50 protein-coding genes and 1 tRNA gene (1 of these 51 running past the window's edge) are annotated in these 57,344 nt (G+C 64.5%); 27 read left to right on the top strand and 24 right to left on the bottom strand.

Going from position 1 to position 57,344, the window contains the following annotated elements:
* From RQI28_RS00260 to RQI28_RS00235, 6 genes are all read left to right on the top strand, one after another.
* A protein-coding gene (locus RQI28_RS00260) for a copper oxidase (RefSeq protein ID WP_311220599.1) crosses the window boundary here: on the top strand, positions 1-865 show its 3' portion. It extends 530 nt beyond the left edge of the window; only the last 865 of its 1,395 coding nucleotides appear in the window; the start codon falls outside the window, past its left edge; its stop codon occupies positions 863-865.
* A 117-nt stretch (positions 866-982) separates the two neighbouring features.
* Positions 983-1,507, top strand: a complete 525-nt coding sequence (locus RQI28_RS00255; protein WP_311220598.1) for a DUF411 domain-containing protein — start codon at positions 983-985, stop codon at positions 1,505-1,507.
* A complete protein-coding gene (locus RQI28_RS00250) occupies positions 1,504-1,869 on the top strand; it encodes a copper-binding protein (protein ID WP_311220597.1) in 366 nt (121 codons plus the stop codon). The genes RQI28_RS00255 and RQI28_RS00250 overlap by 4 nt, the downstream gene beginning before the upstream one ends.
* Before the next feature lie 135 nt (positions 1,870-2,004).
* The gene (locus RQI28_RS00245; protein WP_311220596.1) at positions 2,005-2,241 is read left to right on the top strand and encodes a cupin domain-containing protein; all 237 of its coding nucleotides are present in this window, start codon (positions 2,005-2,007) and stop codon (positions 2,239-2,241) included.
* 146 nt (positions 2,242-2,387) lie between these two features.
* Positions 2,388-3,407: a P1 family peptidase gene (locus tag RQI28_RS00240; RefSeq protein WP_311220595.1), complete on the top strand. Its 1,020-nt coding sequence runs from the start codon at positions 2,388-2,390 to the stop codon at positions 3,405-3,407.
* The gene (locus RQI28_RS00235; protein ID WP_311220594.1) at positions 3,404-4,765 is read left to right on the top strand and encodes a TAXI family TRAP transporter solute-binding subunit; all 1,362 of its coding nucleotides are present in this window, start codon (positions 3,404-3,406) and stop codon (positions 4,763-4,765) included. Before RQI28_RS00240 ends, RQI28_RS00235 begins: the two co-directional genes overlap by 4 nt.
* Positions 4,766-4,881: 116 nt before the next feature.
* On the opposite strand, the gene RQI28_RS00230 is transcribed toward RQI28_RS00235, so the two are convergent.
* Both RQI28_RS00230 and ettA read right to left on the bottom strand, forming a co-directional pair.
* Positions 4,882-7,311, bottom strand: a complete 2,430-nt coding sequence (locus RQI28_RS00230; protein WP_311220593.1) for a DUF1631 family protein — start codon at positions 7,309-7,311, stop codon at positions 4,882-4,884.
* Between the two features lie 75 nt (positions 7,312-7,386).
* Positions 7,387-9,048 (bottom strand): energy-dependent translational throttle protein EttA, encoded by a 1,662-nt coding sequence (ettA, locus tag RQI28_RS00225; protein ID WP_311220592.1) that lies wholly within the window; start codon positions 9,046-9,048, stop codon positions 7,387-7,389.
* Positions 9,049-9,437: 389 nt separating this feature from the next.
* On the opposite strand from ettA, the gene RQI28_RS00220 reads away from it, so the two are divergent.
* Positions 9,438-11,300 (top strand): DEAD/DEAH box helicase, encoded by a 1,863-nt coding sequence (locus RQI28_RS00220; RefSeq protein ID WP_311220591.1) that lies wholly within the window; start codon positions 9,438-9,440, stop codon positions 11,298-11,300.
* A gap of 208 nt (positions 11,301-11,508) precedes the next feature.
* Here RQI28_RS00220 and RQI28_RS00215 read toward each other — a convergent pair whose 3' ends face one another.
* Entirely contained in the window at positions 11,509-12,090 is a 582-nt protein-coding gene (locus tag RQI28_RS00215; RefSeq protein ID WP_311220590.1) for a Fe-Mn family superoxide dismutase, read from the bottom strand.
* 176 nt (positions 12,091-12,266) lie between these two features.
* Entirely contained in the window at positions 12,267-13,595 is a 1,329-nt protein-coding gene (gene xseA, locus RQI28_RS00210; RefSeq protein ID WP_311220589.1) for an exodeoxyribonuclease VII large subunit, read from the bottom strand.
* Between the two features lie 361 nt (positions 13,596-13,956).
* Between xseA and RQI28_RS00205 the strand changes: the two genes are divergently transcribed.
* The 6 genes from RQI28_RS00205 to adk all read left to right on the top strand — a co-directional run bounded on the left by RQI28_RS00205 (position 13,957) and on the right by adk (position 17,987).
* Positions 13,957-14,598, top strand: a complete 642-nt coding sequence (locus RQI28_RS00205; protein ID WP_311220588.1) for a MotA/TolQ/ExbB proton channel family protein — start codon at positions 13,957-13,959, stop codon at positions 14,596-14,598.
* 25 nt (positions 14,599-14,623) lie between these two features.
* The gene (locus RQI28_RS00200) at positions 14,624-15,049 is read left to right on the top strand and encodes a biopolymer transporter ExbD (protein ID WP_311220587.1); all 426 of its coding nucleotides are present in this window, start codon (positions 14,624-14,626) and stop codon (positions 15,047-15,049) included.
* Positions 15,050-15,054: 5 nt separating this feature from the next.
* Positions 15,055-16,062: a tetraacyldisaccharide 4'-kinase gene (lpxK, locus tag RQI28_RS00195; protein ID WP_311220586.1), complete on the top strand. Its 1,008-nt coding sequence runs from the start codon at positions 15,055-15,057 to the stop codon at positions 16,060-16,062.
* A gap of 56 nt (positions 16,063-16,118) precedes the next feature.
* Positions 16,119-16,304 carry a Trm112 family protein gene (locus RQI28_RS00190; RefSeq protein ID WP_311220585.1) on the top strand — a complete coding sequence of 62 codons (186 nt, stop codon included), beginning with the start codon at positions 16,119-16,121 and terminating at the stop codon, positions 16,302-16,304.
* Positions 16,301-17,104 carry a 3-deoxy-manno-octulosonate cytidylyltransferase gene (gene kdsB / locus RQI28_RS00185; protein WP_311220584.1) on the top strand — a complete coding sequence of 268 codons (804 nt, stop codon included), beginning with the start codon at positions 16,301-16,303 and terminating at the stop codon, positions 17,102-17,104. Before RQI28_RS00190 ends, kdsB begins: the two co-directional genes overlap by 4 nt.
* Positions 17,105-17,330: 226 nt before the next feature.
* Entirely contained in the window at positions 17,331-17,987 is a 657-nt protein-coding gene (adk, locus tag RQI28_RS00180; protein WP_311220583.1) for an adenylate kinase, read from the top strand.
* Positions 17,988-18,056: 69 nt separating this feature from the next.
* Here adk and RQI28_RS00175 read toward each other — a convergent pair whose 3' ends face one another.
* Positions 18,057-19,022: an asparaginase gene (locus tag RQI28_RS00175; RefSeq protein WP_311220582.1), complete on the bottom strand. Its 966-nt coding sequence runs from the start codon at positions 19,020-19,022 to the stop codon at positions 18,057-18,059.
* 93 nt (positions 19,023-19,115) lie between these two features.
* Here RQI28_RS00175 and lexA point away from each other — a divergent pair, with 93 nt between their 5' ends.
* Both lexA and RQI28_RS00165 read left to right on the top strand, forming a co-directional pair.
* Positions 19,116-19,790 (top strand): transcriptional repressor LexA, encoded by a 675-nt coding sequence (gene lexA / locus RQI28_RS00170; protein ID WP_311220580.1) that lies wholly within the window; start codon positions 19,116-19,118, stop codon positions 19,788-19,790.
* A 655-nt stretch (positions 19,791-20,445) separates the two neighbouring features.
* Positions 20,446-20,667, top strand: coding sequence for a hypothetical protein (locus tag RQI28_RS00165; protein ID WP_311220579.1), 222 nt, complete (start codon positions 20,446-20,448; stop codon positions 20,665-20,667).
* A gap of 115 nt (positions 20,668-20,782) precedes the next feature.
* Here the strand turns inward: RQI28_RS00165 and hrpA are convergent, their stop codons facing one another.
* On the bottom strand, positions 20,783-24,850 hold the full coding sequence (hrpA, locus tag RQI28_RS00160; RefSeq protein ID WP_311220578.1) for an ATP-dependent RNA helicase HrpA: 4,068 nt from the start codon (positions 24,848-24,850) through the stop codon (positions 20,783-20,785).
* A 625-nt stretch (positions 24,851-25,475) separates the two neighbouring features.
* Here hrpA and RQI28_RS00155 point away from each other — a divergent pair.
* The 3 genes from RQI28_RS00155 (at position 25,476) to argA (ending at position 29,221) form a co-directional block, all read left to right on the top strand.
* Entirely contained in the window at positions 25,476-26,633 is a 1,158-nt protein-coding gene (locus RQI28_RS00155) for a porin (protein ID WP_311220577.1), read from the top strand.
* Between the two features lie 34 nt (positions 26,634-26,667).
* Complete coding sequence (locus RQI28_RS00150) at positions 26,668-27,660, top strand: Bug family tripartite tricarboxylate transporter substrate binding protein (protein WP_311220576.1); 993 nt, start codon at positions 26,668-26,670, stop codon at positions 27,658-27,660.
* 214 nt (positions 27,661-27,874) lie between these two features.
* Positions 27,875-29,221 (top strand): amino-acid N-acetyltransferase, encoded by a 1,347-nt coding sequence (gene argA, locus RQI28_RS00145; protein WP_311220575.1) that lies wholly within the window; start codon positions 27,875-27,877, stop codon positions 29,219-29,221.
* Here argA and bla read toward each other — a convergent pair.
* Positions 29,208-30,128 (bottom strand): class A beta-lactamase, encoded by a 921-nt coding sequence (bla, locus tag RQI28_RS00140; RefSeq protein WP_311220574.1) that lies wholly within the window; start codon positions 30,126-30,128, stop codon positions 29,208-29,210. The genes argA and bla overlap by 14 nt on opposite strands.
* Positions 30,129-30,239: 111 nt before the next feature.
* On the opposite strand from bla, the gene RQI28_RS00135 reads away from it, so the two are divergent.
* Together RQI28_RS00135 and RQI28_RS19685 are read left to right on the top strand one after the other, a co-directional pair.
* On the top strand, positions 30,240-31,106 hold the full coding sequence (locus tag RQI28_RS00135; RefSeq protein WP_311220573.1) for a LysR family transcriptional regulator: 867 nt from the start codon (positions 30,240-30,242) through the stop codon (positions 31,104-31,106).
* A gap of 29 nt (positions 31,107-31,135) precedes the next feature.
* On the top strand, positions 31,136-32,758 hold the full coding sequence (locus RQI28_RS19685) for a rhodanese-related sulfurtransferase (protein ID WP_404976852.1): 1,623 nt from the start codon (positions 31,136-31,138) through the stop codon (positions 32,756-32,758).
* Positions 32,759-32,814: 56 nt separating this feature from the next.
* Here the strand turns inward: RQI28_RS19685 and RQI28_RS00120 are convergent, their stop codons facing one another.
* The 8 genes from RQI28_RS00120 to RQI28_RS00085 form a co-directional block, all read right to left on the bottom strand.
* Positions 32,815-33,348, bottom strand: coding sequence for a disulfide bond formation protein B (locus RQI28_RS00120; RefSeq protein ID WP_311221521.1), 534 nt, complete (start codon positions 33,346-33,348; stop codon positions 32,815-32,817).
* A 59-nt stretch (positions 33,349-33,407) separates the two neighbouring features.
* Entirely contained in the window at positions 33,408-34,532 is a 1,125-nt protein-coding gene (locus RQI28_RS00115; RefSeq protein WP_311220572.1) for a sulfate ABC transporter ATP-binding protein, read from the bottom strand.
* Between the two features lie 13 nt (positions 34,533-34,545).
* A complete protein-coding gene (gene cysW, locus RQI28_RS00110; protein ID WP_311220571.1) occupies positions 34,546-35,460 on the bottom strand; it encodes a sulfate ABC transporter permease subunit CysW in 915 nt (304 codons plus the stop codon).
* A complete protein-coding gene (cysT, locus tag RQI28_RS00105; protein WP_311220570.1) occupies positions 35,457-36,344 on the bottom strand; it encodes a sulfate ABC transporter permease subunit CysT in 888 nt (295 codons plus the stop codon). Before cysT ends, cysW begins: the two co-directional genes overlap by 4 nt.
* A 4-nt stretch (positions 36,345-36,348) precedes the next feature.
* On the bottom strand, positions 36,349-37,359 hold the full coding sequence (locus RQI28_RS00100) for a sulfate ABC transporter substrate-binding protein (protein ID WP_311220569.1): 1,011 nt from the start codon (positions 37,357-37,359) through the stop codon (positions 36,349-36,351).
* Between the two features lie 169 nt (positions 37,360-37,528).
* Complete coding sequence (locus RQI28_RS00095; RefSeq protein ID WP_311220568.1) at positions 37,529-38,113, bottom strand: alpha/beta hydrolase; 585 nt, start codon at positions 38,111-38,113, stop codon at positions 37,529-37,531.
* Positions 38,114-38,366: 253 nt separating this feature from the next.
* Positions 38,367-39,080 (bottom strand): hypothetical protein, encoded by a 714-nt coding sequence (locus tag RQI28_RS00090; protein ID WP_311220567.1) that lies wholly within the window; start codon positions 39,078-39,080, stop codon positions 38,367-38,369.
* A gap of 162 nt (positions 39,081-39,242) precedes the next feature.
* Positions 39,243-40,184, bottom strand: coding sequence for a LysR family transcriptional regulator (locus RQI28_RS00085; RefSeq protein WP_311220566.1), 942 nt, complete (start codon positions 40,182-40,184; stop codon positions 39,243-39,245).
* Positions 40,185-40,319: 135 nt separating this feature from the next.
* Here RQI28_RS00085 and RQI28_RS00080 point away from each other — a divergent pair, with 135 nt between their 5' ends.
* Positions 40,320-40,967 (top strand): FMN-dependent NADH-azoreductase, encoded by a 648-nt coding sequence (locus tag RQI28_RS00080; RefSeq protein ID WP_311220565.1) that lies wholly within the window; start codon positions 40,320-40,322, stop codon positions 40,965-40,967.
* A 144-nt stretch (positions 40,968-41,111) separates the two neighbouring features.
* On the opposite strand, the gene RQI28_RS00075 is transcribed toward RQI28_RS00080, so the two are convergent.
* The 8 genes from RQI28_RS00075 to RQI28_RS00040 all read right to left on the bottom strand — a co-directional run bounded on the left by RQI28_RS00075 (position 41,112) and on the right by RQI28_RS00040 (position 51,682).
* Positions 41,112-41,507 carry a hypothetical protein gene (locus tag RQI28_RS00075; RefSeq protein ID WP_311220564.1) on the bottom strand — a complete coding sequence of 132 codons (396 nt, stop codon included), beginning with the start codon at positions 41,505-41,507 and terminating at the stop codon, positions 41,112-41,114.
* 55 nt (positions 41,508-41,562) lie between these two features.
* Entirely contained in the window at positions 41,563-44,715 is a 3,153-nt protein-coding gene (locus RQI28_RS00070; RefSeq protein WP_311220563.1) for an efflux RND transporter permease subunit, read from the bottom strand.
* Positions 44,716-44,728: 13 nt separating this feature from the next.
* Positions 44,729-45,847, bottom strand: coding sequence for an HlyD family efflux transporter periplasmic adaptor subunit (locus tag RQI28_RS00065; RefSeq protein ID WP_311220562.1), 1,119 nt, complete (start codon positions 45,845-45,847; stop codon positions 44,729-44,731).
* The gene (locus tag RQI28_RS00060) at positions 45,844-46,401 is read right to left on the bottom strand and encodes a hypothetical protein (protein WP_311220561.1); all 558 of its coding nucleotides are present in this window, start codon (positions 46,399-46,401) and stop codon (positions 45,844-45,846) included. Before RQI28_RS00060 ends, RQI28_RS00065 begins: the two co-directional genes overlap by 4 nt.
* Positions 46,402-46,438: 37 nt before the next feature.
* Entirely contained in the window at positions 46,439-47,734 is a 1,296-nt protein-coding gene (locus RQI28_RS00055; protein WP_311220560.1) for a TolC family protein, read from the bottom strand.
* 150 nt (positions 47,735-47,884) lie between these two features.
* Entirely contained in the window at positions 47,885-48,238 is a 354-nt protein-coding gene (czcI, locus tag RQI28_RS00050) for a cation efflux protein, CzcI family (RefSeq protein WP_311220559.1), read from the bottom strand.
* Positions 48,239-48,363: 125 nt separating this feature from the next.
* Positions 48,364-48,936: an NAD(P)H-dependent oxidoreductase gene (locus tag RQI28_RS00045; protein ID WP_311220558.1), complete on the bottom strand. Its 573-nt coding sequence runs from the start codon at positions 48,934-48,936 to the stop codon at positions 48,364-48,366.
* Between the two features lie 364 nt (positions 48,937-49,300).
* A complete protein-coding gene (locus tag RQI28_RS00040; protein ID WP_311220557.1) occupies positions 49,301-51,682 on the bottom strand; it encodes an arginine/lysine/ornithine decarboxylase in 2,382 nt (793 codons plus the stop codon).
* A 144-nt stretch (positions 51,683-51,826) separates the two neighbouring features.
* On the opposite strand from RQI28_RS00040, the gene RQI28_RS00035 reads away from it, so the two are divergent.
* The 5 genes from RQI28_RS00035 to RQI28_RS00015 all read left to right on the top strand — a co-directional run bounded on the left by RQI28_RS00035 (position 51,827) and on the right by RQI28_RS00015 (position 56,129).
* Positions 51,827-52,252 (top strand): NfeD family protein, encoded by a 426-nt coding sequence (locus tag RQI28_RS00035; RefSeq protein WP_311220556.1) that lies wholly within the window; start codon positions 51,827-51,829, stop codon positions 52,250-52,252.
* A gap of 72 nt (positions 52,253-52,324) precedes the next feature.
* Positions 52,325-53,242, top strand: coding sequence for a stomatin-like protein (locus tag RQI28_RS00030; RefSeq protein WP_311220555.1), 918 nt, complete (start codon positions 52,325-52,327; stop codon positions 53,240-53,242).
* Between the two features lie 69 nt (positions 53,243-53,311).
* Positions 53,312-53,401 (top strand) — tRNA-Ser (locus RQI28_RS00025).
* Between the two features lie 76 nt (positions 53,402-53,477).
* The gene (locus RQI28_RS00020) at positions 53,478-54,737 is read left to right on the top strand and encodes a phage integrase SAM-like domain-containing protein (RefSeq protein ID WP_311220554.1); all 1,260 of its coding nucleotides are present in this window, start codon (positions 53,478-53,480) and stop codon (positions 54,735-54,737) included.
* 279 nt (positions 54,738-55,016) lie between these two features.
* Positions 55,017-56,129, top strand: a complete 1,113-nt coding sequence (locus RQI28_RS00015; RefSeq protein WP_311220553.1) for a plasmid recombination protein — start codon at positions 55,017-55,019, stop codon at positions 56,127-56,129.
* Positions 56,130-56,991: 862 nt separating this feature from the next.
* Here the strand turns inward: RQI28_RS00015 and RQI28_RS00010 are convergent.
* Positions 56,992-57,144 (bottom strand): hypothetical protein, encoded by a 153-nt coding sequence (locus RQI28_RS00010; RefSeq protein WP_311220552.1) that lies wholly within the window; start codon positions 57,142-57,144, stop codon positions 56,992-56,994.
* A gap of 110 nt (positions 57,145-57,254) precedes the next feature.
* On the opposite strand from RQI28_RS00010, the gene RQI28_RS00005 reads away from it, so the two are divergent.
* A partial coding sequence (locus tag RQI28_RS00005) for a transposase (protein ID WP_311221520.1) occupies positions 57,255-57,344 on the top strand: 90 nt, incomplete at its 3' end.

Raw genomic sequence — 57,344 nt, 5'->3', positions numbered from 1 at the left:
GATGGCCATGGGCCTGATGGGCCTGTGGATCACGCACCCCAAGGGCGCGCACCCGCACATCGCCACGGCAGACCGCGACTACGCCTTCTTGCTGAACGCCTTCGCGGTGGAGGCAGGCACCCGCACGCCACGCATCAACGAGATGACCGACTTCAACATCTGGGCCTGGAACAGCCGCGTGTTCCCCGGAATCGACCCCTTCGTCGCCCGGCGCGGCGACCGGGTTCGGCTGCGCGTGGGCAACCTGACGATGACCAACCACCCCATCCACGTGCACGGCCACGAGTTCGAGGTGACCGGCACCGACGGCGGCCCGGTGCCGAAAAGCGCCCGCTGGCCCGAGGTGACCACCGACGTCGCCGTGGGCCAGATGCGGCAGATCGAATTCATCGCCGACGAGCCCGGCGACTGGGCGGTGCACTGCCACAAGAGCCACCACACCATGGGCGCCATGGGCCACGACGTGCCCACCATGATCGGCGTGGACCACCGCGGCCTGGTGGGCAAGATCCAGCAGATCGTGCCCGACTACATGGCCATGGGCGAGCGCGGCATGGGCGACATGGGCGCGATGGAAATGCCCCTGCCCGAAAACACCCATCCCATGATGACCGGCACCGGCCCTTATGGCCCGCTGGAGATGGGCGGCATGTTCAGCGTGCTGAAGGTGCGCGAAGGCTTGAGACAAAACGACTGGCGCGACCCCGGCGATTACGTGCAGCCGCATGGCACCCGCGCCTGGGAATGGCAGGGCGAAGCCGCTGCGATGCCGGCCCCGGAACGCCCTGCCGGCATGCCACCCCCTGGTGCCGGCGACGGCGCTGCGCGGGTGCGCAAGCCCGGCGCAGGGCATGAAGGGCATTGACCTGGCCCCATGCATTTACTACTAAATTAATAGCTGCCAGCGCTTTATTCATAAGCGCTAGAGGCCTATTTCATCATTATTTTTACTCGCTAACTCTTACCGCAGAGAGGACATTGCATGACGTCATCACCACCCCGCCCCACGGCCACCCGCCGCACCTGGCTGCATAGGGCGTTTGCTGCCGCGACGGCCGTCACCCTGCCCGGCATGGCGCACGCGGCCAAGGCGGCCGCCCCCGGCGCAACCGCCATCGAAGTCTGGAAAGACCCCGGCTGCGGCTGCTGCCAGGACTGGGTCGACCACATGCAGGCGCACGGCTTTCAGGCCACGGTGCATGACAGCGGCAACGCCGCAGTGCGCACCCGCCTGGACCTGCCGCAGAAGCTGGGCTCTTGCCACACCGCGCTGGTCGGCGGCTATCTGGTCGAAGGCCACGTGCCCGCCGCCGACGTGCAGCGCCTGCTGCGCGACAAGCCCCAGGCCCTGGGCCTGGCCGTGCCCGGCATGCCTGTGGGCTCGCCCGGCATGGACGGCGCCATCTACGGCGGCCGGCGCGACCCGTTCGAAGTGCTGCTGGTCGCCCGCAACGGCAGCACCACCGTGTTCAGCCGCCACCACCAACAACCGAAGGCCCCCGCATGAAAGCGCTGCGCACACTCCTCTCGCTGGCCCTGCTGGTGCCCTTGGCCGCCACCGCGCCGCTGCACGCGCAAACCGGCGCACCGGCCGCGTCGCATGACCACCACGCCGCAGCGCCCGATGCGCCAGCCACCGACGCAGCTGCATTGAGCGATGCCGAGGTCGTGCGCTGGGACGCGGCCACCTCCCGCCTCACGCTGCGCCATGGCGAGCTGAAGAACCTGGACATGCCGCCCATGACCATGGTGTTCCGCGTGAAGGAGCCTACCGATGTGCCGCTCGCCCCCGGCCTGCGCGTTCGCTTTCTGGCCGAGCGCGATACAGGCGGCTTCGTCGCCAGCCGCATCAAGCCCGCCAAGCCCTGACGCGAGTTCCTGACCGCAGATTGCGCTGCGCAGCTCCGCCAATTCGCACATTTGCGGCGGTTGGCGCGGGCGTTTTCGGCACCTGCGCGGCCAGCGGTCGTCCTAGCATCTGCAGGGTCAAAATTCACTTGCAGGATGCTTCGCCATGTCACGTTTGCTCGTGGCGTCTGGGAAGCCACACCGGGCCTGAACCACTCCATCAAGGGCGAAACCTGGGAGTTCTGCCACATCCTCTCGGGCCTGGTGGAAATCACCGAGAACGGCCACGCGCCGCAGATCTTCAAGGCCGGCGACAGCTTCATCCTCAAGCCCGGCTATGTCGGCACCTGGCGCACCATCGAGACCGTGCGCAAGATCTGGGTGACGGCGTGACGCCTTGACTCACCGGCGCCCTTCGCGCCGGTGAGCTGAAGGCACTGCGGCCATAGAGCCTGCAACGCCGGCAAAGGCCGCAGAGCTCGCGGACCGTCTTGCGCTATCGTGGCGCCCTCGCCCGTTCGCGCCTGATCGCCCCCCGCATGCCTTCGTCTCTTGCTTCAGCCGACCCCGGCTCCATCACCCGCGTCGCCGGCATCGAAGTCGGCCATTTCACCGACACCCGGCGCCCCACCGGCTGCAGCGTGGTCATCGCGCCCGCTGGCGCCGTGGGTGGCGTGGATGTGCGCGGCGCCGCGCCCGGCACGCGCGAGACCGATCTGCTGGAACCCACCCACCTGGTCGACCGCGTGCACGCCGTCGTGCTGGCGGGCGGCAGCGCCTTCGGCCTCGACGCCGCCACCGGCGCGGTGCGCTGGCTGGAAGAGCGCGGTGTGGGCTTCGACGTGGGCGTGGGGCGTATTCCGCTGGTGCCAGCCGCCGTGCTGTTCGACCTGTATGTGGGCGACGCGCGCATCCGCCCCGACGCCGCCGCGGGCTATGCGGCCTGCGCCGCTGCGTCGCGCGGCACCACAGCCGAAGGCAACGTAGGCGCAGGCGCAGGCGCGGCCGTGGGCAAGCTCTTTGGCATGCAGCACGCCATGAAGGGCGGCATCGGCAGCGCGTCGATCACCGTCGATGGCGTGACGGTGGGCGCGCTCATCGCCTGCAATGCCGTGGGCGACGTGGTCGACCCGGACACCGGCCTGCCGATAGCCGGCGCCCGCACTTCGGACGGCCGGCACTTGCGCGACGCCCGCCGCGCGCTGCTGGCGGGCGATGTGCCGCACACGCTGCTGGCCGGCACCAACACCACCATCGGCGTGATCGCGACCGACGCCGTCATCACCAAGGCGCAGGCGCGGCGCCTTGCCGTGTGTGCGCACGACGGGCTGGCGCGCACCATCAACCCGGTGCATACGCTCTCTGACGGCGACACGCTGTTCACCCTGGGCACGGGCCTGGCGGGCCGCACGCTCGGCATGATGTTGCTGGCCACGATGGCGGCCGAGGTGACGGCCCGCGCTACCTTGCGCGCAGTGCAGGCCGCGCGGTCGATCACCACGGCGGAGGGTCTGCATCTGCCGGCACTGGCCGATTGGCGCCAGGAGGTGGCACGATGAACGCCATTGCCGCCCGCTCGCGCACCGCGGCCCGCCGCGTGCGCACGGCCTTGTTGAACGTGCGCGATTTGCTGCTGTCCGCCGGCCCGCTCGCGTTCCTCGCCGTAGGGCTGGTGGCGCTGGCCTACTGGTGGCTGCAGCCCAACCCGCCCCGGCGCGTGACGCTGGCGACCGGGCCGGCGCAAAGCGCCTACGCCGAGTTTGGCCAGCGCTACCAGAAGGCGCTGGCGGTCGAAGGCATCGAGGTGGTGCTGCAGGAAAGCGAGGGCTCTTCGGCCAACCTGCAGTTGCTGCGGGGCGGCGAGGCCGACGTGGCCTTCGTGCAAGGTGGCACCGGCGAGCTGCGTCCCGAAGACAGCGAAGCGCTGGAATCATTGGGCAGCCTGTTCGTCGAGCCGATCTGGCTCTTCTATCGCGAAGACGCCGCCCGGCGCGTGGTGCCGGCCGGCCGGCTGACCAGCCTGGCGCAGCTGCGCGGCCTGCGCGTGAACGTGGGCACACCGGGCAGCGGCGTGCCAACGCTGGTCGACAAACTGCTGGAGGCCAACCGCGTCGAGCCCGCCGAAGTGCAGCGCACGCAACTGGGCCAGACGCCCGCGACGGTGGAGTTTCTGGCCGGCCGACTCGATGCGCTGGTGTTTGCATCGGCCCCCGAATCGCTGATGGTTCAGATGCTGCTGCAAACGCCCGGCGTGCGGCTGATGAGCTTCGGGCAGAACGAGGCCTATGGCCGGCGCTTTCCGTTCCTCACGCCCGTGACGCTGCCGCGTGGCGTGGTGGACCTGGCCGCCAACGTGCCGGCGGCCGACGTGCGGCTGGTGGCGTCCACCACGTCGCTGCTGGCGCGCGAGGGCACGCACCCGGCGCTGCTGCAGCTGTTTGCGCAGAACGCGCAGACGCTGCACGGCGCGGCCGGCTGGTTCAACCGGGCGCGGGAATTTCCGAACACGCGCAACAGCGAGTTGCCCATTGCCGCCGAGGGCGACCGCGCCATCAACGGCTCGCCCCCGCTGCTGCAGCGCTACCTGCCGTTCTGGATCGCCAACCTGATCGAACGCATGTGGCTGGTGCTGGGCGTCCTGCTGGCTGCGATGCTGCCGCTGTCGCGCATCGTGCCGCCGCTCTACCAGTTCCGCGTGCGGTCGCGCGTGTTCCGCTGGTACGGCCGGCTGCGCGAGATCGAGGACGAAATGGAAGTGGGCCAGACCGCGCCGGATGCGCTGCGCGCGCAGCTGGACCGGCTGGAATCGCAGGTGGAAAAGGTGAGCGTGCCGCTGTCGTATGCCGAAGAGTTGTATGCCCTGCGCAATCACATCCACCTGGTGCGGCGCAAGTTGCGGCCGGTGCAGGCGGCTTGACGCGGGGTGGATGGCCCAGCCCGCAGGATTTAAGCCAAATTGGCCTCTAGCGCTTATCCATCAAGCGCTTGTAGCTATCAAATAAATAGCAATTAACCGAATCTTCCGCTTCGCGTTTAGCGGCCAGAAGGCGGGTCAATGGTGCGCAGCGCGCCGTCCGCCGCCAGCCGGTCGCGCATGCGGCGCGTCATCGACTGCGTGCTGCCGTCGGTGGCGGTGAAGAGAAACAGCGTGCGATTGGGGCTGCACCAGGTGAGTTGCGTGCGCACGATCTGATGGTCACGGCTCAGCTCGATCCACTGGCCTACGACATAGTCGTCCGGTGCTGTAAGTGGTGCGGGTGCAGGCTCGGTCAAGGTGTCTGGATCTGCAGGAGCCGCGGCTTCTGCAGTCAGGGACATGACCTCTTGCTCTGACGCCGTGGCCGCATCTGGGCCATCGGGCAACTCGTCGCCGGCCGGCTCGTCAACGGGTGGCAGCGCCGGCTCAGCTGCGGGCTCTTCGACAGGCTCGGCGATGCGCTCAGGTGCCAACGCCGCGGCTGTTCCCACCGCGGTCTGGTGCAGGGCGACCAGCCGCTCCAGCACTTCGTTGATCTTCTTTTCCGGGTGATCGATGCTCAGCAGCCCTTCGCGCACGGTAGGCAGCAAATCGGCAATGGCGCGCGCCAGCCGGTCGGGCTCTTCGCGCAGCAGTTCGGGTTGCGCGCAGGTCAGCAGCACGGGTATCAGCGCCAGGTAGTCGGCCGGATCGCCCCCGGGCTCGCCGGGCTCGCGCATCTGCGACTGGGCCACCACCTCGGCCCAGGGCCCGGTGGCAAAGGCCATCAGGTCGGCCGGAATCTGCGCCGCACCGGGCATGCGCCGAACGTCGCTGGCCACGCCCTGCGCCAGCAGCGCACGCTGCTCCGCACGCAGCAGCGCGGCATCGCCTTCCTGGCGCTGGGCTTCGGACTCGCGGGCCAGCGCGTCCCAGGCCTTGTAGAGCGCGCGCAGCACGGCCTCGAACGGCTTCACGTCGCGGATCTCGGTGGCATTCAGGTGCTTGACCGCGCCGTTGAGCAGCCGCATGTAGCGCGTGAAACCAGGCGCGTCTTCAGCGCTGTAGGCCAGGCTGCGCTCGGTGAGTTCGTCCAGCAGTCGCCGCGCGGGGTGCCGCTCGTCGGTGAAAAAAGCGGGCTCTCTTCGCGCGATCTGGCGGATGGCGGGCTCAATGCGCGGCAGCGCGCGGCGCACGGCCGGCAGCATGCGTTCTTCGCGGGCGATGTGCCGCATCATGTCTGCGACCACCGCATCGGCCTCGGCCTGCTGGTCGGCGATGGCCTCGGGGTCGATGGAAGCCAAGCCAGGCGGCTGGGCTGTGGCGCCACCGGGTGCAGCGGCGGACACCGGCACCATCACGCGCTGCCCATGCAGGTATCCGCTGTGGCTGCCTGCGCCCTGCACAGGCAGCGGAGCCGCTTGGGAAACGCCGCCAGACAGGCGACCCACGATGCGCTCGAGCTGAGAGATGTCATCCATCGCCTCGGCCGCCGCACGGTGGATGTCGCCCGTGGGCGCACCAAGGGCAGCGCGGCCTCCTGATGGCACGCCAGCCGGGCCACCGGCCGCTGGCGCCATCACGCCGCCTGCGAGCATCTGCCGCAGCATCGCGACGGTCAGCAGCGCCTCTTCGGCATCGGCCGCCAGCGGAACGCCAAAGGTGGACGACACGCCCTGCAGCGAGGTGGCGCCAAAGCCCGAGAAGTCGGAAGCGACGCCGGCGCGCTCGTCCAGGCCGGAGCGGGTTCTGAGGATGCCCCGCGTGGAGCCATGCACGGCACCGCGCAAAGACTCATCGGCAGAACGGTGGGCCGAACCTCCCCGGCCCGCGCCGGCAGCCACGCCATAGCTGACTGGCCGCACGCCATCGGTGCGCAGCCGGTCGGCCGCGCGCTGGTAGGTGCCCACCAGCCGCCGGCCCAGCAGATCGGGCAGATGCCGCATCCAGAGCTGGCGCGAGGCCTCGGCCACACCGGCGTCGTTCACGATCTGCTGCAGCGCGCGCAGGAAGTTCTCGGGCCGCAACGGGTTGCGCTCGGGCTGCACGCGGGTCAGGCCTTGCGCGGCACTCATCAGGGTGTCCAGATCGGCCAGCGGGGCTTCGGTGGCATGCGCCACCAGTTGCTGCGCACGCGAGAGTTCTACCTGGGCCTGCACATGGGCGTCGTCCATCAGGGTGAGCGCGTCCCATTCGAAATCCACGCTCGCGGTCGAGGCCGGGCCATGCGCCGTGGACCCCGGCCGCTGACCCAGGGGCGTGCCGGCGAAGTACTCCATCAACGCCGTAGGATAGGCCTGCACCAGCGTGGGCTCCTGCAGACGCAAAAGCCGCAGGGCATCGCCGATGCGGTCGCGCTCACGCATGTCCCGAGCGGTCGACTCGTCATGCGACAGCACGCCGCACAGGTCGGCAATGGCTTGCTCAAGCGCCTGCGCCCCGTCCCGCACGGCATGCGCCACGCAGATGCGAAAGGCGTTTCGATCGTGAAATGCGGCAGAGGCCATGAGTGCCTGAAAGGCGGGCAGGCAGGGATGCAGCCGTACGCAGATCGCGAGCGGCGTGACCCCCGTGCCTTGTGGTTACTTCAGTGCCTTGTAGCGCATGCGCTTGGGCTTGGCGCCCTCTTCGCCCAGGCGCTTTTTCTTGTCGGCTTCGTATTCCTGGTAGTTGCCGTTGAAGAAGGTCCACTGGCTGTCGCCCTCGGCCGCCAGGATGTGCGTGGCGATGCGGTCGAGGAACCAGCGATCATGGCTGATGACCATCACGGTCCCGGCGAATTCGAGCAACGCGTCTTCCAGCGCACGCAGGGTTTCCACATCGAGGTCGTTCGACGGTTCATCGAGCATCAGCACGTTGCCGCCCGCGATCAAGGTCTTGGCCAGGTGCAGCCGGCCGCGCTCGCCGCCTGATAGCGTGCCGACTTTCTTCTGCTGGTCGGCACCGTTGAAGTTGAAGCGGCCCGCATACGCACGGCTGGCCATCTGGAACTTGCCGACGTTGATGATGTCCAGGCCGTTAGAGATGTCTTCCCACACGGTCTTCTGGTTGGCGAGTTCGTCACGGTGCTGGTCGACGAAGGCCGCACGCACGGTGGAGCCGATGATGACCTCGCCGCTGTCCGGCTGCTCCTTGCCCGCGAGCAACTTGAAGAGCGTGGACTTGCCAGCGCCGTTGGGGCCGATGATGCCGACGATGGCGCCCGGTGGCACGCTAAAACTCAGGTTGTCGATCAGCATGCGCTCGCCGAAGGACTTGCTCACGCCGTGGAACTCGAACACCTGCTGGCCCAGCCGCTCGGCCACAGGAATGAAGATTTCCTGCGTTTCGTTGCGCTTCTGGTATTCCATGTCGCTCAGCTCTTCGAAGCGGGCCAGACGCGACTTGCTCTTGGCCTGACGCGCCTTGGGGTTCTGGCGCGACCACTCCAGTTCTTTCTTCAGCGCCTTGGCATGGGCTTCTTCGCCCTTTTGCTCTTGCGCCAGGCGGTCGCCCTTTTGCTCCAGCCAGGTGCTGTAGTTGCCCTTCCATGGAATGCCGCGACCGCGGTCCATTTCCAAGATCCATTCGGCCGCGTTGTCCAGGAAATAGCGATCATGGGTGATGGCCACCACGGTGCCCGTGAAGCGCTGCAGGAAAACCTCGAGCCACTCCACCGATTCGGCGTCCAAGTGGTTGGTCGGCTCGTCGAGCAGCAGCATGTCGGGCTTGGACAGCAGCAGGCGGCACAACGCGACGCGGCGCTTTTCGCCACCCGACAGCAGGCCGATCTTCGCGTCCCACGGCGGCAGGCGCAGTGCGTCGGCGGCGATTTCCAGCTGGTGCTCGGAATCGGTACCGGCGGTGGCAATGACCGCTTCGAGCTGGGCCTGCTCGGCAGCCAGCGCATCGAAGTCGGCGTCTTCGGCGCCGTAGGCGATGTAGACCTCTTCCAGCCGCGCCTTGGCCGCGAACACCGCACCCATCGACTCTTCGACTGATTCGCGCACCGTGTGCTCGTTGTTGAGCTTGGGCTCCTGCTCCAGGTAGCCGATGGTCATGCCGGGCATTGGCAGCGCTTCGCCCTCGAATTCCTTGTCGACGCCCGCCATGATCTTGAGCAGGGTCGATTTGCCCGAGCCGTTCAGGCCGAGAACGCCGATCTTGGCGCCGGGGAAAAACGAGAGCGAAATATCTTTCAAGAGCTGCCGCTTCGGGGGCACGGTCTTGCTGACATGGTTCATCGAATACACGTACTGGGCCATTGACTTTCTTTCTTTGGAATGGGCGGCGTCCTGCAGGGTTGAGCGACCTGCGCAAAGGTCGTGCCGGAAGACGCGGTTTCAGCGTTGATTATCGGGTGCTTTGCGCCTCGCGGCAGCGCGGGCGTTCCTGCCCACCCTCACAATGCACGCCGAATCTAATGGCCAGCCACGTATGCGGCGCACCGCATGCGGCCAAGACGTGCCACAATAGCCACTCAGCCGCCGGCTCCAGTGACCGGCGGACTCAGCAACCTGCTGGGGACTTGGGATGCAGCCTTGCGGCGCTCCCGCTCCCGATCCTGAAGAATCATCAGCCTATGACTGGCCGCAGCCCCACGGGTTCGCGACAGGCCGATGCCCCAAGCGCCCTGGACAGGGCGCCTCCTTGAATGAACTTTGACGAACTGAACCTGGCCCCAGAGATCCTGAAGGCCGTGCACGAACAGGGTTACGAGACCCCTACGCCGATCCAGGCACAAGCCATCCCTCTGGTGCTGGCAGGCCATGACCTGTTGGCCGGCGCGCAGACCGGCACCGGCAAGACCGCCGCCTTCATGCTGCCCTTGCTGAACCGCTTGGCGCAAGGCACGGCACCGAAGAGCAAGTTTGGTGGCAAGGGCGTGCGCGCCTTGGTGCTGACCCCCACGCGTGAACTCGCAGCCCAGGTCGAAGAATCCGTGCGTGAGTACGGCAAGTACCTCGACATCAATTCCACCGTCGTCTTCGGCGGCGTGGGCATGAACCCGCAGATCGACCGCATCAAGCGCGGCGTCGACGTTCTGGTGGCCACGCCTGGCCGCCTGCTCGACCTGCAGCAGCAGGGCTTTCTCGACCTGTCGACGGTCGAGATTCTGGTGCTGGACGAAGCCGACCGCATGCTCGACATGGGCTTCATCCACGACGTGAAGAAGATCCTCGCCCTGGTGCCTAAGGACAAGCAGAGCCTGCTGTTCTCGGCCACCTTCAGCGACGAGATCCGCGATTTGGCCGGCACGCTGCTGAAGAACCCGCAGAGCATCCAGGTCACGCCGCGCAACACCACGGTGCAGCGAATCACGCAGGTGATCCACCCCGTGGGTCGTGGCAAGAAAAAGCAGGTGCTGCTGCACATCATCCAGGAACACAACTGGAGCCAGGTGCTGGTGTTCACCCGCACCAAGTTCGGCGCCAACAACGTGGCCGAATTCCTGACCAAGAACGGCGTCAACGCGATGGCGCTGCACGGCAACAAGAGCCAGAGCGCCCGCACGCAGGCGCTGGCCGGCTTCAAGAGCGGCGACATCCGCGCTCTGGTGGCCACTGACATCGCGGCACGCGGCATCGACATCGACGAGCTGCCGCACGTCGTCAACTTCGAAATCCCTAACGTGTCGGAAGACTACGTTCATCGCATTGGCCGCACCGGCCGCGCGGGCGCCAGCGGTGAGGCCGTGAGCCTGGTCTGCATGGACGAAGAGGGTTTCATGATGGATATCGAACGCTTCACCAAGCAGGAGATTCCCGTCCAGATCCTGGAAGGCTTCGGCCCTGAAGCCGGCGAGAAGGCCGAGCCCATTGCCATGGGTCGCCAGACCATTTGGGGCGGCGCAGGCAAGCCTCCGAGCCGTGACGTCATGCAGGCGGCTGCCAAGGCCGCACGCAGCGAGATGATGGACCGCATCCGCACCAACAAGGCCGGCCAGGGCGGCGGCGAACGGGGTGGAAAGCCAGCCGGCAATGGCGGCGGCGGTGGCGGTGGCGGACAACGCTCTGCAGGCGGCCCCAAGAGCGGCAGCGCCAACGGCGGCGGCGGTGGTGGTCGCAACGGCCCCCGTGGCGGTGCTGGCGGTGGCCCGCGCGGCCCTGGCGGCCCATCGGCCCAGCCGGGCGGCGGCGGTGGACGTGGCGGCTTCGGTGGCGCTCCTCGTGGCGGCAACGGCGGTGGCAATGGTGGCGGTGGCGCTCCGCGCTTCGACGACAGCCAGCCGCGCCGTGAAAACGCGCACCTGGTCACCCAGGCCGGCGCACACCTGGGCGCACCGCGCCATGGTGGCAGCGGCGGCGGTCAACCCGACCCGATGCGCACCAGCGTGGACAGCATGGCGGGTGGCCGCCGTGGCGGCGGGGGCTTCCGTGGTGGCAACGGCGGTGGCAATGGTGGCGGTGGCGGCTATGGCGGCGGCAACCGTGGCGGTGGCGCCGGCGGACGCGGCGGCCCACGTAGTGGTGGCGGTGGCGGTGGCGGCGGTGGTGGCGGTGGCTACGGCCGTTGATACCCTTTCCTCCCTCGCATGAGTGAGTGATGCACTGGCGGCCCGAGGGCCGCCAGCGTCGTTCTGGGGTGGCGCTTTTTCCAAATCCGATCTTCCCAGCGCGCTCAACAAACGAAAAAAGGGCCTGCAAGCATCACGCTTGCAGGCCCTTTTTTGATAAGGCATCCAGCCTTGCGACTCTAAGCCGCAAGACTTGGAACGCGCTTGATCAGGCGAAGTTGGCTTCGGCAAACTTCCAGTTCACCAGATTCGCGAGGAAGGTCTCGACGAACTTGGGACGCAGGTTGCGGTAGTCGATGTAGTACGCGTGTTCCCACACGTCGACCGTCAGCAAGGCCTTGTCGGCCGTCGTCAGGGGCGTGCCGGCGGCGCCGGTGTTCACGATGTCCACGCTGCCGTCGGCCTTCTTGACTAGCCAAGTCCAGCCCGAACCGAAGTTGCCCACGGCGCTCTTGACGAAGGCTTCCTTGAACGCGGCGTAGCTGCCCCACTTGGCGTTGATGGCGTATGCCAGCGCGCCGGTAGGCTCGCCGCCGCCTTGAGGGGCCATGCAGTTCCAGAAGAAAGTGTGGTTCCAGATCTGGGCAGCGTTGTTGTAGATGCCGCCGCTGGACTTCTTGATGATCTCTTCAAGTGGCAGGCTCTCGAATTCAGTGCCCTTTTGCAGGTTGTTCAGGTTCACCACATAAGCGTTGTGGTGCTTGCCGTGATGGTATTCCAGCGTTTCCTGGCTGTAGTACGGCGCCAGGGCGTCGATCGCGTAAGGCAGCGGCGGCAGGGTATGTTCCATGGTGAAGTCCTTCGTGGGTTGATTGAATTTCTAAGAACGCATCGCTGGCGGGTACCAAGGCACCTGCACGCGGCGAAGGTCGATTGTAGGAAGTAAACCAAGGCCGCCTTTGTAGGCGGGCCGAGAGACTTCAACACCGCCTTTGTTGCCGATGGCCCAAGGCAGCAAACCAGTGTCTAAAGCAGGCGGCGCTGCGATACGGTCAGGTCAATTTCGCCGTCGGCCAGTTGGCCTACCAGCGCGTCGCCTGGGTGCACCTGGCTGGGCCGTGTCACCGGCTGGCCCTGCGCGTCGGTCAGCAGGGCGTAGCCGCGTTGCAGTACCAAGCGGGGGTCGAGCAGCTGCAGCCGGAGTGCGGCACGCTCCAGCCGCTCGGTCTGCGCGGCAAGCCGGCGATCCACCGCCACGGGCAAACGGGCCTGCAGCGCTTGTCTCTCCTGCGCAAGGCACTGCAATTTCAATAGCACCGCATGGCGCATGCGCTGCCCATGCCGCGCGAGCTGCAACTGCTGTCGGCCCACCAGTCCGGATGGCCGCCCCAGGCGCTGCACCGCCATGTCGAGCCGCTGGTGCCGCACATCCATCTGGCGCTGCAGGGCGTCCTGCAGACGCTCGCCCAGCAAGTCCAGCGCGCCCAGCCACACAGCGCGCGGTTGCGACACCAGCTCGGCGGCCGCGGTAGGCGTAGGGGCGCGCAGGTCGGCGCAGAAGTCGGCAATGGTGAAGTCGGTTTCGTGCCCCACCCCACTCACCAGCGGCACCGGGCTGGCCACGATCATGCGCGCCACCTGTTCGTCGTTGAAGGCCCACAGGTCTTCGATGGAGCCGCCGCCGCGCACCAGCAAGATCACGTCGATGGGCACAGTGTTAGGAGCGCTTTCGGCCTCCAGCGCTCGTCCCTGCTCGGTATGTTGATACAGTTTCGATAGCGCCGCACAAATCGACGCAGGAGCCTGCGTGCCCTGCACCAGCGCGGGCGCCAGCACCACGGGAATGTGCGGAACGCGGCGGCGCAGTGCGGTCACCACGTCATGCAGGGCCGCAGCGCCAGCGGACGTGACCAGCCCGATGCCGCGGGGCATCAGCGGCAATGGCCGCTTGCGCGCGCTGTCGAAAAGCCCTTCGCCTTCCAAACGAGCCTTCAGCCGCAGGAACTGCTCAAACAAGGCGCCCTGCCCCGCACGCTGCATGCTCTCGACGATCAACTGGAGATCGCCTCGCGCCTCGTAGACCCCCAGGCGGCCGCGCAACTCCACCAGTTCGCCGTCGCGCGGGCTGAAGTCAAGCAGGCTGGCAGAGCGGCGAAACATGGCGCTGCGGATCTGCCCGTTCGCGTCTTTCAACGTGAAGTAGCAATGCCCGCTGGACGCCCTGGAAAACCCCGTGATCTCGCCGCGCACCGCGACGGGGTTGAAACGCGCCTCCAGGGCGTCAGCGATGGCGCGGCAGAGCGAGCCGACCTCCCAGATACGCGGCGTCGCGCCTGGCTCTGCACGTTCAAACATAGGCGGGGCGCGGCTTTGCAGGCATGTCGGCCCGAGTATTAGTCCACAGAAGAGCGCGAGCGGCAGCTAACGCATAGCAGCATGCCCAGGCAAGCGCAAGCGCCAGCGAATTAATGCAAGCCCTTGATTTCAAAGCGTTTTTCACTGCGCGATTTTTCATCAATCTGTCAAAGTCTTGATCTGGCGCCACTTGGCGGGCGATGCCGGGGTAGTTGCCCACAAAGTTATCCACAGTTTTTGTGGGTGACGCGGTGAGCCGGCAGGATGGGGCGAGGGGTGCGGAAGGGATGAAACGCCCGCTTTGGACAAGCGCCGGGTGGGCCATAATCGCCGACTGGATTTCATCCGCCCGGAGAGTGAATTGCTGTCGATCATACAAGCCGCAGGCTGGCCTATCTGGCCACTGATAGCCTGCTCTGTCATTGCCCTGGCACTCGTGCTGGAACGCTTTCTGGCCCTCAAGACCTCCCGCGTGGCACCGCCAAAGCTGCTGGACGAGGCCATCTCCGTGTCGTCCCGCGCCGTCCCCACTCCCGATGTGGTGAACCAGCTGGCGCAGAACTCGGCCTTGGGCGAGGTGCTGGCCACTGGCCTGCGCACGCTCAACAGCCATCCGCAAAGCACCGAAGCCGACCTGCGTGCCGCCATGGAAGGCGCCGGCCGTGCCGTGGCGCACCGGCTTGAGAAGTACCTGAGCGCGCTGGCCACCATCGCTTCGGCAGCGCCTTTGCTGGGCCTGCTGGGCACGGTGATCGGCATGATCGAGATCTTCGGTTCGCAATCGGGCGGTGGCGGTGTGGGCCAGGCCACCGGTGGCGGCAATCCGGCACAGCTGGCGCACGGCATTTCCATCGCGCTCTACAACACGGCGTTCGGTTTGATCGTGGCCATTCCGGCGCTGATCTTCTGGCGCTACTTCCGCAGCCGGGTCGACGCCTATCTGCTGACGTTGGAGCTCTCGGCCGAGCAGTTCCTGCGCCACATCAACCGCCTGCGCAAGTGATTCGCGCACCCGGAACGCACCGCCCATGAACTTTCGCCCCCGCGCCAAGGAAGAGCCCGAGATCAACCTGATCCCGTTCATTGACGTGCTGCTGGTGATCCTCATCTTCCTGATGCTGTCTACCACCTACAGCAAGTTCACCGAGCTGCAGCTGACGCTGCCAGTGGCCGACGCAGAGCAGCAGCGCGACCACCCCAAGGAAATCATCGTGTCCGTGGCCGCCGATGGCCGCTATGCGGTGAACAAGGCCAGCGTCGATGGCAAGGGCGTCGAAGGCGTCGCGCGTGCGCTGACTGCCGCCGCCTCGGCCGGCAAAGACAGCGTGGTCATCATCAGCGCCGACGCCTCGTCGCCGCATCAGGCAGTGGTGACTGTGATGGAAGCCGCTCGCCGCGTGGGACTCTCGCAAATCACCTTCGCCACGCAATCGTCGGGCGGCGCGGCGCGCTAGCGGCAATGCCCTCCCCGCTGCAACAGGTCTGGTCGCATCGCGGCTGGGGCGCCTGGGCTCTGCGGCCGGTTTCCTGGCTTTATGGCGCCGTCGTGGCCTTGCGCCGCGCGCTGTACCGTACCGGCGTGCTGCGCGCGCACCGTCTTTCCGTACCGGTGATCGTGGTGGGCAATGTGATCGCCGGGGGCGCCGGCAAGACCCCCGTCACGCAAGCCGTCGTACGCCATCTGCAGGCCGCTGGCTGGCAGCCCGGCATCGTCTCGCGCGGCTATGGCCGGCAGACCACCGACTGCCGCGCCGTACTGCCTGACAGCAGCGCCGCCGACGTGGGCGATGAACCCGCGCTGCTGGCCCGCAGCACGGGCGCCCCGGTGTTTGTCGCAGCCCGCCGTGCAGAGGCTGCCCATGCCTTGCTGGCGGCCCAGCCTGCCGTCAACGTCATCGTCTGCGACGACGGCCTGCAGCATCTGGCGCTGGCCCGCGACATCGAGCTGTGCGTGTTCAACGACGAAGGCATTGGCAACGGCTGGCTGCTGCCGGCCGGCCCGCTGCGCGAGCCCTGGCCGCGCCCGGTGGACGCGGTGCTGCACGCCGGGCCTCGCCCCACGGGCGGCGATGCGCCGGCCTTTGCCCTGCAGCGCGGATTGGCAGCCGACGCCGTGCAGGCCGACGGCTGCCGCGTGCCGCTGTCCAGCCTGTTAGGGCAGCCACTGCACGCCATTGCGGCCATTGCCAGGCCACACGACTTCTTCAGCATGCTGCGCGCCCAAGGGTTGACGGTGGAACATGCCGAAGCGCTGCCAGATCACTATGATTTTAATAGCTGGAAGCGCTTATCTGATAAGCGATACAGGCTGATTTGCACCGAAAAAGACGCGATCAAGCTGTGGCCGAATTACCCCGACGCACTGGCCGTTCCGCTGGCTCTGCGTCTGCCACCCGAGTTCTTCACGACGCTGGATGCGCAACTGGCGCGAGCCAACTCGCAACTATCATCGGCAGCTGCGGCCTGACCGACGGCCGCGCCCTCTTCTCACCCGCACATATCGCCCCACCGGGCGCCGACGCCATGGACCCCAAACTGCTCGACCTACTGGTCTGCCCTGTCACCAAAGGCCCGCTCGTTTTTGACCGTGATCGCCAGGAACTGGTCTCGCGCAGCGCGCGCCTGGCCTACCCTGTGCGCGACGGTATTCCCGTGCTGCTGGAAAACGAAGCCCGCACCCTCACCGACGACGAAATCGACGCTGCATGAGTGGCGCTGCTGTGCCCGCTCGGCCTGCTCGGCCAGATTTCACGATACTGATCCCGGCCCGCCTGGCATCGACCCGCCTGCCGAACAAACCGCTGGCGGACATCGCCGGACTGCCGATGGTGGTGCACGTGGCGCGCCGCGCTGCGCTCAGCGGTGCACGGCGCAGCGTGGTGGCGGCAGATGACGAGCGCATCGTCGCGGCATGCCGCCAGCATGGTGTGGAAGCCGTGCTCACCCGCGCCGATCATGCGAGCGGCAGTGACCGGCTGGCCGAGGCGTGCGAGTTGCTCGGGCTGGCGGGTGACGACATCGTGGTCAACGTGCAGGGCGACGAGCCGCTGATCGACCCCGCCCTCATCGATGCCGTGGCCGGGCTGTTGTCCGAGCGCCACGACGCCAGCATGGGCACGGCCGCGCACGCCATCGATTCAGTCGACGACTACGTGAATCCCAACGTGGTGAAGGTGGTGCTCGACGGACGGGGATTGGCCCATTACTTCAGCCGCGCCCCCATTCCGCACGCACGCGACCATGCGCCAGGCACGGCTTGGTGGAAGGACGCTACCGGTCCAGCCGGCTACGCGCCGCTGCGCCACGTTGGCATCTACAGCTACCGCTCCGCATTCCTGCGGCAGTTTCCGCAACTGGCACCAGCCCCCACCGAGGCGTTGGAAGCGCTGGAACAATTGCGCGCGCTATGGCACGGCCACCGCATCGCGGTGCACGTGGCGGCGACGGCGCCCGGCCTGGGCGTCGATACGCCGGCGGATCTGGAACGCGTGCGTTCCCTGTTGGCTTAGGCGGCCCAGCCAGCACTGCGCCCGGCCAGACCCGCCATGCACCCAGGCGGTGCGAAGACGCCGCGAAACGCGCTCGGCAACTACTAGCGCCGCGCCGCGTCACCTTGATGACGCGTCAGTTTGGTGCAGGTGTCGCATGCTATCCTCGACCGCAACGATTGCACCCGCCCGGCGCACGCTCAGCCGCGGCCGGATGCCAGCCGAATTCAACATCGAGAGGAGATCCATGAAGCTGATTCTTTTGGGCGCGCCTGGCGCGGGCAAAGGCACCCAGGCCGCGTTCCTTTGCAAGAAGTACGGCATTCCGCAAATTTCCACGGGCGACATGCTGCGCGCCGCGGTGAAGGCCGGCACGCCGCTGGGTCTCGAAGCCAAAGCCGTGATGGACGCTGGCGCGCTCGTCAGCGACGACCTCATCATCAATCTGGTAAAGGAACGCATCGCCCAGCCCGATTGCGCACAAGGCTTCCTGTTCGACGGCTTTCCCCGCACCATTCCCCAGGCCGACGCCATGAAGGCCGCCGGCGTCAAGCTGGACTACGTGCTGGAAATTGACGTGCCGTTCGAAGCGATCATCGAACGCATGAGCGGCCGCCGCTCGCACCCGGCCAGTGGCCGCACATACCACGTCAAGTTCAATCCGCCCAAGGTCGACGGCAAGGACGACGTGACCGGTGAAGAACTGATCCAGCGCGAAGACGACAAGGAAGCCACGGTGAAGAAGCGCCTGGATGTCTACAGCGCGCAGACCCGCCCGCTGGTCGACTACTACTCGAGCTGGGCTCAACAAGAGCCCGATGCAGCGCCCAAGTACCGCGCCATCAGTGGAACGGGATCAGTGGAAGAAATCACCCAGCGCGCGCTGCAGGCCCTGTCGAACTGACCGCAGCCTGAACCGATGAACAAAGCCCCGCATGCGGGGCTTTTGCTTTGGGCGGTAGGTGATAGGCATTCAGTGCGAGCGAGCCGCCAGCAGTTCAAGCAACAACGAACCCCGCGCCTTTACCGCCCCCAGGCCGTGCGCATCAGCCTGCAGGGAATCCCCCGGACGCGGCAACACCCGGCCCAGCAGGCAGCGCGAGCTCACCCGCACCGCCACGCCCGCCGCTTGTGCACGCAGTAGCGCAGCCTCCAGATCATGGTGCAGCGTGCCGTTGCCCGTTGCAGCCACCACCAGGCCCGCCACGCCGTCGGCCACCAGCAGATCCACTACACGGCCCGACGCACCGGCGTGGTTGAGCAACACCTCGACGCGGGGCCAGCTTGACGGTGCAGCGGTGGCCCACTGAGAGCGGGCATGCAGTGGCTCAGCGGAAGGCCAGTCGCGCGCCAGCCGCACCTGGCCTTCCTCCACCCAGCCAAGGGGGCCGCTGTCTCCGGAATCGAAAGCATCCACGCGATACGGATGTACCTTGCGAACCTGCTCGGCACCATGCAGCGTGCCGGCGGCTACCGCCACGACGCCACGCGCACCTGGGGTGGCAGCCACCGCCACGGCATCGAGCAGATTCTGCGGCCCGTCTGGCGTCAGGGCGGAGGCCGGCCGCATGGCGCAGGTCAGCACCACTGGCTTGTGGGCATCCAGCACCAGCCGCAGGAACCAGGCCGTCTCTTCCAGCGTATCGGTGCCGTGCGTGATGACGATGCCGCGCACCTCGGGGTCGGCCAGATGCACTGCGCAACGGTCGCCCAGCCGCTGCCAGATGCCGAAGTCCATGTCCTTGCTGTCCACCTGGGCGACCTGTTCGGCCACCAGCTCGCCGCCCGCAGCGGCCACCAGGCCAGGCACCGCATTCAGCAGTTGCTGCACCCCCACCTGGGCAGCGATGTAGCCGATGTTGTCCGACGAGTCGCTGGCGGTGCCAGCGATCGTGCCCCCCGTTCCCAGCACCACGATTTTTTGAGCGCCCACTTGCATCCTTCGAAAAACTGGTTAAAAATACAGGTACTGGATTAAAAAACAGTCCCGCCGTCGATCCTTTTGATCACCGCATTGCACTGGAACCTCGCCATGCTCGACAGTCCCAAGCTCACCGCCCGCCAGCAACAGATTCTGGATCTCATCCAGACCGCCATCGCCCGCACTGGTGCTCCACCCACTCGCGCCGAAATCGCTGCGCAACTGGGCTTCAAGTCCGCCAATGCGGCCGAGGAACACCTTCAGGCGCTGGCACGCAAAGGCGTCATCGAACTGGTCAGCGGCACGTCGCGCGGTATCCGCCTGCGCAGTGAAACCGTGCGCTCCATCAACGCGGCACGCGGCACGCAGTTCAATTTGCCCATTCCAGGCCTGTCACAGCTGGTGCTTCCGCTGATCGGCCGCGTCGCCGCAGGCTCGCCGATTCTCGCGCAGGAACATGTAGACCAGACCTATAGCGTGGAAGGCAGCCTGTTTCAGCACAAGCCCGACTACCTGCTGAAAGTGCGCGGCATGTCCATGCGCGATATCGGCATCATGGACGGCGACCTGCTGGCAGTTCAGTCCACGCGCGAAGCCCGCAACGGCCAGATCATCGTCGCCCGCCTGGGTGACGACGTGACCGTCAAGCGCTTGCGCCGAACCGGCACGGCCGTTGAGCTGCTGCCAGAAAACCCAGACTACCCGGTGATCACCGTTCAACCCGGTGAGCCGTTCGAAATCGAAGGCCTGGCCGTAGGGCTGATCCGCAACACGATGCTCATGTAGCGCGAACGCGGCGTGCCGCAGGTGGCGGGCGTCTGGCGGTGGGGTGGGAGTACGGCGCACATAGCGCCTTACCAAAGCCTTACACGCCAACCCTGCGGCAAGTCGCCCAATGGCAATCCTGCCTGTGTTCAACCCTCCGTGCCGTCGCACGGGGCTGGTGCTGCCACCGGGCGGCCCGGGTTGCCAGCTTGCTCGCGCACTGTCTTGAAATGGCTTATTTGAAAAGCCAGGTTGAGTCGTCGCCGACTTGCGAAAAGCAATCTGAGCTAGCCGTTCCGGAACGCTCCAGCGCTGTTCGAGGCATTGACCACGATGGAGTTTTCACATGGGAATTGCCCTGCTTGCCTTTTCGTCTTTGTCGCAGCCCGTCAAAGCCCTGACTCAGTTTTTCGCTCGCCCAAGCCGCGGCGCAAGCCCGAGCGATGCACTGCCCTCAAATCATGTCCGCCCGGCAGCCGGCATTGGTTCTCAGCAGCCCGCTGCCCCTTCTTGCCAGCCAGTGGCCACAGCGAATGCCCCATTGGCCAGTCCGGCTCCAGTGGTGTCCAGTTCGGGCTTTTCCGCTCCTGCAGGGACATGGCCAGTGATTGCACCTGCGCGTTCCTTGTTGACCCTGCCACGGCAACAGGTTCCGTCGACTTCACGGGTAAATGCCTTGCCCGCTGCACCTGCGAAGGCTGCCAACGCCGACCGCTTTCATGCCGGCACCGGCAGCTACCAGCACGGTTCTGCCCTCAAGAAAGACCGCCCCATGCTGCGCGTGATGCGCCGCGTACACGCGACCGACCCCGCAAGGCTGGTGATTTCCGGGCGTATGGCCGATGTATGCGCTGAGCTCGACCGCCTGGCAGCATCAGAGGCTCACTTGGCCGTCTGACCACCAGGTTTCGAACCACGCAGGCGAAGGCGAACTCGAATGGACCTCACCGTCACCGGCCCGCTGTGCGCCGCCCGTTGAGTGACTTCGCCAGCGTCCGTGCTGTCATCACACGCTACGCGTTGATCTGTGCCCAGAGCTTGTCCAGTCGTTTGACGCTGACCGGCTGCGGGGTGCGCAGTTCCTGCGCGAAGAAGCTCACGCGCAATTCCTCCAGCAGCCAGCGCAACTCTTGCATGCGACTGTCCACCTTGCCCTTTCGGTCAGCCACCAGGCGCCAATAGCGCTGCTCCTGTGGGCGCAATTCCGTCAGTCGTGCTGCATCGCGCGAAGGGTCGGCCCGGTGCTTGTCCAGCCGCAGGGTGATGGCCTTGAGATAGCGTGGAAAGTGCGCCAGTTGAGTCCACGGCGCTGCTGCCAGGAACTGCCGGGGCATCAACCGCTGCAGTTGCTGCTGGGCGTCCTGCGTGGCCTCCGGCGCGTTCTTCGTGTCCTTGATCTTGCGCGCGGCAGTGGCAAACTCCACCAGGATGGTGCCAGCCAGGCGGGCGACTTCGTTGGCAATCAGGGTGAGGCGACCCCGTCCCTCTTCCACCCGGCGCTTGAAGTCGGCCTCGTTGGTCGGCAGCGGGTCTTGCAGAAAGGCGCGCTCCAGCGCAATGTCGAGAATCTGCGTGCGCAGTTCTTCCTGTGTGCCCAGCGGCATGTAGGCGACGGCCATTCGCTGCAAGTCTGGAATGTTCTTTTCCAGGTACTTCAGCGCGTCCTTGATCTGCAGCGCGAACAGGCGCCGCAGCCCCGCGCGGTGCTTGGCTGCCGCCGCTTCGGGCTCGTCGAACACTTCGATGGTGACGGCGTCGGTGCCGTCGATGAGCGCCGGAAAGCCGATCAGCGTCTGGCCTGCCTTGCGAATTTCCATCAGCTCGGGCAACTCGCCGAAGGTCCAGGCCGTGTAGCGTTGTCCGGCGGCCGTGGCCGGCTTGTTGGCAGCATCTGCAGCAGCGGGCGTTTTCGCGGCCTGGCCACCAGATCTATTTGCTACACTTTTAATAGCTACTTGCGCTTTACTATCAAGCGCTGGAGGCATATTTGATGCTAAATCTCCACCACCAGCGAGCTTCAGCCCCGCGAGCGCTTGAAACGCGCCGCGCGCCTTGGCGCCCCACTCCGCCTTCAGCGCACCCAGGTTGCGCCCGTGGCCCAGCTGCCGCCCGTGTTCGTCCACCACGCGGAAGTTCATGAACAGATGGGGGGACAGCATGTCCAGCTTGAAGTCTGCTCGCTTCACATCCAGCGACGTTTCTGTCTGCACCTGCTTGAGCAGCACGTCGGTCAGGCTGCCATGGCCGAAGCGCTCGGGTGCACCGAGCAACCCAGCCAGCCGCGCGGCGCTTTCGGGCAGCGGCACGAAGCGGCTACGCGGGCGCTGCGGCAGGCTTTTCAGCAGCGCCTGGATCTTCGCCTGCAGCATGCCAGGCACCAGCCATTCGCAGCGTTCGTCGTTCACCTGGTTCAGCACGAACAGCGGCACGGTCACGGTGATGCCATCGCGGGCATCCCCCGGTTCGTGCAGGTAGCTGGCAGCGCAGTCCACGCCGCCCAGCCGCACGGTCTTAGGGAAGGCGTTGCTGGTGATACCGGCTGCTTCATGGCGCATCAACTCGTCGCGGGTCAGTTTGAGCAGGTCGGGGTTCTGGCGGGCTTCGTCGCCGTACCAAGCCTCGAAGCCGGCGCCCGTGCACACGTCGGCCGGCACCTGCTGATCGTAGAAGGCGTAGATCAGCTCGTCGTCCACCAGCACGTCCTGGCGGCGTGACTTGTGCTCCAACTCTTCCACCTTGGCGATCAGCTTCTGGTTGGCGGCCAGGAACGGCAGGCGCGTCTCCCACTGCCCCGCCACCAGCGCCTCGCGGATGAAGATGTCCCGCGCAGCGTGCGGATCGACCTTGCCGAAGTTGACGCGGCGGTTGTTGTAGATGACCAGACCGTAGAGCGTGGCGCGCTCCATGGCGGACACCTGCGCAGCCTTCTTTTCCCAATGCGGGTCGAGCAGCTGCTTTTTCAGCAGGTGGCTGCCGATCTCTTCGACCCATTGCGGCTCGATGGCGGCGATGCCGCGCCCGAAGAGGCGTGTGGTCTCCACCAGTTCTGCCGCGACGATCCAGCGGCCGGGCTTCTTGCTCAAGTGCGCGCCAGGGTGCTTGTAAAAGCGAATGCCGCGCGCGCCCAGGTACCAGTCTTCCTCTTCGCTCTTGATGCCCAGGTTGCCCAACAGGCCGGCCAGCATGGACAAGTGAATTTGCTCGTAGCTGGCGGGTGTGGTGTTGATCTTCCAGCGGTGCTCGGTCACCACGGTGAGCAACTGCGTGTGGATGTCGCGCCATTCGCGCAGGCGCCGCACGCTGATGAAGTTCTGCCGCAGCAGCGCCTCGTACTGGCGGTTGCTGAGCTTGTGCGTGGGATGGTCCTGCGGCTGCGTGGGTGCGGGTGCCGGTGGGGCGGCAGCCGCCATGCGCTGCGCGATGGGCAGCACGGCTTGCGACGGCGCCCCCTTGCGGGCGGCTTCGCGCTGCATGCGTGCAGACGGCAGGCTGGGCGCACCACCACGCGCCTCGCCAATCCACTTCCACAGCTTCAGATAGCCGCTGAATTCGCTCTTCTCGTCGTCGAACTTGGCGTGCGCCTGGTCGGCTTGCTGCTGCGCTTCGAGTGGGCGGTCGCGCACATCCTGCACCGACAAAGCGGAGGCAATCACCAGCACTTCGTCCAGTGCCTTACGGTCGCGCGCTTCCAAGATCATGCGGCCCACGCGCGGGTCCAGCGGCAGGCGCGACAGCTCCACGCCCATGGGTGTCAGATCGTTCGCCTCGTTGACCGCGCCGAGCTCGCCCAGCAACTGGTAGCCGTCGGCAATCGCGCGGCCCGATGGCGCCTCGATGAACGGAAACTGTCCCACGTCGCCCAGGTGCAGCGACTTCATGCGCAAGATGACCCCGGCCAGCGACGAACGCAGGATTTCGGGGTCGGTAAAGCGCGGGCGGCTGTTGAAGTCGGCCTCGTCGTACAGGCGAATGCAGATGCCGTTGGCCACGCGGCCGCAACGGCCGGCGCGCTGGTTGGCCGCGGCCTGGCTCACGGCCTCCACCAGCAGTTGCTCCACCTTGCTGCGAAAGCTGTAGCGCTTGACCCTTGCCGTTCCTGCGTCGATGACGTATCTGACGCCCGGCACCGTGAGCGAGGTTTCCGCCACGTTGGTGGCCAGCACGATGCGCCGGCCGGTATGGCCGTCGAAGATGCGGTCCTGCTCGGCCTGCGACAGGCGCGCGAAGAGCGGCAGCACCTCGGCATTGCGCATGACGGGCTGGTGCGCCAGGTGCTTGCGCAAATGGTCGGCCGCTTCGCGGATTTCGCGCTCGCCAGGCAGAAAGACCAGGATGTCACCGGCCGCATTGCCGGCCCACAACTCGTCCACGCCGTCGGCAATGGCTTCGTTCAGGCCGTAGTCGCGCGTATCTTCGAAGGGCCGCCAGCGTTGTTCCACCGGAAAGGTGCGCCCCGACACATAAATCACCGGTGCCGGGCCCTTGGCAGACTCGAAGTGCTTGGCAAACCGGTCCGCGTCGATGGTGGCCGAGGTGACGATGATTTTCAGGTCGGGCCGGCGCGGCAGGATCTGGCGCAGATAGCCGAGCAGGAAGTCGATGTTCAGGCTGCGTTCATGGGCCTCGTCAATGATCAGCGTGTCGTAGGCCTTGAGCAGCGGGTCGTTCTGCGTCTCTGCCAGCAGGATGCCGTCGGTCATCAGCTTGACCGAGGCGTCGCGCGACAGCCGATCCTGAAAGCGCACCTTGAAGCCCACCACGTCGCCCAGCGGCGTCTTGAGTTCTTCGGCGATGCGCTTGGCCACGCTGCTGGCAGCAATGCGGCGAGGCTGGGTGTGGCCGATCAGTTGGCCCTTGTTGCCGGCCGGGGCGTTGCATTTGCCACGGCCCAGCGCCAGGGCGATCTTGGGTAATTGGGTGGTTTTTCCCGATCCGGTTTCACCGCACACGATGATGACCTGGTGCTGCCGTATGGCCGCCATGATCTCTTCGCGCCTGCCCGATACGGGCAGAGATTCAGGAAATTCGATACGCAGGGCAGGCGTGGCGGGCTGGGGAATGGAAGGCACGGATTCGCTCATGAAGACCGCCATTATCCGAGGCCGCCGCCGGCACTGCACGCCCGATCATCTTTGGCCCGCGCACCACGGCAGATTGCGCCGCCTCGCCTGCGCATGCATCCGTTCCCGGATCGACGCACCTAGAGCTTCTACCGATACAAAACCCCAAAACCAGTTATAGACTTTATCAAGTAGCCAGACTAACTATATTCAAAGACAACAGACTGACCTCCTTGCAAAGGCAGTTTGCTCAAGCCACCAACGGCAAGAGGAGACGAGATGACAGCTGCAGCCACTGCACGCCTCCCGTGTGCGCACCACCTTATGCCATTGCGTGCAGACCCATGGGGATGGAGCAATGACTTGACCGCGCACGTCGCCGCTGCGCCATGCGGCTTTCCCCGATGGGTCATGACGCCCTACACAGCGCTCACTTAGCGCACAGCCCGACGAAGGCAGCACTGGCCGCTGCCCCTGCCCCTTACAGCGCACGCGGCCCTGCAGCCGCGGCGATCCCCGAGTGCCCCCAAGCACATGCCGCGCCGCTCGGCCGGCATCCACGACCAGAGAGCGAAAACCCGAGCAACGGCCAATGCATGCGCACCTGGCAGAAAAAGTCGGCGCCGGGACGATTGAGGAGACATTCATGAGCAAGACGAGACTTATCCGCCGCCAATGGTGTGCGGCTTTGGTCGGCACCACTGCCGCTTTGGCTGCGCATGCGCAGACGCCACCGCCGCCCGCAGCGTCGAGCGTGAGCATGTTTGGGCTGGTGGACATTGGGGTGGAGCGGGTGAACAACGTGGGCGCCAGCGGCAGCGGGTTGACCCGCATGCCCACCAACACCGGCACGTTTCCCTCGCGCCTGGGCTTTCGGGGCAGTGAAGACCTGGGTGGCGGCTTGCGCGCGGTGTTCACGCTGGAAATGGGCTTCGCGCCCGACCAGGGCACGCTGGCCCAAGGTGGCCGAGGCTTCGGACGCCAGTCCTTCGTCGGTCTGGCGGGCCCCTGGGGCGCCGTGACGGCGGGGCGCCAGTACTCGATGATTTATTGGTCCATGTTCGACGCCGACGTCATCGGGCCGGCGGTCTATGCCCCGGGCTCACTGGACAGCTACCTCCCCAATGCGCGCGCTGATAATTCCCTTGCCTATCGCGGCACCTTCAGTGGCCTGACGCTAGGCGCCCAATACAGCTTCGGGCGTGACACCGTCAACGCAGGCCCCAGCCCCGTGGGCACCAACTGCGCCGGTGAAAGCGCTAGCGACAGCAGGGCCTGCCGCCAGTGGTCTGCCATGGCCAAGTACGACACTCCGAACTGGGGCGCAGCACTGGCCTACGACCGAATGAACGGCCGCAACACCACATCGGCCACAGACATCGTGTTCGCCAACCTCAACAGCAGCAGCCGAAGCGATGAACGCCTGAGCGTCAACGGCTATGTCAAGTGGGTGGGCGCCAAGTGGGGCGGCGGCCTGGTGCGTCGCGACAACGATGGCGACACCATCAAGCCGCGCAGCAACCTCTGGTACTTCGGCGCCACCTATCCGGTGACCACCAACCTGACCCTGGACGGGCAATACATTCGGCTGAACTACAAGTCGGTGGACGACAACGACTCGCAGATGCTGATTGCCCGGCTGACCTACAGCCTGTCCAAGCGTACGGCCGTGTACGCGCAAATGGGCCACATCCGCAACGACCGCCTGGCTGCCGTGTCCGTCAGCGGGGGCGCTGCAGGCAGCAACCCTGCCGCCGGCGCGTCGCAAACCGGTGTCAACGTGGGAATGCGTCATGCCTTCTGATGCGGCCCTCCATCCCGATTCAAGGAGCTTGTCCATGACCCAACGTCGCCATTTCATTCAGGCGCTAGGCTCTGCCGCCGCCCTGGCGGGCCTGTCTCCGCTGGCCGCGCTCGCTCAGGTGCTGGATACCGCACGCATCGTTGTCGGCTTTCCCCCCGGAGGTACGGCCGACGTGATGTCCCGCCGCATCGCCGACCGGCTGGCCCCGGCGGGCTACGTCAAGAGCGTGGGCCTGGTGGACAACAAGAGCGGCGCCGGCGGGCGCATCGCGGTCGAGGCCGTCAAGGCGGCCGCACCCGACGGCGCCACCCTGTTGTTGACGCCCCACTCGGTGCTCACGGTGTACCCCGGCATCTATCCCAAACTGTCGTACAAGCCATTCGAAGACCTGACACCCGTCTCGCTGGGCGCCACGCTCTCGCACGCGCTTGCGATAGGGCCGATGGTTCCGGCGAGCGTGAAGAACGTTGCCGATTTTCTTGCCTGGGCCAAGGCCAACCCCAAGGACGCCAGCTACGGCTCTCCCGCTGCGGGCTCCATTCCGCACTTCATCGGCGCGCTGCTGTCCAAGCACAGCGGCGTTGATCTGCGGCATGTACCGTATCGCGGGTCCATCCCGGGAGTGACCGATACGGTGGGTGGGCAGATTCCGGCCATGGTCACGCCGGTGGGAGACTTCATTCCCAATGCCAAGACAGGCAAGCTGCGCATCCTGGCCACTTCAGGGCCGAAGCGCACGCCTTTCACGCCAGACGTGGCCACCTTTTCCGAGCAGGGCTTCGACTACATCCGCTTCGATGAGTGGTACGGCTTCTACGCGCCAGCCCGCACTCCAGCGGCCGTCGTGTCAGCCGCCAGCGTGGCCATCAACAAAGCGCTGCAAGACAAGGTCGTGATCGACAGCCTGGCCACCTTCGGGCTCATTGCCGGCGGCTCCACACCGGCCGAGTTGGACGCAATGACCCATCAGGAATTCGAGCGCTGGGCGCCCATCGTCAAGCAGATCGGTTTCACGGCCGAGTCCTGAGAACCGCCTGACACGTATCTCCGTCCGAATTGCCTGGTGGGCCGCACCCTCCGCCGGGGCCACGCGCCTCGGCGGAGGCTCTGCATGCGGCAGCCACGCAGCGGCGACTCGGTTGAGCGGCGGTCGAACGGGTGGCCAGTGGGCGACATCCCACAGCCACTATCATTTCGCCCTTCGCACCGCACTGCGGCCCGCCCTGCCCGCCTGACCGTCCATGTCCGCCGTCTTCAATTTCACCTTCGTTCCCTGGTTTCGCTCCGTTGCGCCCTATATCCACAAGTTTCGCCACCAGACCTTCGTGATCGGGCTGCCGGGCGAGGCCATCGCTGCGGGCAAGCTGCCGCACATCGCGCAGGACCTGGCGATGATCCAGGCCATGGGCGTGAAGATCGTGTTGGTGCATGGCTTTCGTCCGCAGGTGAACGAACAACTGCATGCCAAGGGCCATGCGGCCAAGTATTCGCACGGCATCCGCGTGACCGACTCGGTCGCGCTCGACTGCGCGCAAGAGGCCGCAGGCCAGCTGCGCTACGAGATCGAGGCGGCCTTCAGCCAAGGCCTGCCGAACACGCCCATGGCGGGCTCCACGGTGCGCGTGATTTCGGGCAACTTTCTCACCGCTCGGCCTGTGGGCATCGTCGACGGCGTCGACTTTCAGCACTCGGGCCTGGTGCGCAAGGTCGATACGGCCGGCATCCGCCGCTCGCTGGACATGGACGCCCTGGTGTTGCTCTCGCCCTTCGGTTTTTCGCCCACGGGCGAGGCCTTCAACCTGAGCATGGAAGAGGTGGCCACGTCTGTCGCCATAGCGCTCAAGGCCGACAAGCTGGTGTTCGTGTCTGAAGTGCCGGGCATCCACACCCAGCCCGATGCGCCTGCAGGAGAAGACAATCCCATCGACACGGAGCTGCCGCTGGACCACGCGCGCCGCATGCTGTCCACGCTGCCGCCCGCGCAAACCCCTGCCGACACCGCCTTCTACCTGCAGCACTGCGTAAAGGCCTGCGAGGGCGGCGTGGAGCGCAGCCACATCATTCCCTTCGCCGTGGATGGCGCACTGCTGCTGGAGATCTACGTGCACGACGGCATCGGCACCATGATCGTGGACGAAAAACTGGAAGAGCTGCGCGAGGCCACGCCCGACGACGTGGGCGGCATCCTGCAACTCATCGAGCCGTTCGAGAAAGACGGCACGCTGGTCAAGCGCGACCGCACCGAGATCGAGCGTGACGTTGCCAACTACACCATCATCGAACACGACGGCGTGATCTTCGGCTGCGCTGCGCTCTACCCCTACCCCGAAGCCGGCACGGCCGAGATGGCCGCCGTCACCGTGTCGCCGCACAGCCAGGGCACGGGCGATGGGGAGAAGCTGCTCAAGCGCATCGAGCAGCGCGCCCGCATCATGGGCTTGAAGAGCATCTTCGTGCTGACCACGCGCACGATGCACTGGTTCATCAAGCGCGGCTTCTCGCCCGTCGACCCGGAATGGCTGCCCGAGGCCCGCAAGAAGAAATACAACTGGGACCGGCGCAGCCAGGTGCTGGTCAAGAAGCTGTAGCGGCCCCGGCGCGGCCCACGGCCGCCGCCACATGCCGCGCCACCTGGGCGATGGCGGCATCGCGCACCTCGGGTGCCGCCGGCACGCCCGTCATGTAGCAGGTCACCAGCACGGGCGCGCTGCCGCCCGGCGGCCACAGCACACCGATGTCGTTGGACGAGCCGTTGCTGCCTGTGCCTGTCTTGTCGCCTACCTTCCAGCCTGGCACGCCCGCGCGCAGGCGTTTGTCGCCGGTCTGGTTGCCCACCATCCACGCCGTCAACTGAGCGCGAGACGCGGGCGACAACGCATTCCCCAGCACCAGCTTGCGCATGGTGTGCAGCATGGCGGTGGGCGTGGTGGTGTCGCGCGGGTCGCCTGCCACGGCCTCGTTCAAGGTGGGCTCGGTGCGGTCCAGCCGGGTGTGCGCATCCTCCAGTGACCGAACGAAGGCTGTCAAACCTGCCGGCCCGCCGTGGCGTGCAAGCAGCAGGTTGGCAGCGGTGTTGTCGCTGAGCGTGACGGTGGCGTGGCACAGCTCGCCCACGGTGATGCCGGCGGCGCCCACGTGCTTTTCCGTGACGGGTGAGTAAGCCACCAGCGCGCTGCGTTCGTAATGCACGCGGTGGGCCAAGGATTCCTGCCCACGATCTACGCGCTCAAGCATCCAGCCGGCCAGCACCAGCTTGAAGGTGCTGGCCATGGGAAAGCGTTCATCCTCGCGCCAGCCGAGGCTACGGCCCGAGCCCGTGTCGAGCATCGCCACGCCGAGCCGGCCACCCTGCAGCGTGAATTCGACCGCCTGCAGCGCCTGGTGCCAAGCCGCATCGCTCAGGGCGGCCGCCGGTGCAGCCAGCGTGCTCTGAGAAACCGCAAGCAGGCCCAGCCCGCTCACAAGACCATAGGAAAACTCGCGTCTCTTCAACATGCAATCCTCTTTGTGATGTCAGCAAGGTTCGAACGATAGAGACATTCCGCAGCCAACGCCAACGACAATAATCGCGAAGACGCCCCAGAAAAACTTCTACCAAGCTCTGCCATGCACCTGCCGCTCAACGCCCTGCGCGCCTTCGAGGTGTCTGCCCGCCACCTGAACCTGACGCGCGCAGCGCAAGAGTTGAACGTGACGCAGACGGCGGTGAGCCAGCACATCCGCAACCTGGAAGACCGCCTGGGCAAGCCGCTCTTTCGCCGTCTGCCGCGCGGGTTGGCGTTGACCGACGAGGGCCGGGCGCTGCTGCCCGTGCTGACCGAATCCTTCGGCCGCATGGCATCGGCGCTGGAGCAGTTCAGCGACCGCCGCCCGCGCGAAGTGCTGACGGTGGGCGCCGTGGGCACATTCGCCGTCGGCTGGCTGCTGCCACGCCTGCGCGACTTCCAACAGGCCTGCCCGTTTGTGGATCTGCGACTGCTGACCAACAACAACCGCGTGGATCTGGCGGCCGAAGGGCTGGACTACGCGATCCGCTTCGGTGACGGTGCGTGGCACGGCACCGAGGCCGATCGGCTGCTGGATGCGCCGCTGTCCGCCATGTGCACGCCCGCCATCGCGGCGCGGCTGCGTGCGCCGGGCGACCTGGCGCGCGAGTCGCTGCTGCGCTCTTACCGCTCGGACGAGTGGAGCACCTGGTTCGCGGCAGCCGACGTGCCCTGCCCGTTGGTGCGCGGCACGGTGTTCGACTCGTCACTGGCGCTTGCTGAGGCAGCCGCCCAAGGCGCGGGCGTGGCGCTGTTGCCCCAGCGCCTTTTCACGCGCGAACTGCAGCAGGGCCGCCTGGTGCAGCCGTTCGGTACCGAGATCGCACTTGGCGCGTATTGGCTCACGCGGCTGAAGTCGCGGCAAGCCGGCGCCGCCATGGACGCCTTTCGCGATTGGTTGCTGGCCGCCTGTTCTCAGCCCGCATAACGCACTTCGCCCGGTATCATCGCCGCCCCATGCCTGCCTACCTGACCGCCGCCTTCTACCTGTTCGTCGATCTGCCCGACTTCGCCGCACTCCAGCAGCCGCTGCAGGCCACCTGCGACACGCACGGCGTGCGCGGCATGCTGTTGCTGGCGCCTGAGGGTATCAACGGCACCATTGCCGGCAGTCCCGAAGGCGTGCACGCGGTGCTGGCCTGGCTGCGCAGCGACGCCCGGCTGGCGCCGCTCAAGCATAAGGAGGCGCTGGGTGAACGCATGCCGTTCTACCGCATGCGTGTACGCCTCAAGCGCGAGATCGTGAGCATGGGCGTGCCCGGCCTGAACCCCGCCAAGCACGCCGGCACGTATGTGAAGCCCGAAGACTGGAATGCGCTGATCGACGACCCCGACGTGGTGGTGATCGACACACGCAACCACTACGAAGTGGGCATTGGCAGCTTTGCCCGGGCCATCGACCCGGGCACACGCAGCTTCACCGAATTTCCGGCCTGGGTGGAGCAGCAGAGCGCGCCGGGTGGCGTGCTGGCGGGCAATCCGCGCGTGGCCATGTTTTGCACCGGCGGCATTCGCTGTGAAAAATCCACGGCGTTCCTGCAGTCGCGCGGGTTCGACGAAGTGTTCCACCTAGAAGGCGGCATTCTCAAGTACCTGGAAACGGTGCCGCAGGAAGACAGCCGCTGGTGGGGCGACTGCTTCGTGTTCGACGAGCGCGTCTCGGTGGGCCACGGACTGGCGCCGGGCCACCACCAGTTGTGCCGCTCGTGCCGCATGCCGCTGTCAGCAGAAGATTGCGCGTCGCCCCACTATGTGCCCGGCGTGAGCTGCCCCTATTGCCACGGCACGCGCAGCGAGGCGCAGATGCAGGCGCTGGCCGAGCGCGAGCGCCAGGTGGCGCTGGCCGAGAGCCAAGGCCGCGCACATATCGGCAACAAAGCGATGGTCTCTGCACCGCGACCTGCCGAAATGTCAGACCCAGGCACCGCCGACGGCTTGCCGGTGCTCTATTCATTCCGCCGCTGCCCTTACGCCATGCGCGCCCGGCTGGCGCTGGCGGTCAGCGGCCAGGTCTGCGAGCTGCGGGAAGTCGTGTTGCGCGACAAGCCTTCCGCGCTTTTGCAAGCCTCGCCCAAGGCCACCGTGCCGGTGCTGGTACTGCCTGTTGGCGAGGTGCTTGACCAAAGCCTGGACATCATGCGCTGGGCGCTGCAGCGTAACGACCCTGGAAAATGGCTGGCGCCCACCCGCGGTTCCATTGACGACATGCTGGCGCTGATCGCTGAATGCGATGGCCGCTTCAAGCAGGCGCTGGATCGCTGCAAGTATCCCAACCGCTACCCCGATGCCGACGCCAGTGCCGAGTGGGCGGCAGCGCAAAGTTGGCTGGCGGCGCTGAACCTGCGGCTGGATCAGACCGACTATCTGTTCGGCCACCACGCCAGCCTGGCCGACATGGCCATCGCTCCCTTCGTGCGGCAGTTCGCCGGCATCGATGCGCAACGATGGGAAGCCGGCCCGTGGCCCTCGTTACGCCGGTGGCTCACCGCCTGGCAGAACAGCGACCTCTTCGATCGAGTGATGGGCAAGCACGACGCCTGGAAAGAAGGCAGTGCGCCCGTGCTGTTTCCACCGGACTGAATCGACGACAGAGCGCCCGAAGCGCCCTGTCGTCGATTCAAAAATGCCTGCGGTTGTCAGGCTGCAGCAGAAAGACCGGAGCGCCGGCCGCCGCGCAGTTGGCGCACCAGCAGCGCGATCAACACCAGCCCAAAGCCGACGAAACAGATGAACGACCAGTTGGCGATGGAGCCACCCAGGAAGGTCCAGTCGATGGCCGCACAGTCGCCCGAACCACGGAAGATCATGGGGATCGCCCGGCCGATGGGGAAGTGCTCGATCATTCCGTAGAAGTCGCGGCCACAGGTAGCGATCTCGGGCGGGTACCACTGCAGCCAACTCTGGCGGGCTGCGACGAAAGCACCGAAGCCGGCAGCCAGCAAGGCCAGCACACCCCAGCCGATTTGCCAGCCTTTTTGGCTTCTAGCGCTTGCCAGTCCTGCGCAGACAGCTACCAAAATAAGAGCATAGCGCTGCACGATGCACATGGGGCAAGGTTCCAGCCCCAGCCCGTGCTGCAGATACATGCCGAAAGCCAGCATGCCAATGCATGCGGCGCAGATCAAAGCGAGCACGCGCCGGGGCGCGTGATCCAACCAGTTCAAAATCATCTTCACGTTCTCTTATATGAACCGCCGGGTGGCTGGCGGCTCCCCCAGGAAGAGTAGCGTCAGATACCGGCGGCCTGATCCAGAAACACCCGGGCGCGGCGTGGCGTCACCACCAGCGTTTCACCCTCCCTGAAACCCAGCTCCCGGAATTCGCTCGCAGGGATCTGCGCTTCGATCACGGATTCGGGGGCTGCATTGTCGGATGGTTTGTCGCCGTCGGCCGGAATAAGTTCCAACCGGGCGATCGGGCCGACCACGATGGCACGCGCCAGTTGCGCGACGATGCCACGCGGGCGCCCTTCCGCATCCACGCCCTCGCCTGGCGAATAGCGGCGCACATCCAGATCGTGCGGCCGAACGTAAGCCGACGCGCTGGCGTTCTGCGCCTGCGCATGCTCGGGCGAATCGATCTGAACACCCTCGACATGTATCTGGCCTTCGTGCGCGCGGCCGCGGAACAGGTTCACATCGCCCAGAAAGCCGTAGACGAATGGGCTGGCCGGCTGGTCCCACACCTCTTGCGGCGAGCCACTCTGCTCGATCTTGCCCTGGTTGATGACGACCACGCGGTCGGCCACTTCCAGTGCCTCTTCCTGGTCGTGGGTCACGAAGATCGAGGTGACGTGCAGTTCGTCATGCAGGCGGCGCAACCAGCGACGCAGCTCTTTGCGCACCTTGGCGTCCAGCGCGCCGAAGGGCTCGTCGAGCAGCAGCACCTTGGGCTCCACCGCCAGCGCGCGCGCCAGGGCGATCCGCTGACGTTGGCCGCCTGACAGCTGCGACGGGAACCGGTCGGCCAGCCAGTCGAGCTGAACCAGCTTGAGCAGGTCGGTGACCTTCTTCTTGATCTGCGCCTCGCTGGGCCGCTGGTCGCGCGGCTTCACGCGCAGGCCGAACGCCACGTTCTCGAACACGCTCATGTGGCGGAACAGCGCGTAGTGCTGGAACACGAAGCCGACGTTGCGCTCTCGCACATGCACGTCGGTGGTGTCTTCGCCGCTGAAATGGATGCTTCCCACGTCGGGCGTTTCCAGCCCGGCAATGATGCGCAGCAGCGTGGTCTTGCCGCAGCCGGAGGGCCCGAGTAGCGCGATGAGTTCGCCGGACGCAATGTCCAGGCTCACGTCGCGCAGCGCCTGGAAGTCGCCGAACTGCTTGCTGATGTTGCGGATTTCAATGCTCATGGATGACTCGCTTTCAACGCGGCGCAGGCGCCGGCGTGGGCCGCTCGGGCGGCAGGTTGAGGGCAGCCTTGTGCTCGCGCTCGCTCTGCCATTCGGCGACAGACTTGATGACCAGGGTGACCAGCGCGAGCAGCGCCAGCAGCGACGCAGCCGCGAAGGCCGCCGCAGACTGGTATTCGTTGTAGAGAATTTCGACGTGCAGCGGAATGGTGTTGGTCTGCCCACGAATGTGGCCCGACACCACCGACACGGCACCGAATTCGCCCATGGCCCGTGCATTGCACAGAATCACGCCATACAGCAGCCCCCATTTGATGTTGGGCAGCGTGACATGCCAGAAGGTCTGCCAACCGGTCGCGCCCAGCACGATGGCTGCCTGTTCTTCGTCGTTGCCCTGCGCCTGCATCAGCGGAATCAGCTCGCGCGCGATGAAGGGAAAGGTGACGAACACGGTAGCCAGCACGATGCCGGGCACGGCGAAGATGACCTTGATGTCGTTGGCCTGCAGCCAGGGGCCGAACCAGCCGTTGGCGCCGAACACCAGCACGTACATCAGGCCCGCCACCACTGGAGACACCGAAAACGGCAGATCTACCAGCGTGGTCAAAAAGGCCTTGCCCTTGAACTCGTACTTGGCAATGGCCCAGGCTGCAGCCACGCCGAACACCAGATTCAACGGCACGGCGATCACGGCGGTGATCAGTGTCAGCTTGATGGCAGACCAGGCATCGGGGTCTCGCAAGCTGGCCATGTAGGTGTCGATGCCCTTGGAGAATGCCTCCACGAACACGGCCGCAAGCGGCAGCACCAAAAAGAGCAGCAAAAACGCCAGCGCAATGCCCAGCAGGGTTCGTCGCACCCAGGGTGATTCGGTCGTGCCGGCCTGCACGCGGCGCTTGGCCGGTGGAGTGATGGTGCTCGAACTCATGCCGGTGCTCCCGCGTTGCGGCGCTGCCAGGCCTGCAGTGCGTTGATGACCAGCAGCAAAAGAAAGGAGATGACCAGCATCACCACTGCGACCGCCGTAGCGCCCGCGTAGTCGTACTGTTCGAGCTTGCCGATGATGATGAGCGGCGTGATCTCGGACACCATGGGCATGTTGCCCGCGATGAAGATGACCGAGCCGTACTCACCGATGGCGCGCGCAAAGGCCATGGCGAAACCCGTCATCAGTGCCGGGGTGATCGTGGGCAGGATCACCTTGGTGAAGATCTGCAGACGTGTCGCGCCCAGGCTGGTGGCGGCTTCTTCCAGCTCTTTTTCGGCGTCTTCCAGCACCGGCTGCACGGTACGCACCACGAACGGCAGGCCGATGAAGATCAGCGCGATGACCACCCCGGCCGGCTTGAACGCCAGCTGGATGCCCATCGGCTCTAGATAGCGCCCCAGCCAGCCGTTGCCGGCCAGCAGCGCGGTGAGCGAAATGCCCGCCACCGCCGTGGGCAGCGCGAAAGGCAGGTCCACCAGCGCATCGACGATCTTCTTGCCAGGGAATTTGTATCGCACCAGCACCCAGGCGATCAGCAGGCCGAACACCAGATTGACCAGCGCGGCGATCAGCGACGCGCCGAAGGTCAGCCGGTAAGACGCCAGCACGCGCGGGGCCGTGACCGCCACCCAGAACTGATCCCAGGTCAGCGTGAAGGTCTTGAAGATCAGCGCCGACATGGGGATCAGCACGATGATGCTCAGATAAAAGAGCGTGTAGCCCAGCGTGAGGCCAAAGCCCGGCAGCACGCGTTGCGCACGGCGCGCACGCGATGCCGGGGCCCCGCCGGCGCCGGGGGGCAATGGGGAAGTCGCCGCAGACATGGGCTTACTTGCCGCCGGGCGTGTACAGCTTGTCGAACTGGCCGCCGTCGTTGAAATGCACCTTCTGCGCATCCCCCAGCGAGCCGAAGTACTTGTTCACGGTGAACAGCTTGACGGGCTTGAACAGGTCGGCGTGCTTCTTCAGCACCGCTTCGGAGCGCGGACGCAGTGCGTGCTTGGCGGCAATTTCCTGCCCCTCTTCCGAATACAGGTAGTCCAGATAGGCCTTGGCCAGCGCGCCGGAACCCTTCTTGGCGGCAGTGCGCTCCACCACGGCCACCGGGTTGTCCGCCACGATGCTGGTGGACGGGTACACCGCATCGACCTTGCCCTTGCCGAATTCGCGCTCGATGGACAGCACTTCCGACTCGAACGTGATCAGCACGTCGCCTGTGTTGCGCTGCAGGAAGATGCTGGTGGCGTCGCGCCCGCCCTTGCCCAGCACGGGCACGTTCTTGTAGAGCTGGCCCACGAACTCGGCCGCTTGCGCGTCGGTGCCGCCCTTTTCGCGCACCGAGCCCCAGGCGCCCAGATAGGCATAGCGGCCGTTGCCACCCGTCTTGGGGTTCACCACCACGACCTGCACGCCGGGCTTGGTCAAATCGCTCCAGTCCTTGATGTTCTTGGGGTTGCCGTTGCGCACCAGGAACAGCATGGTCGAAGTGGTGGGCGACGCGTCGTTCGGAAACTTCTTCGCCCAGTCTTTCGCCACCACGCCGCTGCTGGCCAGAAAGTCGATGTCGGTGGTGGTGTTGAACGTCACCACGTCAGCGTCGAGGCCGTCGTTCACTGCACGGGCCTGGGCGCTGGAGCCACCATGCGCCTGGTCGATCTTTATGTCCTTGCCGGTGGTTTTCTTGTAGTGGGCGATGAACGCCGGGTTGTAGTCCTTGTAGAACTCCCGTGCCACGTCGTACGACACATTGAGCAGTGTCGATGTCTGGGCGGCAGCCAAGCCGGTGGCGGCGAGCGCTACAGCCGCGATAAGAGTCTTGAGTTTGTTCTTCGTGTGCATGCTTGCGTCACCCCACGTTGCTGAAAGTAACGTGCATTGTGGTCAGCCCTGCTTAAAACTCAAAAGAATATATTTTTGTTAATTTATCGAAAATAAGCATAAAGAAAATCAAGCCGATTTCTGGTTAGGCGCTTGTTTCTAGGCCCGGTAGCCTGTAGAAATAACTCCCTCAGGCGGCCGATCGCAAGTTCTCGGGAGCTGTGGACGTCCACTCCAGATCGTCCACAAGCGACTGCAGCAGCGCCCAGCCCAGCGGCCAATCGCCATGGCCCGATTCGACATTGATGTGCCCCGCATTCTGCAGACGCACGAATTCGCTGCCCCAAGCCCGCGCATAAGCGCCAGCCAGCCGAACGGGGCAGTACGGATCATTGCTGCTGGCCACCAGAATGCTGCGGTACTGCAAAGTGCCATAAGGCACCGGGGCGAAATCGCTCAGCACTGCACGGCGCTCCGGGTCTGCTGGCGCTACCAGCAGCGCACCACGTACTCGGGCAGCCGCTTCTTCGCTGATATGGGCGGTGGCGATGCAGCCCAGGCTGTGGGCCATGACGACGACAGGATGGGGCGCCGACAAAATGGTGCTTTCCAGCGTCTTCACCCACGCGCTACGGGTGGGCGTGATCCAGTCGTCTTGCACCACGCGAATTGCAGAGGGCAGGCGCTCGGTCCAGAGCGTTTGCCAGTGCCCCACACCTGAATCACGCCAACCGGGCACGACGACGATGGAGGTCACTGGTGCGGCTCTGGTCACGCGCTGCACTCCTGTCGACAGCCGCCGCCAGTGGTCAACCCAGCATTCAAGAACGTGGAGGAGCCGGGACGGGCGGGAAAGTGAGAGAAATGCGCTGCAGCGGCCATGCCATCGTTCCTAGGTGGAGCTGGAATGCGCCTGATTTTGCGAGTCTCGTTTTAAAACCCAAACGAATATCTGGTTGTGAATTAATAGGAAAATCGTCTAACGGGGCTCTTGGGCTTGAGCGCTCGAAAGCGTCGGAGTGATGTTGTCACCGACCCAAGGCTGCTGACAAACCCAGGCGCCGCGCCCAATCCAGCACTTGCCACTGGGCCGCCACCAATGAAAGATAGGCCGCCACCTCGGCCCACTCTTCCAGCACCAGCGCATGCCCGGCCCAGCCGGGCACCACATGCATTCCCATATGCCCTTCTGCGTAAGTGCTCAACACACCTGAGCCCACGCCCAGAGCCAACGCCAGCCAAGGAAAATGCCGTGTTCGCAGCAGGGGCCAGATCAGCCGGTCGGCACGAAACCTGGCGAAGAAAGCCAGGGCCACGACCAACACCACCACAGCGACTGGCGCCACGGCGGACTTGTACCAAAGTACGGACGACGAATATTCCGGACCGTCGTCGCCCATGCCCAGCGGAGGCAGCAGCGCGGCGCCCCAGGCCAGTTCCCGCCCGACCAGCAGCAACCAGATCGGCACCAGGCACAGCCCCAGCGCCACGGCGGGCTTGCCCGATCCAGTGCGAGCGAACTTGCGCGCGTAGGCACACGCCAACGCTGCCCCTGCCAAAAGAATGACCACCTGCATGTTTTCGAGCCAGCTGTTTTCCCAGCCGGCGGACGCAGGCAGCCAAGGCACGACGAAGTAGCCGGCCAGAAGCCAGCCCACGATCAAGATCACCAAGACACGTGGAGCCAGGCTGGTGCCAGCCGAGCCCGCAGGCGAAGGTGTTGCGCTCGTAGAGGAGTTCATGTGGAAATATCCGCATGGGCTAAACCAGTTGCCGTAGGACACGGCAGCCATCGCCCAATGAAAGCCGGGGAGTATTGCTTAAAAAACTCGCTCGTATGCGAGACAGACGCTGCAGTTGTGACTGTGCGTTTGTTGGGAGCTGTCGTAGCGGAGGCAAACAGATCACCCGGCAGCCATGGCCTCAGCTTGCCCGTTCTGAGGAATCGCCGCACCACCGGGAACGGCGTCGCCCAGAAAGTCGAGCATATGCCGCACCGCTGGCGACAGTCCTCTGCGCGAAGGGAAGACGGCGTACACCACGCTGCGGGGCGTGGACCAGTCGGGCAGCACCTGCACCAGCCGGCCATCCGCAAGCTCCGCATGGCACAGATAGTTGGGGAGCCAGCAGATACCCACGCCTGCCAGCGCTGCAAACTTGAGTGACACCAGGTCGTCGGCCACATAGCGGGGGGTGTGGTGTACCGTTTCCTCGCGCCCATCGGGGCTGATCAGCTTCAGCGACGTGCGGCCGTCCGCCGCCGACATGGCCATGCTGTCGAGAGCGGGCAGATCCGCCAGATTTTTCGGCACGCCTTGCCGTGCCAGCTGCGCAGGGCTGGCGACCAGCACCTGCGTGCTTTCGTCCAGCCGCTTCACCACCATGCTGCCGCTGTCGTCCACCGTGGCACGCACGCGCAACGCGATGTCCACGCCCTCTTCCACCAGGTTGACGACCCGGTTGGTGACCTGCATCTCAACCCGCACCAGCGGATGGATTTGAAGGAACTGCGGCATCAGCTTGCCCAGCACGCTGTGCGCCAGCGTAACCGGGCAGGTCAGCCGCACAGTGCCTCGCGGCTCGGTCTGCACCTGGGCCACCACGTCGGCCGCAGCCTGGGCGGAATCTCGCATCGCCTGGCAGTGCCGCAGATACGCTTCACCCACATCCGTCAGCGACAGCTTGCGGGTGGTGCGGTGCAGCAGGCGCACACCCAGATGCGCCTCCAGATCGGACACGCGACGCGACAGCCGCGACTTCGGCACGCCCAGCACCCGACCCGCCGCAGCAAAGCCTCCACGCTCCACCACCTCGGCGAAGTACAGCATGTCGTTCAGGTCTTGCATGGCGCACCCTTCTTCCATTGATTGATTCGACGAATAGAACAATCTATTGCAAAAAAACCGGCTTATCAATCAATATCAACACCAGCACAATCTATCCATCGCCACCACCGTGGCATGCCTTCCCAGGAGATTTCCATGCAACTGCTGCACATCGATTCCGCCATCACCGGTGACGCGTCCGTTTCGCGCCAACTCACGGCCCGTACCGTGGCCGCCTGGGTCGAAACCCACCCCGGCACGCAAGTGCAGCACCTGGACCTTGTGGCCAATGCGCCAAGCCACTTCACGATGGACGCCATGGCGCCGCGCACCGGCCAGACCGATGGCCTGAGCGAAAACCAGCAGCGGGAGAACGCCGTGTCCGAACAACTGGTGAGCCAGTTCCTGGCGGCCGATGTCATCGTCGTCGGTGCTCCGCTCTACAACTTCGGCATTCCCACGCAACTCAAGGCGTGGATCGACCGGCTCGCCCAGCCTGGCCGCACCTTCCGCTACACCGCGACCGGCCCCGAAGGCCTGGCCAAGGGCAAGACCGTGATCGTGGCGTCCACGCGTGGCGGTGTTTACTCGACCAGCGAAGGCGGCCGCGCCATGGAACATCAGGAAAGCTATCTGCAGACGGTGTTCGGGTTCTTCGGCATCACCGACGTGCGCTTTGTGCGGGCCGAGGGCGTGGCGATGGGTCCGGACGCCAAGAGCGCCGCGTTGGCCAGCGCCGACCTCGACATCGAATCGCACGTGGCTGTGCCTGCAGCACAAGTCGCAGTGGCTCAGGCTGCCTGAGCAAAGGCTTCGGCCTGACGAACAAAGAGCCGGCAGTGCCGGCTCTTTTCGTTGGTACAGGGCCATCTGGCAAAAATATAAGCCAAATCGGCCTCTAGCGCTTATCCATCATGCGCTAGCAGCTATTAACTTAATAGCAATTTGTCACGGCAAGACAAAGCGTGCCGATGACGCCTTGCCCGCCATCTGCACCTGCGCGACCACCTTCGTGCCCTTGGCGATGCGGAACGTCCCCGCCGCTTCCAGCCGATCGCCCGCAGGCGCCAGCGCCACCTCTTGCTTGTCTGCGCCGGTCAGCAACACCAACCGGGCGGAGGCCCCCGTAACGGGCATCGGCTTGCCGTGGTCGCGCAGATACAGCTGCAGCCGGTCCGCACGGGCCACCAGTTCGTAGTCCATGTCCTTGGCCTCCACCACGACACCGCCATGCAGCGGCTGATGGCCGTGCGCATGGGCGTGGTCGCCGGCAGCCCACGCCGCAGTGGCGCCATGGGCCAGCACGCCGGCCAGCAACAGGGTGCGAATCGAAAAACGTGTCATCACCATCTCCTTCAGTTGAAATGAAAACAAGGGAAAGGGAGCCCGCCGCGCGGCGTCAGAAAGCCTCTGCATCGCGGTCGTTCTGCAGCCGCTCTGCGGCGCGCCGGCCAAAGAGCCAGAACAGCGCGGGCGTGAGATAGGTATCCAGCAAGGTCGAGCTGATGAGGCCCGAAAAGATCACCACCGCCACGGGGTGCAAGATCTCGGTGCCCGGCCGCTCGGCCTCGAACAGCAGCGGCGCCAGCGCAAACGCCGTGACCAGTGCCGTCATCAGCACCGGGCTCAGCCGCTCCATCGAGCCGCGCACGATCATCTGGTGGTCGAACGCCTCGCCTTCGATGCGCATCAGGTTCAGGTAGTGGCTCACCTTCAGGATGCCGTTGCGCACCGAGATGCCCGCCAGCGTGATGAACCCCACCAGCGCAGCCACCGACAGAGGCTGGCCCGACAGCCACAGCCCCAGCACCGCGCCGACGAGCGCCAGCGGAATATTCACCATGATCAGCGCCGACAGCACTGCCGACTGGTAGCGGCTGTAGAGCACCACGAACATCAGCACCAGCGACACCAGCGACAGCAGCCCCACCAGGCGCGACGCCTCTTCCTGCGCCTGGAACTGCCCGCCCAGCGTGATGAAGTAGCCCTCGGGCAGCGGCGTTGCAGCCACCACCGCCCGGATGTCCGCCACCACATCGGACAGCGCCCGCCCCTGCGCGTTGGCCGATAGCACGATGCGCCGGCGGCCATCGTCGCGGCTGACCTGGTTGGGGCCGTCGCCTTCCTCGATGGTCGCCAGGCGCGACAGCGGCACGCGGCCCAGCGGCGTGTCGATGAGAATGCGGCCCAGGCCTTCCACCGACCGCGCCGTCTCCGGCAGGCGCACCACCAGCGCGAAACGCCGGTTGCCTTCGACGATCTGGGTGACCTTCTCTCCCTCGACCAGGCTCTGCAGCGTTTTCAGCACCTGCGGCGCGGGCAGGCCGTAGCGCGCGGCGGCGGCGTAGTCCACCCGCACCATGATCTGCGGCGCCAGCACCTGCTTTTCCACTTCCAAGTCGGCCAGGCCCTCGATGCCGGCCAGGCGAGCCCGCAGCACCTCGGACTGGCCACGCAGCGTGTCCAGGTCTTCGCCGAAGACCTTGATCGCGATCTGCGAGCGCACGCCCGAGAGCATGTGGTCGATGCGGTGCGAGATAGGCTGGCCGATGCCGATGGCCGCCGGCAAGGGCGCCAGCCGCGCGCGGATGTCGGCGGTGATGGCGTCCATGGAGCGCGTCAGCTCGGCGGCGGGCTTGAGGCCCACGTCCAGCTCGCTCACGTGCACGCCCTCGGCATGTTCGTCCAGCTCTGCACGGCCGCTGCGCCGGCCCACGTGCGTCACCTCGGGCACTTGGGCCACCAGCTTTTCGGCCTGCCGCGCCAGCGCGGACGACTCGGCCAGCGTCACGCCGGGGTTCAGGCGCAGGCCGACGAGCAGCGTGCCCTCGTTGAAGGGCGGCAGAAACGTCTTGGGAAAGAACGGCACGGCCACCGCCGCCACAAAGACCGCCACGCCGGCCGCCGCCAGCGCCGCGCGCGGGCGCAGCAAAACCGCCTGCAGGCTGGTGCGGTAGCGCGCCTTGAGCCACGCCAGCACGCGCGTGTCGCCGTGGTCCAGCGACTTCATGCCCGGCAGCAGGTAGTACGACAGCACCGGCGTCACCGTCACCGACACCAGCAGCGACGCCAGCGTGGACACGATGAACGCCACGCCCAGCGGCACGAAGAGGCGCCCTTCCATGCCCGGCAGCGCAAAGAGCGGCAGGAACACCAGCACGATGATCACCGTGGCGTAGAGGATGGCCGAGCGCACCTCCATCGACGCGCGGGCCACCACCTCCAGCGGGTGCAGACGGTGGTCTGGGTGGCGCGCGCGGTCGTCCTTCAGACGGCGCATGATGTTTTCCACGTCCACCACGGCGTCGTCCACCAGCCCGCCGATGGCGATGGCGAGCCCGCCCAGCGTCATGGTGTTGATCGACAGGCCGAAGTACTGGAAGACCAGCCCGGTGGCGAAGATCGATGCCGGAATGGCCGTCAGCGCAATCAACAAGGGCCGCAGGGTGCCCAGGAAAAAGTACAGGATCACCGCCACGAAGATCGCGGCACCGATCAGCTTGCCCTGCAGCGTGGTGATGGAGGCTTCGATGAAATTCGCCTGCCGGAAGGTGACCTGCGGCGCATTCATGCCTGCAGGCAGCGTGTTCTTCATCTCGCCCAAAGCGGTCTCGATGGAACGGGTCAGCGCAATCGTGTCGGCGGTGGGCTGCTTCTGAATGCCCAGGATCACCGCTGGCTGCCCTTCAAAGCCTGCATCGCCACGCTTGAGGGCTGCCGCGAAGCTGACTTGCGCCACCTGCCGCAGCAAGATGGGCTGGCCGCTGCGCACGCCCAGCGCCAGGTTCTGCAGGTCATCCAGCCGGGAAGTGCGGCCCAGGTGGCGAATCAGATATTCGCGCCCGTTCAGCTCTAGAAAGCCGCCCGAGGTATTGGCAGCAAAGCCCTGCAGCGCGCCGTCCAGCGCGGCTTCGGTAATGCCCAGCTCGGCCATGCGCGCCGTGTCCGGCTGCACCTGGAACTGGCGCACCTCGCCACCGATCGGAATGACCTGCGCCACGCCGGGAATGGCCATCAGGCGCGGGCGCAGCACCCAGTCGGCGTATTCGCGCACCTGCATGGCCGACAACTCGGGCGCACCCGGCTTCGCCTGCTGCCCGGCTGGTGGCGCGCCAATGGGAATGGCGATTTGCAGGATCTCGCCCATGATCGAGCTGATCGGGCCCATGCGGGGCAGCACGCCCGGCGGCAGGCCTTCTTCCATGGCCGACAGCCGCTCGGACACCATCTGCCGCGCGCGGAAGATTTCGGTACCCCAGTCGAAGGTCACGTAGATGAACGACAGCCCCGCGCTGGAGACCGAGCGCACGCTCTCCACGCCGGGCAGGCCGTTCATCGTCGTTTCCAGCGGGAAGGTGATGAGCTGCTCCACCTCCTCCGCAGCCATGCCGCCGGCCTCCGTCATCAGCGTGACGGTGGGCTTGTTGAGATCGGGGAAAACGTCCACCGGCGTGCGCGACAGCGTGAACGCGCCATAGGCCATGAGCACCAGGCTGGCGATGATCACCAGCAGCCGGTTGCGCAGGCTGCTTTCCAGAAGCCACTTGAACATGGGGGCCTCCGCTTCAGCGAACCTGATTGATCAAAGCCGCCGCCTGCGTGGCGACGCGGTCGCCATCGGCCAGGCCCGCCGTCACGGCCACCGTCGCGCCATCGAGCGGCAGCGCAGTGACAACACGGGGAGCGAAGGCCTCGGCACCCGTTTTCACCCAGACGATGGTCTGATTGGCCGGGTTCTTCATCAACGCGGCTGATGGCACGCGCCAGCCCTTGACGGTGCTGGCCTCATGCACGAACACCGCGACCGGCTGGCCGATGGCCAACGGCACGGCCTGCCCGCCCGCGCCCTTGAAGATCAGGGGTAGCGCCTGTTCGCGCAAGCTGCGTGCAGCCCCTACGAACGCCAGCGGCACCCGCTGCCCGCCCACGGCCAGTGAAGCGCCCGCCACGTTCTGCCCCAACGCAGGCTCGTAAGCCAGCGCCTCCACCCGCAGCTGTGCGGGGTCCACCACTTCGAACAGCAACTCGCGGGCATCCACCACCTGCCCGGCAACCGCCAGGCTGGCGGCCACCACGCCGGTGACGGGCGCAGCCAGCACATCGCGGCTCGACAGGCCCGCGCCCAGCGCCTGCATGCGGGCCGCAAGGCTCGCGGCGTCGCTTTCTGCCGCCTCGATCTCCTTGCGCGGCACCGTGTCGGCCAGATCGCGCAGGCGCGCCAAGCGCTTGTCGGCCAGCCCCTTCGCTGCGCGCAGCTCTGCAACCTGCGCGACCTGGCCAGAGCGTTCCAGCGCCCCATTGGCCGGCTCCACATAGCCCAGCACCTGACCCTTGCGCACCGTCTGCCCTACCTGCGGCAGCCCACCCGGGCCGGGCACCAGGCGCCCTGCGACCAGGGCCTGCACCTTGCCGCCGGCGTTCGGGTCCATCACCACCTTGCCGGCCAACTCGTGCGAGCGGGCCAGCGCCTCCAGCGCCACCGGCTGCGTGCGCACGCCCATCTGGCGCTGCGCAGGCTTGGGAATGAACACGCTGCCGTCGGGCAGGCGCTGCGGGCCGTTGCCTGATGCAGCTGGCGGCGTATCTCCGTGGTCGTGCCCCGGCCCGGCCAGCGCGGGCACGACGGACAAAGCCAGCGCGGCGGCCAAGCTCCAATTCATCAATGGGCGATTAGCGGCGGTCATGCTGCGGCTCCTTGGGTGCCGGTACGGCGGCTGCGCATGCCAAAACCGAACAGTGCCAGCAGCACCAGCAAGACTGCGCCGCCCGCCACCCATGGCACCACGCTGCGCCAGGTCGGTGACGCAGTTGATTCGCCCGTGTGCGCTGCGCTTTCCACGTGGAAGTTGGCCGTCAACAGATCGACGGCGTCGCCCACGGTCACGGTCGCCATCACGGGCGTATCGCCTTCCGGCAGCGGCTGGACCAGCGTGGCTTCGAACTCGCCGGCATCGCCGTGAGGCATTACGGCCACGGCGTTACCACCGATTTCCAGCTCGACTTTTGCGTTCTTTGCGGGGCGGTTGTCGGCTGCGTGGTCCAGATACAGCGTCAGGTGCTGGCCGGTCAGCACGCCGACCAGTTCGAAGTCGGGTGACTCAGCGGCGAAGCGTGGTGAAGCGCCGCCGCTGGTGGCAGCGGGAGCGTCGTCGTGGCCATCATGGGCCTGTGCCGGCAGCACGGCAAACGCCAGCCAGATGGCGGCCAAGCAGGTGCGAAACAAGGGAAGAGCAGTCATGTGCATATTTCTGAATAGGGAAAGATCGGTGCGACGCTCAGCGGGCCGCATCGGAAATGGCGCTGGAACTTGCGCCGGGCAACCAGCCCATTGCCTGCCGCAGTGCCGAGACGGAAGCGGCCAGCTCCAGCCGGGCGCGCAATGCCTGGCGCTCGGCATCGACCGCCTCCTGCTCGATGCGCAGCCGCGTGGGCAAATCCGTCTCGCCAAGAGCGAACGATTTCTGAAAGAACCCGCGTGAGGCCTGCGCGAGCCGCAGGCGCTCGTCGGCCGCCTGCAGCTGCGCCAAAGCGGCGGAGTGGCGGCTGCGCGCCGTGGCAATGCCCGACTGCACACGCGCCGATTCGCCGGCCAGCAGGGTCTCGGCTTCCAGCGCCTCGGCATAGGCCGCAGCGAGCTTGGCTTCATGCCGGCCGCCGCCGCCGAACGGAATGCGCAGCGCCAGGGTCACCGTCTGCTGAGAAGCCTCGTTGCGACTGCCCCGATCGCGCGTGGTGGCTAGAGTGAGTTCAGGGTTGGCGCGCTGCTGCACGCCGAGCAGGTCTGCCGCACGCCGCGCTGAGTCTGCCTTGCGCTGCAACTCGCTCAGCGCCGGGTGCGTCGCATCGGCAACGGTAGGCGTGGAGGCGGCCGGCAGCGGCTCGGCTTCTATGGCGGCATCAGGCATTGGCGGTGTGTCTGGCGACAGGCCTGCCAGTGCCACCAGCGATTGCCGCGCTGCCACGACACCCGCGCCGGCCTCTGCCACCGCTGCCAGGGCTGCGGCCACGGCGCCATCGGCCTGATGGCGGTCGGCCAGCGACAAGTCGCCCGCATTCATACGGCGCGCCACGTCAGCGGCAAGCGCGCGGGCGCTACCCAGGCGGTCGTCAGCAGCTGCGGCTTCGGCCTGGACGCGCTGCCATTGCCACCAGGCGTCGCGCACCTGGCCGGCGGTGCGCAGGCGGGCTGCCAGCGTGCGGCTTTGATTGGCGTCGCGCTCTGCTGCGGCCAGCCGCGCGGAGGCGGCACGCTCGCCGGGCAGCCACAGCGGAATGGCCACGCCCACTTCCACTTCACGGCCGCCTTCGCGGGCGTTGAAGCGATCTGTCTTGATGGAAGCGTCCATCGCCAGCGGCTCGGGCGTCCAGGCCTGGGCCGCAGCGCCGCGCGCCTGCGCCGCCTGGTCGCGCAAGGCGGCCGACGCGGCTTCGGGCTGGCGCGCCCAGGCGGCTTCGTACCAGCGCACGAGCGGCGGCTGCAAGGCGGCGTCAGGGGTTTGTGCGAGCGCAGGGCTCGCCATCAGCACAGGGATGGCCCAACGCCAACCCAGGCTGCGAATTTGTCGATGCATCCGATTCTCCGTAGGTGAAACAACTCACGAGGGACGAATCGGCGAGGCCGGCCGACGGCACGCAACGCCCGGCCGACACAAAGGTCGGCCCAGCGCGGGCATGCCGCAGCTAGCGAGGGGTGAAAGAGAGCTGGCTACCCGCCTCGCCGATCAGGCAAGGCGAGCCCAATTGGGGCGGTCGGGTAGCGAGAGAGGCGGCGCCGCCATGCGCAGCGGGTGCGGCTGCACGAAGGTGGGCAGCGCCAAGGTGGGCACGGATCCGAAGGAGCCCACGATAGCCAGCGCGCAGCCGGCATGGCAGGCACCGCAGTCGAGATCCACGCCTGAAGCATTGGCGGAGGCAGCATCATGTGCGGCGTCGCTGGCCACGTGGTGATGCTCATGGTGGCCGAAGTGCTGGGCAGATGCACCGCCCGTTTCATGCGCGCAATAACTCGCGGCTTCTGCCCAGCTGAACTGGAGCGGAAGCACGGTGAGCAGAAAGAGGATCAGCCAGCGGCGCATGGTTCAAAAATTGTAGCGGTCTGCGGGCTGCGCGGGCCATGCCCTTGCGCTGGCACGAGGTATGTCGCAGTGCTGCGCGTGCTGCCGCGCGGCGCCGGTTGCACCGCAGAGCCAACGCTGCTTCATCAAACAGGCTTATGGTCGCCCGCATTGTTGTGCGTTTTGACCCACGCGACGTATTTATCTACCCAGGACTGCAGGAACTTGCGGCTGCCTTCGCCGACGTTGCCGTCCGCATCGAAGAAGCCTTCCTTGTAATGAATGAAGGCTTCTGGCTGGCCCAGCGTGGGCGCGTCCAGGTACGCCAGCACGTTGCGCAAATGCTGCTGCGCCACGGCCGTGCCGATGGCGCCGATGGACGCGCCGATCACGCCCGCCGGCTTGCCGCCCCACACGCTTTGGCCATAAGGGCGCGAGCCGTGGTCAAGCGCGTTCTTCAGCACACCGGGTACGGACCGGTTGTATTCAGGCGAGACGAACAGCAGCCCTTGCGCAGCCGACACTTCGGACTTCAGACGCAGCACGGGCGCGGCTTGGTGACCGTCGTCGTCCTGGTTGTAGAGCGGCAGATCGTCGATGCGCACTTCGGTGAACGAGAAGTTGTTTGGCGCAAGGCGGGTCAGCGCAGTGGCCAGCTTGCGGTTGATCGAATCCTTGCGCAAGCTGCCGACGACGACAGCGATCTGATACTTGTCCATGCCATTCCTTTGTGAGTTCGTCAGGAGAAAGGTGCCAGCGGCGCGCCGACACAGCGGGCCATGATAAGCAGCAGCCTCCCATTCAACTCAGGCTGAGCGCGCCGAATCTGCTATTTATTTTATAGCTATCTGCGCTTGATAGACGGGCGCTAGAGGCCTAAAAGGCTTCAAACGATGAACTTGGAGGACCCAGACCGCCCCATTGCGGTTCCGCCCTCGTCCTACAGGCTGCAGACCTCGCCCGCGCCTGGCTCATGAAAAAAAGCCCGGCCATGCGTACATGGCCGGGCTTTCATCAACCGATGGATCGAACCCCTGCGCGGCAAGCCAGGCATGGGGTTCAGGTCATCACTTCAGCCGAGCGTCAGACCTTGCGGCCGAACGGCCCATCGCTGCCCACTTGCACGATGTCTTCGGCATTGGGCGCGTCTTTCAGACCACCGCGCCGCCCGGGCTTGGGCTGCTCGGCTTTGGCCACGCAGTCGGCGTAATAGCGCACCACGCCGTTCTCGTCCTCGATTTCCACCAGGCCGTGGATATCGGTTTCGAAACCGGGCGACAGCTTGGAGAATTCGCGCGAGAACTTGAGGTAGTCCACGATCTTCTTGTTGAAGACTTCGCCCGGAATCAGCAGCGGAATGCCCGGTGGGTACGGCGTGATCAGGCTGGTGGTGATGCGCCCTTCGAGCTGGTCGATCTCCACGCGTTCGGTCTTGCGGTGCGCGATGTGAGCGAAGGCGTCGCTGGGCTTCATGGCAGGCGTCAAGTCCGACAGGTACATCTCCGTCGTCAGGCGGGCGATGTCGTACTTGGCGTACAGCTCGTGCACGTGCTGGCACAGGTCCTTCAGGCCCATGCGCTCGTAGCGCTTGTGCTGCTGGCAGAACTCGGGAAGGATGCGCCACATGGGCTGGTTCTTCTCGTAGTCATCCTTGAACTGCTGCAGTGCGGTCAGCAAGGTGTTCCAGCGGCCCTTGGTGATGCCGATGGTGAACATGATGAAGAAGCTGTAGAGACCCGTCTTTTCCACCACCACGCCGTGCTCGGCCAGGTACTTGGTGACGATCGACGCGGGAATGCCGGTCTTGTCGAATTTGCCGTCCAGGTTCAGGCCGGGCGTGACGATGGTGGACTTGATGGGGTCCAGCATGTTGAAGCCGTCGGCCATCTGGCCGAAGCCATGCCACTTGCTGGCGTTCTTCTTGCCCTTGCCATCGCTGCGGATGATCCAGTCCTCCGCACGGCCCAGGCCTTCGTCCACCAGCTTGTCCGGGCCCCACACCTTGAACCACCAGTCGTTGTCGCCGAACTCGGCCTCGACCTGGCGCATCGCGCGGCGGAAGTCGAGCGCTTCCAGGATGCTTTCCTCCACCAGCGCAGTGCCACCGGGCGGCTCCATCATCGCGGCGGCCACGTCGCAACTCGCGATGATCGCGTACTGCGGGCTGGTGCTGGTGTGCATCAGGTAGGCCTCGTTGAACAGCGGACGGTCGAGCTTGACGGTCTGCGAATCCTGCACCAGCACGTGGCTGGCCTGGCTGATGCCGGCCAGCAGCTTGTGGATGGACTGCGTGGCGTAGGTCACCGAGTACTTGGGCCGTGCGCGCTTCTTGCCCATGGCGTGGTAGCTGCCGTAGAACGGATGGAACGCCGCATGGGGCAGCCAGGCTTCGTCGAAATGCAGGTTGTCCACATAGCCGTCCATCATCGACTTGATGGTTTCGGTGTTGTAGAGCACGCCGTCGTAGGTGGACTGCGTGATGGTCAGCACACGCGGCTTCACGGTCTTGGCGTCCACGCCCTTGAGCAGCGGGTTGGCGCGGATCTTGGCCTCAATGGCATCGCGCTCGAACTCGCTCTTCGGGATCGGTCCGATGATGCCAAAGTGGTTGCGCGTGGGCTTGAGGAACACGGGGATGGCCCCGGTCATGATGATCGAGTGCAGGATCGACTTGTGGCAGTTGCGGTCCACCACCACCACGTCGCCGGGCGCCACGGTGTGGTGCCAGACCATCTTGTTGGACGTGCTGGTGCCGTTGGTCACGAAGAAGCAGTGGTCGGCATTGAAGATGCGCGCCGCATTGCGTTCCGACTCGCCAATGGCGCCGTTGTGGTCCAGCAGCTGGCCGAGTTCTTCCACGGCGTTGCAGACGTCGGCACGCAGCATGTTCTCGCCGAAGAACTGGTGAAACATCTGGCCCACAGGGCTTTTCAGGAACGCCACGCCGCCTGAATGGCCAGGGCAGTGCCATGAATAAGAGCCGTCTTCTGCGTAATCGAGCAGCGCCTTGAAGAACGGCGGCTGCACGCTTTCCAGGTAGCTCTTGGCTTCGCGAATGATGTGCTTGGCCACGAATTCCGGCGTGTCCTCGAACATGTGGATGAAGCCGTGCAGCTCGCGCAGGATGTCGTTGGGCAGGTGACGCGAGGTCTTGGTTTCACCGTGCACATAGATCGGCACTTCGGTGTTCTTGCGGCGCACTTCGGCAATAAACTTGCGCAGGCTGAGCACGATGGGGTCGAGGCCCGAGCCCAGCGTGAATTCCTCATCGTCAATCGAGAGAATGAAGGCGCTGGCGCGGCTTTGCTGCTGGGCGAACTGCGTCAGATCACCGTAGCTGGTGACGCCCAGCACCTCAAAGCCTTCGGTTTCGATGGCCTGCGCCAGCGCGCGAATGCCCAATCCGGAAGTATTTTCAGAGCGGTAGTCCTCGTCGATGATGACGATGGGAAAGCGAAACTTCATGCGCAGCCTCCGGGCAATCGGGCCAAAAAAACGAGATAGCCGCGCAGTGTAAGGAATAACAATGTCACGCTCTTGAACATGCGGGCTTTTGTCCCACAATTTGGCAAACCCCGTCCGCTAGGGCGATGGGGCAAGGAGGATGTCATGGACGAATCGACCATTTGGTGGTTGCTGGCGGGAGGTGCCGTAGTGGCAGAGTTGCTGACCGGCACCTTCTATCTGCTGATGCTGGCAATAGGCCTGTGCGCGGGTGCACTGGCCGCGCATGCCGGCGTTTCCACTTCGGCGCAGTTGCTGAGTGCAGCCGTTGTGGGCGCGGCAGGCATAGGAGCTTGCCACCTGTTTCGCCGCCATCGCCCTGCCGGGCAGCCCGCTGCCAGCAATCGTGACGTGAACCTGGACATCGGCGAATCGGTGCAGGTCGACGCATGGAACGCTGATGGCACCGCACAGGTACGCTACCGCGGTGCGCAGTGGACGGTGGTGCTGCGGCCCGGCAACGCGCCCTCGCCCGGCCCCCACCGCGTGGCCGAGGTCATCGGCAGCCGGCTGCTGGTCGATCACCTGTAGCACCAGCGCGTCTGCACTGCACCACTCACCCGCCCCATCTCTGTTTTATCTGTCCGCTTACTGAAAGGTCCTATGGAAATCGCCATCGTCGTCTTCGTGATCGCCGCCATCTTTATCGCTCGCTCGGTGAAGGTCGTTCCGCAACAAAACGCATGGGTGAAAGAGCGGCTGGGCAAATATGCCGGCACCCTCACCCCAGGGCTGAATTTTCTGATCCCCTTCATCGACCGGGTAGCCTACAAGCACAGCCTCAAAGAAATCCCGCTCGACGTGCCCAGCCAGGTCTGCATCACACGCGACAACACGCAGCTGCAAGTGGACGGCATCCTGTACTTTCAGGTTACCGACCCCATGCGTGCCAGTTACGGCTCCAGCAACTACATCACGGCAGTGACGCAACTGGCGCAGACGTCGCTGCGCAGCGTGATCGGCAAGCTGGAACTCGACAAGACCTTCGAGGAACGCGACATCATCAACGCTCAGGTGGTACAGGCCATTGACGAGGCCGCGCTGAACTGGGGCGTAAAGGTGCTGCGCTACGAGATCAAGGATCTGACTCCACCGAACGAAATCCTGCGCGCGATGCAGGCCCAGATCACCGCCGAGCGTGAAAAGCGCGCGCTGATCGCTGCGTCGGAAGGCCGCCGCCAAGAGCAAATCAACATTGCGACCGGCGAACGGGAAGCTTTCATTGCACGGTCGGAAGGTGAAAAGCAGGCGCAGATCAACAACGCACAGGGCGAGGCCGCGTCGCTGACCGCAGTGGCTGAAGCCACCGCCCTTGCCATCGAACGGGTTGCCGCTGCCATCCGCCAACCCGGAGGCGAACAGGCCGTTCAGCTCAAAGTGGCCGAAAAAGCTGTCGAGGCATACAGCAAGGTGGCGGCCGATGCCACCACGACATTGATCGTGCCCAGCAACATGACCGAAGTGTCCGCACTCATTGGCTCGGCCATGAAGATGGTGCAGACCGCCCAGCGCGCGCCCTGAGGCCTGTGGCGGCTCGGCTGTAACCTTTTTGCAAAATCAATGAAAAGCACTGCTACAATCGCGGGCTTCGGAGAGGTGGATGAGCGGTTTAAGTCGCACGCCTGGAAAGCGTGTGTGGGCTAATCCCCACCGCGGGTTCGAATCCCGCCCTCTCCGCCAAAAGCAGAAAAGCCTTTAAGTTCAACGACTTAGAGGCTTTTTTCATTCGGGCTTGGTAGCACATTTGGTATCAAACGTGCTGACCCTACCTGTCTATCTGAGAGGCAAGAGCTTCTACCTGCACACACGTGTGGGCGGGGTTCAATTCAAACGCTCATTGAAGACTGCCGACCCGGCATTGGCTAAGCTGAGGGCCTTGTCCCTCCTGCAAGCCATCGAAATGAGCAAACCCAAAGTATCGGACTTCAATTTTCAGACCGGCGACTTGTCGCGGTACGAATTGGAAATTGGCAATGGAGTCACTCGGGTCAAGAGCGATGGCCCAGAGGACCACGCAAGGCTGTTAGAGACGTTGAAGGCTCTGCAACCGTCTACAAGTCCAGTCGCTCCGCTCCCGTTGAGTGTGGGGGTTGGGGGCAAAGCCTACGGCCTCACGCTGTCGCAGTTGTTGGATAAATTCCTGTTGCTGCGCAAACTCAAACCCGCCTCGGTCATCGCGGTCAAAAATGCGGTAAGGGATTTTGAGAAATTCAACGGAGAAAGCTGCCGGATTGTTCAAATCCTGGTAAGCGATATCACGAGATATCAGGAGACGTTGCGCAAAAATGGCAACACAGAGAGAACCATCGATAATAAAGTAGGTCACCTGAAATCGCTTTTAAACTTCGCTTTGAAGCAGGGTTATATGGAGGGCAAGAACCCTTGCGAGGGTATGTCTTTGCTAACCAAAAGGCAAAAGTTGGCAGGTGGGTATGATATTTTTGAGACCGCTGAGGTCCAAAAAATCGTGCAGGGTGAGTATTTCAAATGTCAGAAGGTTGCAGACCCAGACTACTATTGGACAGTTGTATTGGCAATTTTAACGGGTTGCCGGGTGTCTGAATTGACCAGTTTGACCCAAAGTCAAATTCAAAAAACTCAACAAGGCAACGATATTTTGGTTGTCCGAGAAAGCAAAACGGCAGCCGGAAAACGTGAAGTGCCGTTGCCGAAAGTAATTTTTGGGGCGGGGTTTTCTGATTTTATTGATGGCAAAACCCAGCTTTTTAAATACGCCGCACGCGATGGAAAAGGGTCGGGAAATGCAGCGGGTAAGAAGTTTTCCCGGAATTTGGAAGCGGAAAGTATTACTAGGGGCAAGCTGGTTTTTCACAGCCTGCGGAAATTTGCGAACAATTTTTTCCAGAAAAATGGGGTGGAGTTTGAGCCCCGTTGTCAGATTTTCGGCCACGAAATTGAGTCGGTGAACGTTGCCACCTACACAAATAAGTTCAATGCGGACCAGCTTTATACGCTTGCCAACCCATCGCAAATGGCGCTCTGGGCGCTTATTTAGATAGAGTTCAAGCTCAGCCGACCTTTAAAACAAACCCGCGTCCAGCGGGTTTTTTTATGGGTCGGAATAGGGAGATTGCAAAGAGGGGAACCCTCTTGCCTTAAAAAGGAAAACGCAGTTTTCCGATACCAACCCAGAGGAGAAAACGCAGTTTTTGAGGAGGGTTGGTATTTTAAGTAATACCAAGCCAAAAACGCCCTTGCGGAGGTTTTCTTGACTATGCCGGATTTTCTGCTTTAATGTAATGGCGCAACACAACAATAATAAGAAAGGGCGTATATGTATTGTATAGCACAGTTCCAGAAAGTCAAGACAGCCGGGGAGATAACGGCAATGGCAAATCACAACCTCCGCACTCGGCTGACGGTGGGAGACAAGGCCCGTATCGACCCCAAACGCCACCAGCTAAACCGGGTCCTAGAAAACCCTCTGAAAATAGACACCAGCAAGGGCCCCGATATGCTGGCCAAGTTTAAAAAGCATTGGGCCGATAACGATATTGCGATAAAAAAAGATAGCGTGCTGGTGGTGGATATGGTGCTGACCACGAGCCCGGAATATTGGGGCGACGATTGGAATGTGAATGGCCGTTTAACTCCCGCCACCCAAAAGAAATTAGATGAGTGGATGCAGGTGCAAATGGATTTTGTCAAAAAGCATTTTGGACCGGACGCCGTGAAATTTGCGGTGCTGCACTTGGATGAAAAGACCCCACATATTCACGTGATGCTATCGCCAGAAGAAACCAAGGTTTTGAAATACAAAAATCAATACGGCACGCAAGAAAAAGAAATTAAGAGCCTAAACGCAAAACGCTGGAACCCAACTTTTTGGAAAAAGTTTGTGACGGCTTACGCAAAAGTGAATGAGAAATTCGGATTAAAAAGACCAACGGAGGACGCAATGACCGAAAAAATTACCCTGAAAGAATACGACAAGCTAATTCACGAAGCGGCCACAGAGGATTACAGCAAAGTAATTGGCAATATGGTGGATGACGTTCTGGCTGAGCTAGGCGTTCTAAGCAGTCGGCAGGCAGTCAAAAAGGCATTGGACGAAAAACTAGTGCCAAGGTTAAAAATTTTGGCTAAATCAAATAAGGCTGTTAAATCCCTGTTGGAAATTGACCGAGGATTAGAATACAGACTTCTGAAAAAGCTGAAAAAAGAAACGGAAGAGCAGCTTGCAGAGGCCAATCGAAAGATTGAATACCACGGCAATAAGATAAAAACAATTGATGAATTAAAGGTAATTATCTCGAATAAAGACCGAAAGATTGTAGCTCTAAGGGCTGAGGTTGAGAAATTCAAACCTAAGCTAGCAATACCATCCCCGACAGCAATACCACCCCGAAAACAAGGCGGAATGCATTTAAGGCCAAATAATGCTTGACAATAAATTATTATGTAGGCAAAATAAAAGGACCCGCGAAGGTCCTTTTATGCTTAGTAGGCCGGTGTCGCACACATCACCAGCAGTAAAGCTGTTATCAGCAGCCTTACAGCGAATTTCATGAGTTTATTCATGGTGTCGCCTTTCTATCCGCACACGTGGAACAGCACTTTCATAGAAGAACCTATGAACCCTGGCCATACGGGAGAGCGGCGACTCTCTCCTGGCGGAAAGGTAATGGTAGCACCTGTGCTACCAAGCTGGTAACATATCCGGTAGCGAGATTTTTCGCGAAAAGGCTGCCAAGTCGTTGATTTTGCTGGGGTTGGACGGACTTAAAAAGAGTCCCGCCCTCTCCGCCATTTAGTTGCAGTAAACTGTTGTTGTTTCATGGAAAAGCCACCTGAGAGGTGGCTTTTTTTTGGCTGACCCACATGCCTACCCACAATCGGGTTTGAGCTGCAGTGATACTGACTGCAACGAATTGGTGCTTGGAAGTGCGCCGGGCAAGCCCTAGCTGTGCTGCCAATCAAGGCTCAAATGAGACATGACCAGCTGTAATAGCATGCGAAATGCTTAAGGCGAAGGGTGGCTGTAGGCTGGTTGCTGTCGCTCAATTCGCGGGCGTTGAACGACTGCTGCGATCACGAGCAGTCGCTGAAAAACATCCTTAGGCGCTCTACTAACACTCAAGTGCTAAGAGGGCTTAGCCCGCACTCCTCTTACTGAGGCGGCAGCCACATCGCGTAGATGTGGACAGTCGAGGTTGCATGGCCGAATTGCGTGTCATCGCCGTGCCCCGGTGTGTCTGTGCCGGTAGCTGCTATCGCCCAACTATCAGTGCCTGATGCGAGGGTCCTGCTCAGTAACCCAGGCCAATCAGCTCCTCACGAGAAAACCAGTTGTCCGGGCTATCCCAGCCGACAAGATGTTTGCCGAGGGAAGGTGCCCCCTTGCTGCTCTTCTCATTGATGGCCGACTTGAGGGCCGACACGTTGAAGCGCTTGTGAAGCATTTTCAGGCGCCAAAGCCCACTGTCCTCCTTATTGGACTCGAGATCTGTGAATCGCCCCGGGTTTTCTAGACACCTCTGAGCCTCAAACCTGAGGCCCAATAGGAGGTGCCATGAGCAAGCAGAGATACCCCGAGGAATTCAAGACCGAAGCGGTCAAGCAGATCACCGAACGAGGCTACAAGGTGGCCGATGTGTCGGCT

The sequence above is a fragment of the Acidovorax sp. WCS2018Noco2-16 genome (assembly GCF_031843945.1).
Lineage (GTDB): Bacteria > Pseudomonadota > Gammaproteobacteria > Burkholderiales > Burkholderiaceae_C > Paracidovorax.
This window is presented reverse-complemented; position numbering and strand designations above follow the sequence as displayed.

Coding starts and splice junctions, on each gene's coding strand:
- RQI28_RS00255 (WP_311220598.1), top strand. CDS start 983: ATGACGTCATCACCACCCCGCCCCACGGCCACCCGCCGCACCTGGCTG.
- RQI28_RS00250 (WP_311220597.1), top strand. CDS start 1,504: ATGAAAGCGCTGCGCACACTCCTCTCGCTGGCCCTGCTGGTGCCCTTG.
- RQI28_RS00245 (WP_311220596.1), top strand. CDS start 2,005: ATGCTTCGCCATGTCACGTTTGCTCGTGGCGTCTGGGAAGCCACACCG.
- RQI28_RS00240 (WP_311220595.1), top strand. CDS start 2,388: ATGCCTTCGTCTCTTGCTTCAGCCGACCCCGGCTCCATCACCCGCGTC.
- RQI28_RS00235 (WP_311220594.1), top strand. CDS start 3,404: ATGAACGCCATTGCCGCCCGCTCGCGCACCGCGGCCCGCCGCGTGCGC.
- RQI28_RS00230 (WP_311220593.1), bottom strand. CDS start 7,311: ATGGCCTCTGCCGCATTTCACGATCGAAACGCCTTTCGCATCTGCGTG.
- ettA (WP_311220592.1), bottom strand. CDS start 9,048: ATGGCCCAGTACGTGTATTCGATGAACCATGTCAGCAAGACCGTGCCC.
- RQI28_RS00220 (WP_311220591.1), top strand. CDS start 9,438: ATGAACTTTGACGAACTGAACCTGGCCCCAGAGATCCTGAAGGCCGTG.
- RQI28_RS00215 (WP_311220590.1), bottom strand. CDS start 12,090: ATGGAACATACCCTGCCGCCGCTGCCTTACGCGATCGACGCCCTGGCG.
- xseA (WP_311220589.1), bottom strand. CDS start 13,595: ATGTTTGAACGTGCAGAGCCAGGCGCGACGCCGCGTATCTGGGAGGTC.
- RQI28_RS00200 (WP_311220587.1), top strand. CDS start 14,624: ATGAACTTTCGCCCCCGCGCCAAGGAAGAGCCCGAGATCAACCTGATC.
- lpxK (WP_311220586.1), top strand. CDS start 15,055: ATGCCCTCCCCGCTGCAACAGGTCTGGTCGCATCGCGGCTGGGGCGCC.
- RQI28_RS00190 (WP_311220585.1), top strand. CDS start 16,119: ATGGACCCCAAACTGCTCGACCTACTGGTCTGCCCTGTCACCAAAGGC.
- kdsB (WP_311220584.1), top strand. CDS start 16,301: ATGAGTGGCGCTGCTGTGCCCGCTCGGCCTGCTCGGCCAGATTTCACG.
- adk (WP_311220583.1), top strand. CDS start 17,331: ATGAAGCTGATTCTTTTGGGCGCGCCTGGCGCGGGCAAAGGCACCCAG.
- RQI28_RS00175 (WP_311220582.1), bottom strand. CDS start 19,022: ATGCAAGTGGGCGCTCAAAAAATCGTGGTGCTGGGAACGGGGGGCACG.
- lexA (WP_311220580.1), top strand. CDS start 19,116: ATGCTCGACAGTCCCAAGCTCACCGCCCGCCAGCAACAGATTCTGGAT.
- hrpA (WP_311220578.1), bottom strand. CDS start 24,850: ATGAGCGAATCCGTGCCTTCCATTCCCCAGCCCGCCACGCCTGCCCTG.
- RQI28_RS00155 (WP_311220577.1), top strand. CDS start 25,476: ATGAGCAAGACGAGACTTATCCGCCGCCAATGGTGTGCGGCTTTGGTC.
- RQI28_RS00150 (WP_311220576.1), top strand. CDS start 26,668: ATGACCCAACGTCGCCATTTCATTCAGGCGCTAGGCTCTGCCGCCGCC.
- argA (WP_311220575.1), top strand. CDS start 27,875: ATGTCCGCCGTCTTCAATTTCACCTTCGTTCCCTGGTTTCGCTCCGTT.
- bla (WP_311220574.1), bottom strand. CDS start 30,128: ATGTTGAAGAGACGCGAGTTTTCCTATGGTCTTGTGAGCGGGCTGGGC.
- RQI28_RS00135 (WP_311220573.1), top strand. CDS start 30,240: ATGCACCTGCCGCTCAACGCCCTGCGCGCCTTCGAGGTGTCTGCCCGC.
- RQI28_RS19685 (WP_404976852.1), top strand. CDS start 31,136: ATGCCTGCCTACCTGACCGCCGCCTTCTACCTGTTCGTCGATCTGCCC.
- RQI28_RS00120 (WP_311221521.1), bottom strand. CDS start 33,348: ATGATTTTGAACTGGTTGGATCACGCGCCCCGGCGCGTGCTCGCTTTG.
- RQI28_RS00115 (WP_311220572.1), bottom strand. CDS start 34,532: ATGAGCATTGAAATCCGCAACATCAGCAAGCAGTTCGGCGACTTCCAG.
- cysW (WP_311220571.1), bottom strand. CDS start 35,460: ATGAGTTCGAGCACCATCACTCCACCGGCCAAGCGCCGCGTGCAGGCC.
- cysT (WP_311220570.1), bottom strand. CDS start 36,344: ATGTCTGCGGCGACTTCCCCATTGCCCCCCGGCGCCGGCGGGGCCCCG.
- RQI28_RS00100 (WP_311220569.1), bottom strand. CDS start 37,359: ATGCACACGAAGAACAAACTCAAGACTCTTATCGCGGCTGTAGCGCTC.
- RQI28_RS00090 (WP_311220567.1), bottom strand. CDS start 39,080: ATGAACTCCTCTACGAGCGCAACACCTTCGCCTGCGGGCTCGGCTGGC.
- RQI28_RS00085 (WP_311220566.1), bottom strand. CDS start 40,184: ATGCAAGACCTGAACGACATGCTGTACTTCGCCGAGGTGGTGGAGCGT.
- RQI28_RS00080 (WP_311220565.1), top strand. CDS start 40,320: ATGCAACTGCTGCACATCGATTCCGCCATCACCGGTGACGCGTCCGTT.
- RQI28_RS00075 (WP_311220564.1), bottom strand. CDS start 41,507: ATGACACGTTTTTCGATTCGCACCCTGTTGCTGGCCGGCGTGCTGGCC.
- RQI28_RS00070 (WP_311220563.1), bottom strand. CDS start 44,715: ATGTTCAAGTGGCTTCTGGAAAGCAGCCTGCGCAACCGGCTGCTGGTG.
- RQI28_RS00065 (WP_311220562.1), bottom strand. CDS start 45,847: ATGACCGCCGCTAATCGCCCATTGATGAATTGGAGCTTGGCCGCCGCG.
- RQI28_RS00060 (WP_311220561.1), bottom strand. CDS start 46,401: ATGACTGCTCTTCCCTTGTTTCGCACCTGCTTGGCCGCCATCTGGCTG.
- RQI28_RS00055 (WP_311220560.1), bottom strand. CDS start 47,734: ATGCATCGACAAATTCGCAGCCTGGGTTGGCGTTGGGCCATCCCTGTG.
- czcI (WP_311220559.1), bottom strand. CDS start 48,238: ATGCGCCGCTGGCTGATCCTCTTTCTGCTCACCGTGCTTCCGCTCCAG.
- RQI28_RS00045 (WP_311220558.1), bottom strand. CDS start 48,936: ATGGACAAGTATCAGATCGCTGTCGTCGTCGGCAGCTTGCGCAAGGAT.
- RQI28_RS00040 (WP_311220557.1), bottom strand. CDS start 51,682: ATGAAGTTTCGCTTTCCCATCGTCATCATCGACGAGGACTACCGCTCT.
- RQI28_RS00035 (WP_311220556.1), top strand. CDS start 51,827: ATGGACGAATCGACCATTTGGTGGTTGCTGGCGGGAGGTGCCGTAGTG.
- RQI28_RS00030 (WP_311220555.1), top strand. CDS start 52,325: ATGGAAATCGCCATCGTCGTCTTCGTGATCGCCGCCATCTTTATCGCT.
- RQI28_RS00015 (WP_311220553.1), top strand. CDS start 55,017: ATGTATTGTATAGCACAGTTCCAGAAAGTCAAGACAGCCGGGGAGATA.
- RQI28_RS00010 (WP_311220552.1), bottom strand. CDS start 57,144: ATGCTTCACAAGCGCTTCAACGTGTCGGCCCTCAAGTCGGCCATCAAT.